A 57671-nucleotide genomic window follows, 5' to 3' on the forward strand; every position below is an offset into this window, starting at 1 on the left:
CCTTTAATGCGCATCTTCTTACCGGCTTGCGTATTGGGTGGAATGGTCAGGCTGATTTTACCGGTGAGGGTAGGTAGCGTGACCTTAGTGCCCAGCGCGGCTTCCCACGGTGCCAGTGGCACAGTAATCGTGAGGTTGTGCCCCTGAACATCAAACAAAGGATGCGGAACCAAGCGCACATGCAGGTACAAATCACCCGCCTCGCCACCGCCAAAGCTCGGTACTCCCTGACCTTTTAAACGAATGCGCTCGCCATCAACCAAGCCTTTAGGAATAGTGACCTTGAGCTGCTTTTTGACCTGCGTGACTTGGCCATTTTCCATCTTGGGAATCGTGTATTCGATCGTGCGCTGTTGATCGCCGATAGTCTCTTCTAGAAAGACTGGCAACTCAATTTCGGCATCTTCGCCGCGCATTGGTCTACGCGTATGGCCGCCTGCACCTGCAGGGCCACCGCCACCAAAGATCGAATTAAAGAAGTCAGAAAAGTCTTCAGAAGACTGACCGCCAGATTCAAAACCACCGCTACGTTGCCAATCCGGTGGTGGCTTAAATCCTCCACCTGGCTGACCGCCGTATTTGCGAAGCTCATCAAACTCTGCGCGCAGTTTCTCATCTTTCAGAACGGCGTAGGCTTCGGCGACTTCCTTGAACTTCTCGCCCGCACCTTCCTCAGGATTGACATCCGGATGGTATTTGCGGGCCAGCTTGCGGTAAGCCGTTTTGATGGCTTTAGCATCCGCCTCAGGCTCCACGCCCAGTATTTTGTAGTAATCCTTAAAGTCCATACGTACCTTCGGGTAAGTGAATGAAACACGGTTATTACTATGCGCTTAAAAGGGTGGGTAGGTTATGATTTTAATCAAGTTGTTTAAGGAAAATGCGCATGTCTTCGTTATCAACTCGCTGGTAAATCTCCTCGACAGCTAAGGTGGCTTTAATAGACTCAAACGTGATCTCTTGTCCGGGGTAATAATACTCCGAACGCCAGTCTAAACGGCGACGCTGTACTTCAATTTCAGCGACATCCTGCTCAATTAGCACATATTCCTGAACACTGGGTAAGTCTAGGTATTCGGCTCGCTTTTCAGTTTTATCCGCACGACGGGTACTGCGTGACAGAACTTCAACAATCAGAATTGGAGACTCCCGAACATGCTCATCATCGGATGTATCGCTATCACAGATAATTTGTAAGTCGGGGTAGCGATAGCGGTTTTCTTGAGTCTTCAGCAACATATCGCCACCGACCGGAAAACAGGGCTGGCCGCGTAACTCATTCCATAACAAGCCATACAGATTGCCAGTAATGAGATTGTGCCAGAGGCTTGCTCCGGCCATTGCAAATACCTGACCTTCAACAAACTCATGCTTAACTTCACTCTCACGCTCGCCAGAGAGGTAGTCTGCGACGGAGATGTCATTAGTTTTCAAGTTTAAAGGCGATGCTGTATTAAGAACATTTTAATTGGCTGTTTTTTATGAAGAAGTGTCGCCGTAATGGTTCTGCAGTTTCTTCAACAACTCCAGCCCACGCTTTTTATCGCCACGACTGGCAAGCGCCTTAAAACGATTTTCCGCATCGAACTCGGTTAGCGCCATGATGGTGAACTCTTCGTACAGCTTGTTGATACTGATCTTGCGAGACGCAGCCAAAGATTTAACCCGCTGATGGGTGTCTTCCGGCAGTCTAACTGTAATCATACCCATGATGACTCCTTAATAAATGTTTGGGGGGTAACGACTTTTAGCTCGTCGAATATTAACTCCCCACTTTTAAAATCACGCACATTGCTGGTAATGATGTATTTGGCTCCACCAGCGACCGCAAGTTCAATCAGATGATTATCACCTTCGTCTTTCAGGTTGGGACGCCAGCCGAAATAAATCTTGCACCATAGGCAGCAGGATAAAAAAGCTGATAGGAACTCCAAGCGTTCACTATCATCGAGTGGGCATTTCTGCATGATATCTTCACGGCTAATCACGTCTTGATATTCGTTGAATAGCGCATCACCCATCAACGGCATGATTTTATCCTCCAAGCTAAGTGCTATCACCTGCCTTGCAGTACCCGCTTCTTTTCCCAATAAGGCTGCAGCCATAACATTGGTATCAATGACAACTTTCAAAGAACTTACTCCCCAATCTTGATATTAAATGCTAGCATATACACTAGCATTTTAAAAGTTGAAGTTTTTAGCTCAACCAGTCCTATATCGTGAAACATCCAAAAAGATAATCGTATTACCCTATAAAGTACAAAAATAGCTACTTATACTGCGCTATTTTTAGAACATTTAGGGTAATACAATATTTCAAACCTGTAACTCTAGATTGTCAGGTCGCAGGAAATCTACCCAATCTTACAACCGAAAATCCACCGCCGAAGATTGCTCACCCAGCGTCACCGTACTCAAGCGCGGCGCACTAGTCGCAACCACCTTACCGCGACGCATTACCATCAAGCGATTACTACGCAAGCGCAATGCCTCTACCGTATCTTTAGCCTGCAACACCACCAAATCCGCATTACAACCAATCTCCAGGCCATAGCCTTCCAAATTCATCGTTTTCGCACCGTTTTCAGTGACGGATTTAAACGAGGCCTGCATCTCTGCCACACCAGTCATTTGTCCAACATGTAACCCCATGTGCGCCACATCCAGCATGTCGTAAGTGCCAAGGCTATACCACGGGTCCATAATGCAGTCATGGCCGTAAGACACATTGAGGCCTCGCTGAGTCAGCTCTTTCACCCGCGTCATGCCGCGTCGTTTCGGGTAGCTATCATGGCGACCTTGCAGCGTGATATTAATCAGCGGATTAGCCACCACATTGAGTTTCGCCTCTGCCATTAGCGACATCAGCTTGCTCACATAATAATTATCCATCGAGTGCATGGAGGTGAGGTGAGAGCCAGTCACGCGGCCATGTAAACCCAATCGTTGCGTTTCATAGGCCAGTGTTTCAACATGACGTGAGAGCGGATCATCCGACTCATCGCAGTGCATATCTACCATCAAGCCACGCTCGGCGGCTAGTTCGCACAGCGCTTTAACCGATGCCGCACCATCACTCATTGTGCGCTCAAAATGGGGAATGCCACCGACCACATCCACGTCCATATCCAGAGCACGGTTTAGGTTTGTAACGGAGTTTTTATAACGGAAATAGCCATCCTGCGGAAACGCCACCAGTTGCAGATCAATCCATGGGGCCATTTCTTTGCGCACTTCTAAAAGCACTTCGGTCGCCAGCAGGCTGTCATCGCAGATATCGACATGGCTGCGAATCGCCAAAGTGCCTTGAGCAACGGCCCACTGGCAAATATCTAAAGCGCGCTTTTTTATGTGCTCAGCGTTGAGGTCGGGCTTTAGCTCATTCCAGATTTGAATGCCTTCCAATAGCGTACCGCTTTGGTTTAAGCGTGGCTGTCCGAGGCTTAGCGTGGAATCCATGTGGAAATGGCTGTCAACGAAAGGTGTGGAAACCAAATTGCCTACGGCATCGAAGCTCTCATGTGCTGGTAGGTCTTTGGCTTGGCTGACTTCGACAATTTTGCCGTCTTTAATGCCGATGGACATGTTGCTGCGGCCATCGGGGAGGCTTGCGTTTTGGATTAGATAATCGAGCATCGTGGCATACCGTTAGTTAGATAGGGCTTATCTTACAATGAAATTAGGGGAGGGTAGAGAAGGAATCAATAGCCTGCCAGTGGAAAGCCAAAGGTGCATCTGTTACAACAGTTATAACCGTATCCAAACTTAGGATTCTCTATGGCCTTATCCGATTACGCTTTATGGCGCTCTCCCTCCCATCACGAAGATCTCGACGAGGCCCACGATCACGTTCACTGGGTTGAGTTGTTCTATGATTTGATCCACGTAGTCTGCATTTTCATGCTAGGTAACTACCTATCACACCACTTGTCTTTTCAAGGCCTGTTTATCTTTGCAGCGTTATTTACCGCTATCTGGATGGCGTGGGCAGAGGCTTCCTATTTCAGTTCCTTATTCGTCAGTACGGATGTTTACCACCGCTGCATTATGCTGGCGCAGGTTTGCACGGTGATGTTAATGGCCGCATCCATCCCGGATATTGCAGACGGTGGCGCTGTTTATTTTGGCGTTGCCTATGCCTGTAACCGAGCGCTTACCGCCTTATTATATCGGCGTGTTATCTGGCGACGGGCTGGAGCATTTGAAGTCTCTCGTGAAATGTCGCGTAACTTTTTCATTGCTGCATTAGTCTTTTTAGTGGCGGCCTTCTTGCCATCCCCTTGGAGTTACTGCCTGTTTGGCGTGATGATTGTGCTTATCCAAATCAGCTTTTTTCATCCCAAGTACGGCGTCATGCGGCTAAAGCGTTTTACCCCACGGGTGGCTCATTTCTCTGAGCGGTTTGCACTCTTATTTTTAATCGTGATGGGCGAGGGCTTTTTTAAACTGGTCATTGCTTTATCTGAAAAAGGGGTCGATAAGGTCAGCGCCGATGTGTTGATCAACTTTTTCCTCGGCGGTATTACTATTTTCATACTGACTTGGGCTTATTTCGATTTTGTTGGAAATGGCAGCCCAATCGCAGATAACAAAAAGCTTAGAGCACGTTGGTGGTATGGTCATTTGGCGCTGATGCTAGCGGGCGTAATGATTGGAGTGGCGTTAAAAGCGGAAGTGCAGGTCGATTTCTTTGATCAATACCCATTCAAGTATGCCGTTTTGGCTTGTGGCGGTTTTATCCTTTTCTGTCTGTCGTTGGCGACTATTCAATCCGCAATTGAACACCATGCTGGGCACCGCTTTTACACGCGAGATGTTCAGGTCTTTGGTATTGCCATGGCGATCGTGACACTCTGCGCAGTACCTTTTGTACCCGCGTGGGTAGGTAATGCCTTGTTCGGTATTGCGGTGGTCTCGCAGATAGCGATTCCGCTGGTGAGGGCTGTGCGCGCCATTGAAACCGGAGATAAAACATAAGCACCTTAAATCCGATCCCCCTTACGAAACGGCTGCAACAACGCCTTAGGATAAGTCGCCCGCCTAGCCATTACCATCATCGCCACAATGCTCAATACATAAGGCATCATCAAAAAGAATTGGTAGGGAATAGCACCATTGGTCATTAGGTTTGCACGTACCTGCAATGCATCAAACAAGGCAAATAGAATTGCACCAAGAAAGGCTTTACCGGGCTTCCACGAAGCAAAAATAACGAGTGCGACACAGATCCAACCACGACCATTAATCATCCCGAAGTAAAATGCATCAAACGCTGATATCGTGAGAAACGCGCCACCAATCGCCATCAGCGCACTACCAATCATAACGGCCCCAGTACGAATCGCCAGCACATTAATACCCTGTGCTTCATTGGCTATTGGGTTTTCACCAGCCATGCGAACAGCAAGCCCAATCGGCATCCGATACAGTACATAGATGATGATCGGCACCAATGAATAAGCCAAATAAGTCAGCGGCGACTGATTGAATAAGGCAGGGCCAAGCACGGGTATATCCACTAGAAAGGGAATCGCTACATCCTGAAAGGGAACGATTTTTGGTGGCGCTGTAGTTGACGGTATCAGCATTTTGAATATGAAGTAACTAAGTGATGATGCCAATAGCGTGATGCCAATGCCACTAACGTGCTGAGAGAGCCCGAGATGCACGACAAAAATACTGTGCAGGAAGCCAAACACCATTCCAACGAGTGCTGCAAATAGCACGCCTCCCCATAAATCACCGCCTTGGAAAACCCACATCCACCCAGCCATCGCGCCCATGGTCATGATGCCTTCGATACCGAGGTTGAGCACGCCAGCACGTTCACAAATCAGCTCGCCGAGTGTGCCAAATATCAACGGCGTCGCAATGCGGATAACGGCAGCCCAAAAACCGGTCGTAAGAAATAACTCAAGAATTTCCATGCTCGACTCCTAACGCCAGATGATGCGATAACGAGTCAGCATATTGCTCACTAAAATCGCTAATAATGATACGGAAACAAGTACGTCAGCTATGTAGTTTGGAATGTTAACTGCGCGACTCATAGCGTCAGCGCCCACATAGACAGAGGCTAGAAAAATAGCGGCAGGGATAACCGCTAATGGCCGCAACTGGGCAAGCATTGCCACGGCAATCCCGGTATAGCCAAACCCTGGGGAAATATCTAAAGTCAGGTAGCCTTTTAAGCCTGCCACCTCACTAACGCCTCCCATGCCAGCCAAGCCGCCACTCATCATGGCCACTAAAAACACCGATGAGTTGACTGGAATACCAAAGAAAGCCGCTGCTTTTGGGTTGTGTCCTACAGCACGGATTTCGTAGCCCCATACGGTATATTTGAGGATAAACCAGATAGCGACCGCCAAGCAGACCGCAATAATAAAACCAATATGCAGTCGTGATTTTGCAACGATAGTGGGTAGTACACCTGCATCAATAATGGGCTCAGCCTGAGGCCATCCCATTGACATGGGGTCTTTCCAAGGGCCTTCCAGTAGCAAAGACACAAACAATAAGACCACGAAATTCAATAGCAGGGTGGTAACGACTTCATCGACTTTAAGGTGTGTTTTAAGCAGTACAGGGAGTAGTAACATCAAACCACCAGCCACCGCGCCTGCGATAAATAGTGTCGGGATCATCAGGAGTGGTGGCAGATTTATCATGCCAGTCCCAATCCACGTTGCCATCATTGCGCCGCAATATAATTGGCCTTCAGCACCGATATTCCAAAACTTTGCCCGAAATGCGACTGCGGCTGCCAGACCGGTAAAGATCAATGGGGTCGCGCGAGTCAGACTTTCGGTAATGGCAAAGCTTGAACCTACTGCACCTTTGATCAATGCCCAATACGCGTTTAAAGGGGATTCGCCTGCCCAGATAATCAGCAGCGAACACAGTAGAAAAGCACTCAGTAATGCGAGAATAGGTGAGAGCCTGGAGAATGCAGGTACGTTTTCACGAAGTTCTAATCTCATGTTAATTGCACCTCATCAGCCAGTATTTCTCCACTCATCATTAGTCCAACTTTCTGCACATCGAGTTGAGCAACGGGATAAGGTCCACGAAGCTGGCCATCAAACATCACCGCAATTCTGTCTGATACTTGGAAAAGCTCATCTAAGTCTTCTGAAATAAGGACAATGCCTGCGCCCGATTGGCGAGCTTCTAATAATTTTTCTTGTACAAAACTGATCGCACCTTCATCCAATCCACGAATAGGTTGGTTGGCGATAATGAAGTGCGGGTTATTACTAAAATTACGTGCCAGAATGAGTTTTTGGATATTACCGCCAGAGAGTAGGCGGGTTTCAGCATTTGGGCCTTCACAGCGAATATCGTACTGTTCGATCAACTGCTCAGCTTCTTGTCGAGCCTCGCTTTGATTGATAAAAATACCGCGCTTCGCTTGAGTTCTGACCTTTTCAGCGATTAGGTTTTCCCACACTGTCATTTCGCCAACCACACCTTCAGTACCACGGTCTTCAGGAATGCGTCCGACTTTAAGTCCCACTAACGCACGAGGGTCTGCTTGCTTAATAGGGTTATTAAATAGCAGGAACTCGCCACCGTCAGGCAGCGTTTGACCATTCATAATGGCAGCAAGACTAGATTGTCCATTGCCCGCCACACCCGCTATGCCAACAATTTCATTTTGATGAACGTCGAGGTTTATATTCTCGAGTGCTACTAAGTTGGGAGTTGCTTTTAGTTGCACGTTTTGTAGTGCCATCACTCGCGTTCCAATCGCAAGTGGTAAGGCTTTCGGTCTGGTCACCTTGCGTCCGACCATTAGCTCAGCCAGCGAGGCTTTACTGGCGTCTTTGGTTAGCACTTCACCGACCATTTTGCCGCCTCGAAGTACCATCACACGATCACTCACCGCCAATATTTCATGGAGCTTGTGAGAGATGAAAATTATGGATAAACCCTCAGCGACCATTTGCTTGAGGATACTGAATAACTGTTGTGCCTCTTGGGGAGTGAGTACCGCAGTAGGCTCATCCAAAATCAATACGCTAGCACCGCGATACAGTGCTTTAAGGATTTCTACACGTTGCTTTTCACCGACGGATAAATTAGCGACCAATGTATCTGGCTTGATGACTAATCCAAAGCGTTCGCTCAGCTCGGCTAGTCTGCGGCGAGCGGCTTTGTCGTTGCGGTAAAGTTGAAATAGGGGTTCTGTGCCTAGCGTAATATTATCCAGAACACTGAGGTTATCGGCGAGCGTAAAGTGCTGATGCACCATACCGATACCTTGTTTAAGCGAGGCCTGTGGTTGCCCTGGGGGAAGGGGCTCACCGTTAACCTCTATACTACCTTCCTCACTCACATAATGACCAAACAATATGTTCATCAGGGTAGTTTTACCGGCACCGTTTTCACCTAAAATGGCCAGTACTTCCCCTGCAGCCAATGACAAGGAAATATTGTCATTGGCCACCAGAGACCCGAAGCGTTTGGTAATGTTGCTGAGCTTTAAACGGCAGTTAGTTTGACTACTGATTGGAGTTTCAGTCATCATTATCAAGCTCCGGGTAATTGCTTAGAAAGTTGACTTCGGCTCTTCGTCGTTAATAGCCACTTCGTGCTTTCCGGCAATGATGTCAGCACTCAGTGCTTTGACTTTGTCTTTCGCCTCATCGCTGATGCGATCTTCAAACTCATAGAAAGGGGCCAGCGATGCGCCACCTTTTGCCATCATTGTCCACTCTTTGTAGTTCTCAGCGCTAAAGCTGCCATCTTTTACTTTCTTAATGGCTTCGCCGATTGCATTTTCCATGTGCCAAAGTGCAGAGGTCACCACCACATCGGTGCCGTTCTCTTCTTTGTTCATGTCATTCACGTTACCAAAGGCTAGGATGCCTTTTTCCCGTGCTGCATCGACCACACCTGCACGCTCTGCGTACAAGATATCAACGCCGGACTCAACTTGTGCAAAGGCGGCTTCTTTTGCTTTTGGTGGATCATACCAAGAGCCGATAAAGCTAACTTTGAACTGCACTTCCGGGTTGACCGAACGTGCACCTTCCATAAACGCATGAAACAGACGATTCACTTCACCGATCGGATAGCCTCCAACCATGCCTATTTTATTCGACTTGGTCATCGAACCTGCGATGACCCCCATCAAATAACAAGGCTCATGAATGTAGTTATCGAACACAGACATGTTTTTACCGTACTCAGGGAAAGAATCGCCCATCAGTAATGCCAGCTCAGGATAGTCGTCAGCCACTTTTCTGACTTCACGACTAATACCAAACGCCTCGCCAACCACCAGATTAACACCGCTTTCCGCATATTCGCGAAGCACTCGGATGTAATCGGTATTGGCGACTTTCTCGGAATAGACGTACTCAATCTCGCCCGCATCAGCCGCAGCTTGCAACGCGAGGTGGAGTCGAGCATCCCATTTTTGCTGTAAAGGTTGAGTGTATATACCAGCGACTTTAATGGTTTCAGCGTAAACCGAAGCCGAGAAAATCAGGGCAAATGCCATCATGATCTTGGCGATAAACTTGTTTCGGTATTTCATAGTTCATTCTCTTGTTAATTGAAAAAGAGGGTCAACGTATGGATATCACTTACTTAATCTTACCCGCAACAAAATAGATCAAGCCACCTAACAACGAACCAGTAAACCAGCCATAGCTATAGAACCAGCTCAGCTCGCCCGTCATTTGCGCAAACACAGTCAACGCAACCGGTACGAAAAATGCTACAAATCCACGCCAGTTCCATGCAGGGTAGTCGCCTTTTCCGGTGTACAGGCCAGGTAAGTCTAATTGCTGCTTACGAATCAGGAAGTAATCGACAATCATAATACCAGCAATCGGGCCAAGCAGGCTGGAGTAGCCTAGTAACCAGTTGGAGTACATGCTCTCAACGCTCACGTCAGAAACGATCACATCCAGCTTACGCAGTAGCTCCCAACCCATCATGACCACACCGACCAAACCTGTCAGCATGACCGCTTTAACGTGGTTGATTTTCTTCGGTGCAATGTTCTGGAAGTCGTTAGTTGGAGACACGATATTGGCTGCAGTGTTAGTCGACAGCGTTGCAATGATAATCAAAATCATCGCGGTGATTACCCAAAATGGGCTCTCGATTTTACCAATCAGCGTCACAGGGTCAGATACCGTTTCACCGACCAGCTGCACAGACGCAGAAGTCAGAATCACACCCAGTGCCGCAAACAGGAACATGGTTAATGGTAGGCCAACAATCTGGCCCCAAATCTGGCTTTTCTGTGACTTGGCATAACGGCTAAAGTCAGGAATGTTCAGAGACAATGTCGCCCAGAATCCAACCATCGCAGTCAAGCCGCTTAGGAAGTAACCCATAAATGGCGCATCCGCTGGGCGGTTTGGTTCCTGAGCAAATAACTCGGTGATCGATGCTTGAGGGTAAGCCCACACGATCAAACCAACACTGACCGCTAGTAGCAAGGGTGCCGATAAGGTTTCCAGCCATTTAATTGACTCAGAGCCACGAATAACCACCAGCAGGTTCATTGCCCAGAAAATGAAGAAGCCAAGTACTTCACCGGTGCCGCCTAAGCTGGCCCAACCGGGGGAAAACTCGGAGATCAGCAAGTGAATCGCCAGACCACCAAACATCGTCTGAATACCGAACCAACCACAGGCCACAATCGCCCGAATCAAACAGGGCACATTGGAGCCGATAATTCCGAAGGAGGAACGTAAAACAACCGGGAAAGGAATACCGTATTTGGTACCGACGAAGGCGTTAAGAATGAGCGGGATTAAAACGATGACATTAGCGGCGAAGATGGTCCATAAAGCTTCACTAACCGATAAACCGAAGTAGGCGGTTAACACACCACCGAGCGTGTAAGTCGGTACGCAGATCGACATCCCGATCCACAGTGCGGCGATGTTCCATTTACCCCACGTACGTTGTGCAATTTTCGTCGGCGCAATGTCATCATTATAATAATCACTGCTAGCGACGTCATCGCCTAGCTCCAACTCAATAAACTCGCCCTGCATTCTAGTACTGCTTTGTTTATTCATAGTTCACCTAATAAACGGTCAAAGATCATGAAGGGCGACAGCGCAATGTGTCGCCCCGGTGTGGTATTTCCTCTCCGGTTTGCAAACAGGTTTTAGCCCGGCTGATTAGCCTTTTCCAGCATGGCGTTGATCAATACATCACAGCCTGCGGTAATCCACTCAGGCTTGGCATCTTCCACTTCGTTATGGCTGATGCCGTCAATGCATGGCACGAATACCATTGATGTTGGAGCTACTTGCGACATGTAACAGGCATCATGACCGGCACCGGCGACAATATCCTGATGAGCAAAGCCACAAGCTTCAGCGGCATTGCGCACCGCGTTGACACAGCCTTCATCAAACGGGACAGGCGCATAATAGAAGATTTGCTCCAGGTCTTGCTCTAAGCCAATGGTTTGGCAGATTTCATCGATGCCGCTGCGAATCGCCGCATCCATTTTTGCCAATACTGCATCATCCGGATGACGAATGTCGATAGTGAGGAACACATTACCAGGGATAACGTTACGCGAGTTCGGATACACATTCAGCATACCCACTGTGGCGCAGGCCACTGGCGCATTATCCAAACCGACTTTGTTCACCAGATCAACCACGCGTGCCGCACCTAATAGCGCATCTTTACGACGAACCATTGGAGTAGGGCCAGCATGCGACTCAACGCCGGTTAGGTTCAGTTCGTACCAACGCTGACCTTGCGCGTGAGTTACCACACCGATTGGTAGTTCGGCTTCTTCAAGGATTGGGCCTTGCTCGATATGCACTTCAAAGAATGCGTGAACATCGCGGCCGCCCACTTCCTCTTCACCAGCATAGCCAATGCGCTCCAGCTCTTCGCCCATGGTCTTGCCATCTTCATCGGCACGGGATAAGCCGTATTCCAAATCAAATACACCGGCAAATACGCCAGATGCCACCATGGCAGGGGCAAAGCGTGAGCCTTCCTCATTGGTCCAGATCGCCGCTTCAACCGGGTGCTCAGTCTCAATGCCGTGATCGTTTAAGCTACGAATCACTTCTAAACCAGACAGCACACCATAAACACCATCAAAACGGCCACCAGTCGGTTGTGTATCAATGTGGCTACCCGTAATTACCGGCGGGAGGTCGTTGTTCTTACCGGCACGACGGGCAAACACATTACCCATTTTATCGATCTTGATGGTACAGCCAGCGTCCTTACACCAGCTCACAAATAAGTCGCGTGCTTCCTTATCCAAATCGGTCAGAGCTAAACGGCAACATCCACCTTTTTCAGTGGCGCCGATTTTAGCCATTTCCATCAAGCTGCCCCACAGCCTGTCACCATTAATCCGTACTGCTTGTTGCTGTGTCACGGTGTCTACCTCGCTATTCATTGGTTATGAAAGCATTGCCGATGAGTCGCTTAAAACACGCTCATAAACCGGCGCTGCCCAATATCATCTTGGTCAGTGCTTGGGTTTTGGCTTGGAATGCTTTCTCAGAAAATTCTTGGTGATCGTTCAATATTGCAATTTGCGATTTAAAGTCGGCGTAGTGCTGCGTGCTCGACCAAATCAGGTACATAAAAGCATGCGGGTCAGTAATCGAAATCTTGCCTTCAGCCATCCAGCGCTCCAGCATAATCACCCGCTCATGCGTCCAGCTTTTCAGCGAACCAGAAAGGAATTCCTCCATCACCGGCGCACCGCTCATAATCTCCTTAGCCCACACGATAGAGCCATAAGGGCGATCATGCGCCAGCTGCATTTTTGCTTGTACGTAGTTAGTGATAACTTCTTTAGGGTCATCACTGTTTTCAAAGGTTGCCGAAGCCTGCATCCAGTCATAGAGCATATTCTCCAGCACCAGGCGATAGAGATTTTTCTTGGTTTGGAAGTAATACAGGACGTTGGATTTAGGCAATCCAGACTCATCGGCAATCTGTTGCATACTTGCGCCATGAAACCCATTAACCGCAAACACCATCTCTGCCGCACTTAAGATCAGTGCTTCGTTTTCCTCACGAATCTCAGCGTTGGTACGCTTCGCGGGGGCAGGGCTGTTGATTTGACTAATGGGCTGCATGGACGCTCCGTTAACTTGCTCGCAGTGGATTATTCGGGTGAGTAGTCCAGTCCGCATGCTCTGCGCTAACCGGGCGCTGCGTTCTCAGGTCCATCTCACCCGGTGCTTTGCTCACCATGGTAATACATTCCTCGACAGGACACACGGTTACACACAAGTTACAACCCACACATTCCTCTTCAATGATCTCAAATTTACGGAAACCATCAACCATATTGGTAATCGCCTGATGCGACGTATCTTCACAGGCAATGTGACAACGGCCGCAAGAGATGCATTTATCCTGATCAATCACCGCCTTATCCACGTGATTTAAGTTCAGGTTTTGCCAATCAGTGACTGACGGAACGGCAACACCGACTAACTCATCAACCGACGTCATGCCTTTCTCATCCAGAAAGCGGCTCAGGCCATCAATTAAGTCATCAACGATGTGGAAGCCGTAAACCATTGCCGCCGTACACACCTGAACGTTTGACGCACCGAGTGCCAAGAAATCAACGGCATCTTTCCAATCAGTGACGCCACCAATACCAGAGATAGGCATTTTGCTGGTGGCCGGTGTGCGTGCTATTTCTGCAACCATGTTCAGAGCAATCGGCTTAACCGCTTCACCACAATATCCACCGTGACTCCCTTGTGCGCCAGTCGTTGGGTACATGGTTAAGTTGTCATAATCAACACGCATAATCGAGTTGATGGTATTGATCAGAGACACCGCATCCGCACCACCGTCTACCGCTGCTTGAGCAGGGTGAAGTATGTTAGTGATATTAGGCGTCAGTTTCACAATAACGGGAACCGTGGAGTACTTTTTACACCACTCTGTTGCGCGTTGAATATACTCTGGAACTTGGCCCATTGCCGCGCCCATTCCACGCTCTGACATGCCGTGAGGACAACCAAAGTTGATCTCGAAACCGTCAATGCCGGTCGCTTCAATCAGTGGAATATGCTTCGCCCACGTCTCTTCATTCAGCGGAAACATTACCGAGGCAATGATGGCACGATCTGGCCAATCCAGTTTGCATTGGCGCATTTCATCAAGATTGGTTTGCAGCGGGCGGTCGCTGATTAGCTCAATGTTATTGAAGCCAATCACGCGGCCATCGTTGCTACGCATACCGGCATAACGGGGGCCATTGACGTTAACCACGCACGGGTCTTCGCCGACCGTTTTCCAAACAACGCCACCCCAGCCCGCTTCAAACGCGCGGTTGACGTTATACAATTTATCGGTTGGCGGCGCAGAGGCCAGCCAGAACGGGTTGGGTGAAGAAATACCCAGAAAATTCGATGTTAAATCAGCCATATAATTCTCGCTTGGTGCTTGTCGCAGCGTTAGTGGGATTGCTTCAGGAAGGCGTTAATGGATTGCGCGGCAACCTTGCCATCCTGGACTGCCGATACGGTGAGGTCATTGCCCCCCGCCACGCAGTCTCCGCCTGCCCATAGTTTGCTCACTGAAGTTCTACGGTCGGCATCGACTTTAATCTTGCCGTACTGCATTTCGATCTCTTCAGAGGCCCCACTTAAATCATTTGTTAGTAATTTCTGGCCAATGGCCTTGAATACGATGTCTGCCGGAATGTCGGTGTAAGCATCTAACATGCTCAGCTTGCCATCTGCTTCCGTCTGCGTGTGTTGGAAGCGTACGCCGGTGACCGCGCCTTCATCTAACAGCAGCGATTGTGGGCTTAAAGAATCCAGAATCGTCACGCCATTGATCTGTGCGTATTCCTGCTCGTGCTCGCTGGCACCCATTTGGGATTGCTCACGGCGATACACCAGACTGACTTTCTCAGCGCCTAACTTACGAGACTGCACCGCGATATCCACTGCGGTCATACCACCACCGATCACGACTACGTGCTCAGCCACTGGCAGCAGAGAAGGATCTTCGCTTTGGCGCAATGCTTCGATATAACGAACCGCATCGCTCACGCCGGTTGCTGATTCATTCTCAACGCGCAGCGAGTTTACATCGCCTAAGCCGACGCCGATAAATACCGCGTCAAACTCTTCTTCCAGCTTAGCCAGCGTAATGTCTTCGCCCAGCGTCACGCCATGCTGAATCTCAATCCCGCCAATCTCTAGGATGTAAGCCACTTCTTTTTGAGCGATTTCGTTTAAGGCTTTGTAAGCCGCGATACCGTACTCATTCAATCCACCCGCTTTCGGGCGCTTTTCTAAAATCGTGACCTGATGGCCTTCACGCGCCAAACCATGAGCGCAAGACAAACCTGCTGGACCGGCACCGATCACCGCAATGCGTTTGCCGGTTTCTTGGCCCCGCTTGAAGTACTGGATATTTTCATTAACCGCTTTTTCCGTCGCAAAGCGCTGGAGCAGTCCAATCTTAACCGGCATCTCTTCGTGATCGTTTCTAACGCAGGCTTGCTCACACAGCTCTTCGGTAGGGCACACGCGGGAGCACATCGCGCCCATAATGTTTTGTTCTAAGATCTTTTCGGCAGAGCCTGAGGTATTACCGGTTTTAATGCGGCGAATAAATTCTGGAATGTTGATGTCGGTTGGGCAAGCGATGGTACAAGGTGCGTCGTAACAAAAATAACAGCGATCGGCTTCGATGTGTGCTTGGTTCGCGGTTAGTGGTTCGGCCATCTCGACAAAATTTGTGCGGATCTGAGTGGCGTTCAATTTACCACTGAGTGCCGGGTCCAGATTAAGGTCTGGAGTGTTCTGGGTGTCCATAAGTGTGCCTCATTTAGCAAGGATTTTTTATATCTAGCGGAGCACCTCTCTGTGCTGTGCCACAGAGAGGGTCGGGCAGTGAGCTTTAGCGCTTTACTGCAACCGGTGCATTGGCTTTGGTTTGCTTATTTAGTGCTTCGTAGTAGCCTGCAAACGGTGGGCGATCCACGTATTTACCAGCTCCACGCTCAACATTCAGCTTGCCGTGTTTGTAAACGACTTTTCCGGCGCTAATGGTGTGTGAAGGGATACCCGTCACTTCCATGCCTTCAAAGATATTCACATCGACATTCTGGTGATGTGTTTTCGCTGAAATGGTCTTCTTCGCATTCGGGTCCCAAACCACGATATCCGCATCCGCTCCAGCAGACACGCTGCCTTTACGAGGGTGGATATTGAAGATTTGCGCCGCATTCGTTGACGTGACTTTAACGAACTCATTCATCGTCAAACGGCCCGTGTTAACGCCGTGAGTCCACAATACTTCCATACGGTTTTCAACGCCGCCGGTGCCATTTGGAATGGCACGGAAGTCATCTTTACCCGCCGCTTTTTGCTCAGCGCAGAAACAGCAGTGATCGGTCGCCGTCGTATGCAAATTGCCAGACTGTAAGCCTTTCCACAACGCTTCCTGATGCTTTGATTCGCGGAATGGTGGGCTCATGACATGAGCGGCCGCCAGCTCCCAATCTTCATTGCGATACACGCCATCATTCACCAACAAGTGACCGGCTAAGACTTCACCGAATACGCGTTGGCCTTCGTTTCTGGCTCTCGTGATTTCATCCAGCGCTTGGCTGCAGGAGTTGTGAACCACATAAACCGGTACGTTTAGCACCTCAGCGATGCGTAAGGCACGGTTAACGGCTTCACCTTCGACTTCTGGAGGGCGGGATAAGGCATGACCTTCCGGGCCGGTTATACCGCGATCCATCATCTCTTGTTGTAAACGGAACACTAGCTCGCCGTTTTCAGCATGTACGGTGGGAATAGCGCCTAACTCTAGAGAGCGGGAGAAGCTGTTTACCAGAATTTCATCATTCGCCATGATCGCATTTTTATACGCCATGAAATGTTTGAAGCTGTTAACGCCGTGATCGCGGACCAGTGTTTCCATATCCGCAGAAACCGTGTCGTCCCACCAAGTAATAGCCACGTGGAAGCTGTAATCAGAAACGGCTTTTTCACTCCACTCACGCCATTTATGAAAGGCATCCATCAAGTTTTCGCCGGGAGCAGGGATCACAAAATCGATGATCATCGTCGTACCGCCAGCCAAACCGGCGGCTGTACCCGAGTAGAAATCGTCGCTGGCGACAGTGCCCATAAAGGGAAGTTGCATGTGCGTATGTGGGTCGATGCCGCCTGGCATCACATACTGGCCAGTGGCGTCAACCACTTCGGCACCGGGTGGAACTTCAAGATCAGTTCCGATGGCTTGAATCACACCATTTTCGCAGTACACGTCGGCTAGCTTCGTTTCCTCAGCATTAACCACTGTACCGCCTTTAATTAGTAAAGACATATTGTGCTCCCTAGTGTTCAGGTCAATATCCGGCACGTTTCTAAAGGCAGAAGCGCGCTTCATCTTGGTTCTTATTATTATATTTTTCAGTATTCTATCGAGTAGCGCTATGTTGCAGAGCAACATGAAAATCAACTTCATGACCAACTGGTCAGGATGTTTTTAAGCATAGGTCGCACCTCGCTAATCTGTCAAGAAATTTATATATCTTTTGTTATCCATTGGTAAATCCAATACTAAACGGATTGTAAGGAAAATGTTTGGCGTGTTTTTAGCGGCTAATATCTGTAGAGAAAATTGGAAAATAGTCTGCTAAAAATCAAGTGATTTTGTTGGCTCACTGACTAGAAAAACCGGATAGATTGGTGGGAGTTATAATAAGCAGGAACTGCCTGTAAATTACAGAAATCCCGCTAAGTGACTAATTAATTTATTTTTTTAAACATAGTTTAAAAAAAGTAACATGGCAAACTGATGGCATGTACATACCCGAAAAATCGATAATTTCGGAGAAGGACAGGGATTATTGAATAAGCTCAAAAGCCATAAAACACAGCGAATACTACTGCCGAAAAAGATGGTCGCCATTATTACCTTAGCGAATACATCAAAGTAGGGTGTTTTTGCAAGGCAGACATAACGAGCACCTCCCACGCTCAAAAAATGAACGCAGGAAGCACTATTGCCAAGTTTCTAATCGATTTCTAAGTGCAAGAGTCCATTATCATCGATTGAAACAGGGATGGGATTCGGAAGCTCACCGATAAACTCGCCTTCAGGCGTATCATGTAAGAAGCCCAAGAACTTCAATCCCTCGTCGGTTTCAACCAGTTTACCGGCATAGCGCTCACAAGGAATGGCTCCATCAAAGAAGGGACCAGGCGCTACTTGCCAAGGACCAAGAATGCTGTCAGCCATTAGGTAATGAGAACCTGAGACCGGCTCGGTAGGCGAGGAAGCCTCATAAGCTTTGGACCAATGCTCATCCGCGGTACAGAACATACAGTACCACTTACCATTCAAGTGCATTACCTGTGGCACTTCAAGCTGACCAAAGCTGCCTTGCCAGATTGGGGCTTCAATAGTCCACTCATATAAGTCTTTTGAGCGTGCCAAACCAACCGCGCCACCTTCATTCGGCTCAGCAATGCCCGGAACCCGAGCGGTAAAGAACATTAGCCAACCATCCCCATCAGGATCACGCATTACCCAAGGGTCACGCATCGCACGGTCATGCCAGTGTCCCGGCGTATGCTCTTCGTACCAACGGGTGTCGATGTCTAAGCATAAACCATTGCCCACGCGTTCCCAGCTATGCATATCCATGCTAGTGGCATGACCAATGCGTTGCTTCTGTCCCTTATCCTGCTCACTAGTGCCGGTATAAAACAAGTGCCACAAGCCCGCATCGTCCTGAATCACTGAGCCGGTCCAGGTTGTTTTGTCATCCCAGGCAGGCGTTGCGGATGGTTGAAAACAGGTACCGAGCTGCTTCCAGTCCTTTAAGTCGCTAGAAGTCGCATGACCCATACTGACATTCCAGTGGCGCAGCTCTTGTTTGATCAGCGATTTATTCGCTTGAAGGAAATAAATATGCCACAAGCCATTATCTTGGGTTAGCCAAAAATCCCAAATCCATTTGTCATCTAGTTTAATCATTGAGTGTGATATCTCTTAGTTGTTGATCTTCAGGTGTAATTCCCGGAAAGCCCTAAGCCAGTCTGCCGGACTTTTCTGTTCATCGTTAAATGTCTTAAGCCGTTAAATCTTTAACCGACTGGCGAGGCACTACCTCGCCAGCGACCTTAATAGGATAAGTTTCCGCTCCCGCCTTGCTCTTCTCATCCAATTGTTGCAGCAATTTTCTTGCCGTCACCAGTCCCATCCGTTGATAGGGAAGGGCGACCGTCGTTAATTTTGGATTGGCCGCCGAGGCAATCGCCATGTCATTATCAAATCCCACTATGGATACATCCTCAGGAATGCGCAGCCCCAGAGACTCAATAATAGGAATTGCATTCAATGCCATTTGGTCATTACCAAAGCAAATCGCGGTTGGCGGCTTTGGCTGCCTCAGCAGCTCCTCTAATACAGTCGGCAGCACCGAGAAGGGAGTGTCTTCTCCGAATTTCATACCAAAAGTCGTTTGCACCTCATCATTTGCTAATCCAGCGGCTTGCGCACCACCGATAAAGCCCTCACGGCGTAATCGTCCGGCTTCCAACTCTGCGGCCAAGCCGACATAAGCTAAGCGTCGGTGGCCTTGTTCGACCAGATACTCCACTGCCAGCTGCTGGCCAAAGTAATCATCCGGTACAACTGCAGGGAACACCGGAGTGGAGTAGCCGTTAACCAACCAACAAGGAACATCCTGAGCGCTGGGCGGAGCAATCATCCGGTGGTAATCAAGCACGTAAACAATGCCTTCTACTCGATGCGACAACAGCACGTCAATATGGCTCTGAATGTCCGTCTCATCCGGCTCGGTATCAATAATCAGTAGCGTTTTACCGGCTTCACGACAAGCACGCTGCACACCCTTAACAATGTGAATCGAGGATAAGCCCGCTTTAACCGGATCACGACTTACCGTCGAGATCGCACTCGTAATTAAGCCAATCAAATTTGATTTACTGGAACGCATCAATCGAGCACCGGCGTGAGGTTTGTAGTGCAATTTGTCAATCGCACTTTGTACACGCTCACGAGTGGGCTCACGAACGCTAGGCTCCTGATTAACTACGCGGGAGACCGTCTTAATCGATACTCCTGCCAGTTTAGCGACATCGTGAATATTGGCCATGCTAGATCCTTAAATGACAACGTTAACAAATTAAGGCTAACGATTTGTTAACGGATGTTCAAGTTTTTCTTCAATTTCCTTTAAATCCTAGCTTATATTGTTAAAAACAAAGGCTTGACAGTATTTGTGATCTTTTGCAGAATAGCCCCGTTATTTTTTGACAACGTTGTCAAATATAGACAAAAGTTCCTTTGGAGGAGTAATCATGAAACACACAATGAATTTAATGGCCGCAGCAGTACTAATGGCGAGTAGCGGCATGGCTTTTTCGCAAACTGATCTGAGCTTGTGGTACCACGGTGCGGGTAACGATAAAGAAAAGGCAGTACTGACTGGCATTATTAGTGACTTCAACGGCTCACAATCGGACTGGAAAATTAACCTGGCCGAGTTTCCACAAGAATCCTACAACGAATCAGTCGTCGCAGCCGCCTTATCTGGCAAGCTTCCTGATATTCTGGATGTTGACGGCCCACTAATGCCTAACTGGGCTTGGTCTAAATACTTGGCACCGCTGGATATTACTGATGAAGAAGTCAAAGACTTCCTGCCGGGCACCATCGGTCGTTACGATGGCAAAATCTATTCTGTTGGTTTATGGGATGCGGCAGTAGCACTGTTTGCACGTAAGTCAATCCTCGAAAAGCATGAGCTACGTATTCCTACACTGGAAAAGCCATGGACGCTTGCTGAGTTCAACACTGCAATCAATGCTCTGAAAACCGATAAAGACTTTCAGTACCCTTTAGATTTAGGTCTGGCATGGAAAGGTGAGTGGTACTCCTACGCATTTGGTCCGTTCCTGCAAAGCTGGGGTGGCGACTTGATGGATGCTGAGAAGCCTAGCGCTGAAGGCGTTCTAAATAGTGACGAAGCAATTGCATTTGGCGAATGGTGGCAGAACCTGTTTAACAAGAAACTGGTACCGGGCACTTCTCAAGATGGCGCTGACCGCGAAACTGGCTTCTTAGATGGCAAGTACGCGATGCAGTGGAACGGTAACTGGGCTGCGCTTCCAGCATTAGAAAAGTACGGCGAAGACCTGTTATTCCTGCCTGCACCAGACATGGGTAACGGCTCTAAAATCGGTGCAGCTTCCTGGCAGTTTGGTGTCTCTGGCAGCAGTGAAAACCAAAAGGGTGCTAACGACTTCATCCGTTTCGCGATGCAGGACAAGTATCTGGCTAACTTCTCAAATGCGACAGGCCTGATTCCTGCGACAGCCAGTGCCGCTAAGCTGACTGAGAACTACAAAGAGGGCGGCAAGCTGAGCGTGTTTTATACCCTGACTGACAAGCAAGCTACCAAACGTACCATTACACCTGCTTACAATGTTGCAACGCTTGAATTTGAAAAGGCGCTATCTGACATTGCTAACGGTGCTGATGTTGCAGACACATTGGATGCGGCAACAGACTCAATCAACAAAGATCTGGAAAAGAACAACAACTACAAGTAAGCCTTAACCGCTCACCGCCTTCTCGGGTTTTAGTGAGGAGGCGGTAAGTGGCGTTGTCCCACTCTGTTTTTTCCAATCTTACGAGGTTTCACAATGGCTCAAAGTAAACCCAAGAGTCAAAACAAAGTCGGGTGGTTGATGGCTTTGCCAGCATCAAGCCTGATTATTTTGTTTCTGATCGTTCCATTCTTACTCGCATTCTGGTTTTCATTCACCAATCAACGACTGGTTTCCCCCAACCCAACAGAGTTTGTCGGGTGGTCCAACTTCAGTGACTTGATGGGCGTCGGCGCACTCACGATCGAGCCTGAAAGGGATGCCGAAGGTAAGCCGGTATACAAGGCAAATGGCGACGTTCAATACCCCAGAATGCGTACATTTACCCGTAATAACCCGGATTACGAACACCTTCAGGGGATGCGTGAATGGTTCTCGATTCCATTAGGTGGCGAAAGCAAGTGGGTCGTACTGGCAAAAGATGCGCTATTTATGAAGGCATTGACCAATACCATCTTATTCGTCGTGATCGTTGCCCCGATACAAGCCGGGCTCGCCTTGCTACTGGCGTTGCTGATTAATCAAAAGCTGCCGGGAATCAATCTATTCAGAACCATCTATTTCATGCCAGTGGTTATCTCCATTGTGGTGGTCTCCATCCTCTGGCGCTTTATTTACGACGGTGAAAACGGCTTGCTTAACGCCATACTTGGGTTCTTTAGTTTCGGGCTCTTTGAACCCGTGGATTGGCTGGGGAATCCCTCAACCGCACTCGGGGCCATTATGGCCATGTCGATCTGGCAGGGCGTGGGCTTTCACATGATTATCTGGCTATCAGGCCTTCAAACCATTGCTGGCTCCCTGTATGAGGCAGCGGCACTGGAAGGGGCAACGCGCTGGCAGGTGTTCCGCTATGTAACTTGGCCGGGCCTTAAAAATACCGCTGTACTGATTATGGTAGTGATCACCATGCAAGCCTTCGCGCTATTTGCGCAGGTCGATGTCATGACCCGAGGCGGGCCGGTTGATAGTACCCAATCACTCGTATTCCAGTCAGTACAACGTGGTTACGAAAAGCAAGATATTGCCGGTGGTTCTGCCATTGCCGTCGTACTGTTTGTGATGGTGCTGAGTATTTCACTTATCCAACGCTATTTATCGAGGGATCGCTCATGAACACAGATAAACGTTCAACCATGATGCGCTATTTATTACTAGCCTGGGTAGCGCTGCTATTTATCTTTCCAGTCGTCTTCATGGTGGTCTCATCATTGAAGCCAGATATGCAGCTGCTGCAGGACAGTGCCTCGTTCCGTGCGTTTTTGCCGATTGGCGATATTTCGCTGGATAACTACAGCAACGCTTGGGATCGGGTGCCGATTGGCCGCTTCGTCATCAACTCAGTTGTGGTGACGGGAATTACCGTCGTGCTCTCGCTGTTCTTGTGCTCAATGGCGGCATTCTCCTTTGTATTTTTGGAATTCAAAGGTAAAGCCGTATTGTTATCGGTCATTCTGGCAACCCTGATCGTGCCATTTGAGACGATTGCGATTCCATTATTAATGGTGGTAAACAACCTGCCATGGATCGGGGTTGATGGCTTCCAAATGGGCTGGCTCGATAGCTACCACGTACAGATTATTCCGTGGATTGCCGATGGACTGACGATCTTCCTGTTTATCCAGTACTTTAAGGATTTACCGCGTGAACTAGTCGAAGCAGCCCGGGTTGATGGTGCCACTTGGTTTCAGGTGTTTTACAAGATCATCATGCCACTGGCAGGCCCTTGTTTTGCAACGGCAGCCATCCTTAAGTTTCTGGTGATGTACAACCAGTACCTGTGGCCTTTAATGACGACGCAGTCTGAGGACTACCGCCCGGTAATGGTTGGTTTGCAATACTTCTTCCAGCTAGACATCGCCTGGGGTGAAATCATGGCGTATCTGTCACTGATCACCGTGCCGGTACTGGCTTTCTATCTTTCTATGCAGCGGGCATTTATTGCTTCAATTGCATCCACCGGTGTCAAAGGTTAACGGCCTGAACATACGTATTACTTAAAGGATTTACATAATGAGTACTGTAAAATTTAGCGCCGTTAATAAAACGTACGGCAAAGTCACAGTGGTTCCAAGCCTCGATCTGGATATTCCAGAGGGTTCATTCACGGTATTAGTTGGCCCATCCGGCTGTGGTAAGTCCACAGTACTGCGGATGATTGCCGGACTGGAAACCGTGACCTCAGGAAAGATCACGATTGGTGGTGACGATGTAACCCATAAAGAACCAGCTGAGCGCGGTATCGCGATGGTGTTCCAATCCTACGCACTGTATCCGCACATGACGGTGGAAGAAAACATCGGCTTCGGCTTAACACTGAAGAAGACACCTAAAGCAGAAAAGGCTCGCATTGTTAAAGAAGCGTCCGAAATTCTGCAGCTGGATGCCTTATTAAAGCGTAAGCCTAAAGATCTCTCTGGTGGTCAACGCCAACGTGTAGCGATTGGTCGTGCGATTGTACGTAACCCAAAAGTATTTTTATTCGATGAGCCTTTATCGAATCTGGATGCCTCGCTACGTGGCCAAATGCGCGTAGAAATCGCGGAACTGCACAAGAAAATCGGCGCAACCATGGTGTATGTAACCCATGACCAGGTTGAAGCGATGACCATGGCAGACCAGATTGTGGTACTGCGCGCTGGCCAGATTGAGCAAGTCGGTACCCCCATGGACTTGTATAACACGCCTGCTAACCCCTTTGTTGCTGGCTTTATTGGCTCACCTAAGATGAATCTTATTGAGGGTGAGTTTGCAAAAAGTCAGGGTTGTGATACATATGGCATACGCGCTGAGCATATCGATCTTGATAAAGAGCAGGGTGAGTGGACAGGCACAGTGAGTTATTCTGAAAATCTGGGGTCGGATACCATCTCCCATGTAACGGTAGAAGGAATGGGGTCGTTGACTGTACGCTCCGAAGGCTCGGTGTTTTTTGAGCCAGAACAGACCGTGTACTTAACGCCACGCCAATCACTTATTCACAAGTTTAGCGGGGGCAAGCGTATTTAAGCTCCGAAAGAAAGCCTGATATCCCTTGCCCACTTAGCTTATAGTTACGCGGGTGAGGGCATGTCACAGCATGCCTGTTGAAAAACAACAAACAAATTACTTCATATGAAATTAAATTTACAGGCGGGCAGTGCTTATCAATTGGGTGCTCATTACGATGGCGAAGGGATCAACTTTGCTGTTTTTTCAGAAAATGCCACCCAGATTGATCTATGTGTGTTTTCAAAAAATGGGAAAACAGAGCTAGTCCGCTGCGCTCTGCCTGAACGAACCGGTTCAATCTGGCATGGCTATGCCCCCGGCCTAGAGCCCGGCACCTTGTACGGCTACCGCGCCCATGGTGAATATGCACCAGAAAAAGGACATCGCTTTAATCCAAACAAGTTACTGATGGACCCATACACCCGTGAAGTGCATGGCAGCTGGAGCAATAACCCGGCCACGCTTGGCTATGATGCCGACGCGGAGCAGGAAGAGATTGATCTCAGCTTTAGCACTGTCGATAGCGCACCCTTTGTACCGAAATCCGTGGTCTCTGATCCGGAGCTATTTAAGATCCTTGAGCGCAAGCCTGGCAACTGGGATAACACGCTGATCTACGAAGCCCATGTAAAAGGCTTAACCCAAGAACACCCCGACGTACCCGATGACATTAAAGGCACCTATGAAGGCTTAGCCTCCGATGCCATTATCGAGCACTTATTAAAGCTTGGTATCACCACCATCGAGTTACTGCCAGTCCATCACTTTATTGATGACAACTTCCTGCTGGATAAAGGTCTGACCAATTACTGGGGCTACAACACCATTAGCTTCTTCGCGCCTGAGCCTCGTTACTTTGGCCCACAGGGCTTGCTCGGCTTTAAAAACATGGTACAGCGCTTCCACGATGCGGGAATCGAAGTGGTGCTGGACGTGGTCTATAACCATACCGCAGAAGGCGACCAACGCGGCTCCACACTGAGCTATCGCGGGCTGGATAACGCTTCTTACTACCGCCTGTTTAAAGAAAACCCACGCTATTATATTAATGACACCGGCTGCGGTAATACCGTAAACGTATCCCATCCTTATGTACTGCGCATGGTGATGGACAGCTTGCGCTTTTGGGTGCAATGCATGAGCATTGATGGCTTCCGCTTTGATCTGGCCTCCACACTAGCCCGCGAAGACCATGGCTTTGACCCGAATGGCGGCTTCTTTGATGCCATCCGGCAAGACCCGGTATTAGCAGGCGTAAAGCTGATCGCAGAGCCTTGGGACATTGGCCCCGGCGGCTATCGCTTAGGTGGGTTTCCACCCGAGTTTGCCGAGTGGAACGACACCTACCGCGACAATGTACGCCGCTATTGGAAAGGTGATGATTTTAGCGCCCAAGGCTTAAGCTCTGGACTGCTAGGCTCTGCCGGCCACTTTGATAATGGTGGACGACGCGCTTGGTCCTCAGTGAACTTACTCACCTCGCACGATGGCTTCACGCTCGCCGACTGCACCCGCTATAACGAACGTCATAATCTGGCGAATCAGGAAAATGGGGCCGATGGCCACAGCGGCAACTACAGCGACAACTTAGGCGTTGAAGGTGACTCGGATGATCCTAAGATTATTCAAGCCCGCTTAAGACGACAACGCAATATGCTGGCGACCTTGTTCTTATCGCAAGGTACACCGATGCTACTGGCTGGCGATGAGCTGGGGAACTCCCAGCAAGGTAATAACAATGCCTATTGCCAAGACAACCCGATTGCCTGGATAAACTGGGCCGAGCAAGACACCAAGCTGATCGAGTTTGTGGCTGAGCTCTCCGCCTTTCGCAAAACCTATCGCGGCGTGCGCCAGACCAAGTTCTTACATGGACAAGAGCTGTGTAAAAACGGCATTCCCGATGTGGAGTGGATGGACTTTGAAGGCGGTGCAGTGGATTGGCACAACCCGCAACTGAATGGCCTGTGTTTGAATTTAGGCTTTTGTACGGAAGCCACCGCTGACTCTGACCATGCACTGGCGTTTATTATTTTTAATCGCGATGAAGCCAGCGCCAAAGTGCAACTACCAAAAACAACCGCCAAGCAACATTGGGTGAAAGAGATCGATACCGCCGCTGAGCATAATCGTAAACATGCGATTAATGGCAAGCAGGTTACGGTGGCGGGGAACTCGGTAGTGGCGTTGTTATTGACGGCTAACTAAGTCGGTTGATCTGACGCTAGCGCAATGGCCGATGAAGACATAATGATCAGCGAGCAAGATTACCTATCAGGTGAAAAGCTCGCTGATTGTCGTCATATCAACCAACGTAGCAAACTTTACATTCCCCATGCACCCATGCTGCGTCCCTACCAAAGCTCGCGGGGAATCACCTCCTGATAAATGCGGTTAGCAATACGCAACTGTGGGCGACTTACGATCAGGCCAAGGTCGACAACATATTCGACATCATCCATCGCCAGCGTATCAGGCGATGCCTCACCAGACAGCAGAGCACTGATGACACCATGTACGCGAGGCTCTTTTAGCTTGTCAGAGAGTTGTGACAAATGGGTCGAGCGGGAATAAATCAGTCGTTCGCGCGCAGCACGGTAACGCTCCAGAGTAATCGGGGTACTACGATCGCGAGCAGATTTGTCTTTCCAGGTCAGTTCATGCCCAAGCGCATTGACCAGCCATGGTTGCCCTAGCGTGTCTTCCCATAGCTCATTGAAAATGACAGGCTCGAACAGCTGTCCGGTTTCAGCGGTATGTTGGGCATAAAGGGCCTCGACTTCACTGCGGTTAAGGCTACCCATACGTAAGGACTCAGCCTTCACATTAAAGGCACTTCCTCCGGTAATGATTTCATGGTGACCTGTTTGAATACGATAATCACGCACATCGCGCACTCCACAAAGAATGACGCTATGAGGGAAAGGCACACCGGGTCGGCCAATATAACCCTCGCGCAACTGGCGCAGCAGCGAAATTAGCGTATCTCCCACCAATGCATCCACTTCGTCGATCATCAATACGATCGGTTTGTCGGACTCCTGCGCCCAACGGCTGAGTAGGGCATTGAATGCACCGTGGGCACCACTGTTATCCCAAATGACTTTACGCCAATCGCGCAGACGCGTTTCCTTCAAGCGAATGGCTGCTCCTTCTACCAGACTGTTAACGATGGTTCGCATTCCAGCGGCCACATCTCCCCGAGCGGACTGAGCAGACTCCACATTGATGTACAGGCATTGGTATTCATCTGACTGATTCAGTACATCCATCATCGACAGCAGGGTGCTTGTCTTACCCGTCTGGCGTGGCGCATGTAGCACAAAGAACTTTCCCGTACCAATTAGATGCTGAACGTCTTCCCAGTCCAATCGTGTCATCGGATCAATGCAGTAATGCTGTTCGGGGATAACAGGGCCGGTGGTGTTGAAGTGTCGTTTCATAAACAAAAAAACCTTTGCAAAGCTAACGGGAGGAAAGCGCTAAACTAACTGATTCCGGCCTAAGTGTATCACCTGCACTCTCATCAAACCCTCCTTACAGTATTGCTTATCGCTCTATGCTAATATTTTGAGTATCCACTGACTCTCGGAGCACTTCATGCCTGCCAATCAATCATCACAAGATACGCATATCAGCGAACAAGACTATCTTGCGGCAGAGCAACTCGCAGAGGTTCGTCATGAGTATGACAATGGCAAAGTGTACGCAATGGCCGGAGCTAGCAAGCGCCATAACAAAATCGCTCGTAATCTCATTACCAGCATGGCCGCCGCCGATCACTCAGGCTGCGAAACCTACTTTTCTGATATTAAAGTACGCGCTGAGAAATATAAAACCTACTACTATCCTGATGTTGTCGTTTCATGTGAGCAGGATGACAGCAGTGAATACTATTTAGAGAAGCCATGCCTGATTGTTGAGGTGACTTCGGCTTCTACTTTGCGTAAGGATTATCTGGAAAAGGCGCTTAGCTACCAGTCAATTGACTCGCTGCAAGCGTATTTGATTGTGGCGCAGGATAAGCCACAGGTCGATATGCTGTTTCGGGCGGAGGATCGCTCTTGGCAGCTACAGCAGTTTAGCCAGCTTGAGGATGAGTTGGTGCTGCCTTGCCCTGATATGACGTTGACGCTGGCAGCTGTTTACTCTGGAGTTGAGTTTGATGTGTCCAACGAGGAGTAACTTAAATGACAATCAATCAAAAGACGGCACAAACTACTAAAAAACGTTTCACTGCCATCAAAATAAAAACACGTGGCTACCGCTTTAATAGGGACGATGCCAACACGCGCAGGGATTAATAATAACTATGCAGCTTCTCGGCTCAACGTAAAGTCAGTATGGATTTTATCGAAAGGCACCTGAACGCCCTTATCAGTCTGCTCAACAATACCTAACTCTTTCAACGCCTTTACATCATCATAAACCCGATGCACATCTCGTTTTAACTGCCGTGACAGTTCACGCATGCTAATAATATCCAGCTTTTGCAAGGCAACAATCAACTCCCAACGTTTAGGGCTGATCGCACGAAATAGGGCGGTCGGGGATTCAAAGGTCAAAAACTCACCCGCATAAGCACCATCTTTCATGGTATTTGTGAAACGCTGCGTCATCATTTTCATCGCCGCATCTTCATCTAGAATTCGAATTGTTAGTTCTCTCATTTTTGACTCCTAATCTTCTTCACGTCGGCCATAAAGTCCATAATAAGCTGCTCAATACTGATTAGCGTATAAGGCTCCTCTTGATCTCCATAATGGCGATGATCACCTTTTGGACGTTCATTATCGTACCCAACAAGGCGACCGTGCTCAGCATTCCCATAGAATAAACTGTACTTGTAAAAATGTTCACTTCCGACTACCCGAGCCGGAAGATCCCATACGACAATCTCCAAAATTAAACCATCATCGTATTCGAAACGATCTTTATAAAGTTGTTTTGCACTCATGTTGTCATTTATAGCAACACAGCCACTCAGAATCAATAGTTATCAGTATTCTGAAAGGTTTCGTAATAAGTGAGCAAGATTACCTATCCGCTGAAAGGCTCGCTGATTATCGCCATGGGTTTGTGGATGGCAAAGTGTTCTTTTCTCTCTTAGCGCCCACTATGACTTGATTCTGATTAAAAAACTCTCGAAAAAGCTTTGCTATCACAACAGTGCTGATATTTAATGCACTTACCCTCATAATTAACTTAATTCATATGCCAAATCATACCCCGTAATTTACCCATGCCTTCCTAATGTCCTGCTGGGCACAAGACTACAAGACATATTGCGAAAGTGACGCAGATGATCAGTTAAAAATCAAACTGAAGCATTGGTCGGAGAAAGATTTTCAGCAAGAAACACAATCAGAGGCAAGTTTCTTGCAGACATTTTTTGTTGATCTCTGGGGCTATGTATCATCTGGAAGTGCAGATAAAACAGATGGGTATACTCTTTTTTCACAATTTCCAGTTGAAAGAGCAGGGCAAAATGGGGGCACAGGTAAAGCTGATGCAGCAATGGGATGGTTTGGCGAAACAGAGTTACCTAGTACACCACAAATACTCTGTGAATTTAAGGATATCCGATCAGGTTTAGATACTAAACAAAACCGCAAAGGTAATGATCGTTCCCCTGTAAAGCAATGTGCTGACTATCTTAACTTCGCACGCCAACAGTTCACGCCTTTTGGCAATGAAAAGATCAGACCTGTTTGGGGCGTGGTCTCAGATATGAATGAGTTCCGTCTTTACTGGAAGGCAAGAATGCCTCAACAGTATGAACGGTTTGTTATAAAACGCACCAGCAGCAACAGACTCGATTCACAAACATTCCTGCTAGATACCTCCGAGAAGGCACGTGAAAAGCGCTTCCTCTTCACGCGACTCTTTCATGCTGACTGGCTATTAAACCGCAATGGAACGCCTAAGCTTCTTGGCCTATTTTCGGCACAGGGAGAGAAAGAAAAGGACCTTGAAAAAGCTTTTTACTTTGAATATCGAGCATACAGAGAAGATCTATTCAAGATCCTACTTGCATCTAACCCTGTCTATAAACAGCACCCACGAAAGCTAGTACGTCACACACAGAAACTCCTCGACCGTTTTCTATTTGTTCTGTTCTGTGAGGACATGGGCGCACACTTGCAATATCCGGTTAATCTGCTTCGCGACTTAATGAGCGAATACAGTCAGGATGAACGCTACAGTGCTGATGAAGCAGACTTATGGGAAGAAAAAGTCCAGCGTCTATTTAAGTCAATGCGAAATGGAACACCTTTTCATCAGCATCAGATCAACCGTTTTAATGGCGGCTTATTCGCAGCGGATGATGAGCTTGATGAATTACACGTACCTAACAAAGTGTTCTTTGCTCCATTTCAGGGAGCAAGCAATGAATCACTTTTCAAATACAAGAAAACGCTGCTGTATTTTGCTGCCAACTACAATTTTGGTATTGAAGAAGGTGGCGAGCGTGCCATTGGCCTATATACCTTGGGTCGTATTTTCGAGCAGTCAATTACTGACTTAGAAATTATGGAAGCTGAAGCGGCAAAAGAAGTGTCGCTGATGAAGCTCAGCAAGCGGAAAACTAATGGTGTTTACTATACACCTGAGTGGGCCACAACCTACATCGTTGAGGAGACTTTGGGCCTTAGACTTCGCGAGCTAAAAACGGAGCTGGGTTTAGTTGAATTTGAGCAATGGACTGACGAACAGGTCGACGCTGATCACTATAAAAACGGTAAGCTAAAAAAGAATAGTGAAACTGGCCGTTACTTTGATTTATTAGATACTTACCACGAAAACCTCGGTAATTTAAAAGTTTTAGATCCTGCCTGTGGAAGTGGAGCATTTCTCATTCAAGCTTTGAAAAGACTGCTGCAAGAGCATGAATGGATTTCTTCCGAGAAGTCTCGAATTAATTACGAACTCAAGCAGGTAGTGGTCTTTGATATAGCTAAGGCTTATCGTGAGATTTTGGCTAAAAACCTTTACGGAGTAGACGTAAACGCAGAATCAGTCGAAATCACCAAGCTTGCTCTATGGTTGCACACGGTCATGCCCGGACAACCCTTATCTTCTTTGGATGATAATATTTTATGCGGTAACAGCTTGGTTGACGAACAGATTGAAGAAGTACTAGGTAAGCTTAGTGATGAACAGCTAGACCGTATCAATCTATTTAACTACCAAAAATCTTTTGCGGATGTGTTTGAAGCAGGTGGCTTTGATGTAATTATTGGAAACCCTCCTTATATCAAACTTCAAAATATGCGTAGCGTTCAAAGTGAAGCAACTGAATTCTGGGTAAAGGCGACTAAGAGTGATGGAACTCCGCGCTATAAAAGCACACAGACCGGCAACTACGATATTTACCTACCTTTCACTGAGCAATGTATTGAACTCTTAAACCCAAGAGGACGCATGGGTTTCATCCAACCAAATGTCTGGGCCGTTAATGACTATGGCCGTGGACTCCGTGAATTGCTGCATGAAAGCCGCCGAATGGATCGCTGGATTGACTTTAAGAGCTTCCAAGTCTTTGATGAAGCGATTACCTATACCGCTTTACAGTTCTTTTCTGGACAACCTACTGATGGCATTAAGTTACATTTTGCACCTAATGGTGGTGATGACCTTGCTAGTTTGGATTGGGATCAAGTAGAAACTCTATCGTATGACAAACTGCCTGTGTCAGACTCTTGGCAGTTTATGCAAGAATCTGAGCGCCTACTCTTGGAGAAACTTAAAACCAGCAGCAAACGTTTAGATGACCCATCCCTCACAACAGCTATATTCCAAGGCCTAATAACCAGTGCAGATAGTATCTACCAGCTGACTAAATTAGGTGATAATCGATACCTATCACACTCAAACAAATCAAATCCTGTCGAAGTTGAAATTGAGGACTCTTTGATGAAGCCACTTGTGTCTGGGGGTGAGGCGAAGCGGTATATTTCTCCAGAAACTGACACCTACTTATTGTTTCCTTATGATTTAAGCGCTCAACCTCCCATTTTATATGCAGAAAACACACTCAAAGAGCTATTTCCGAAAGGATGGAGCTACTTGAAACATCATGAAACAGAATTAAGAAAACGTGAGGGTGGTAAATTTGATACTCCAAACTGGTACCAGTTTGGTCGAAACCAGAATATTGATAAACAAGAGTTTGATAAATTAATTGTTGCCCAAACTGTTCCTGATCTTAGAGTTTGCTTTGACTCCGAAGCTAATTATTATCTTAACAACGTGCGTGTTAATGGAATATTTCCAAAGGACGGAAAGATTGCAGGTTGGTTCTTACTTGGAATCATGAACGCCCCAGTTGCTAACTTTGTATTCAAGCGTATTGCTAAAGTAAAAGATGGTGGCTATTACGAAGCTAACAAGCAATTTATCGCCCCTTTACCGATTCCTGATATGAGTGGACAGGGAGCTGAACAGGTGTCACAGCATGCCGAGACTTTGCAGTCACTCCGAACTAGCTATCGTGATGAGTTACAAAAGCTCAGAAAGCGCATAAGTGCCAGTCAACTAAGTGATGACACCAAAAGCCCTCAATGGATATGGGCAGATCTAACCAATGACTGGAAGTCATTTAAGGCATCTGAGGAAGCAAAAGCAACTCTCTTGAAGGGCTCTGCATTGACAAAGTGGGCCAAAGCACAATACGAATCAAACGTAGTCAATAAGCTTGAAAACTTAGCAGTGAGAATGCACCCGAAGCTAAAACTCACAGTTCTCAACGACGATGGCGAATTAAGCGTATTAGCAGATGGCGTACCAGCCTTTGATAGTATCTATGTTGATGAGAGCGAGGCCGAATTTATTGTTGCTCAATGGAATTATGTCATTCGTACTACCAACATTACTCCAAGCCTGACAGCTAAGAAACTTCTGGATCAATTCCTGAAACTGCAAAAGACTGACAATGAGAGCCTAAAAAAGCAAATTATCGCCATTGCCAAAAAGCTTGATCAACTTGAAGCAGATATAGAAAAGGAAGAGGCTGAAATGAACTCATTGGTCTATAGCCTTTATGGCTTATCAGATGCTGAGATTAGGCAGATTGAACAAGGGTAATTGCATGGTTCTGTTGGCTGTATTTCCATACACACTCAGCAGACTTTGTCCCTCAACAACTCAATTCCGACCAATCTAGATGGGAACACCTAGTTGGTCGGAAAAGCTAAGCTGCTCGCTCTTCGTTTCTTCATTTTTTAAGCAATCTCTTCATTGATCTAACAAACCTTTAGCAATTTCATATTCCTGCTGCACATCAAAGCCCGAGTCACTCCCCGGAGAGACCTTCTGCACGGCCACATGCAACAAGCACACTAGCGCCAAACCGGTGAACTTTCCGGGGAAGCTTTTAATGGTGTACGTAATTTCAGGGTCATTGATATTCAGGCCATTTTGACCAAGCTGAGCGACTTCCAGCGCCACGGCGGCAGTCTCTTTGGGGCTGGCATCTTTCAGCCTTTTCAGCGCATCAATGCAGTAGAACACGGCATCGGAGTTTTCGTGTTTGCCGGAGTCTTTGCGGAAGTTGTGATATGCAATTTTGCGCTGCAAGTCTTGGGCTTTTTCAGCAATCTCATTGCCGGTATTGGTCACAATCAGTGCATTGGCAATTTCGCTTGCTTCACTGATATTTTTATCCTGATGGGTTTTGAATAAGCAGGTTGCAAGGTTGAGCAGGCTGATCGCGTCTTGCGGCAATAGGCTTAAGCTATGGCGCAATACACTGATCGCAGAAATGTAGTCTTGCTTATGCATGTGAAGGGCGGCCAGCGTTCTTAGCGCATAAGGATCATCCGACTCAATGCTGAGTGCTTGTTTCAACGCGGCTTCAGCAGGCTCAGGGTTACCTGCTCTTAGCTGAGCCACACCCAGCGCCACAAAGGCGTGATTGTGCTTTGGATCAATGTCGGTCACTTTGCTGAGTAAGTTGATCGCTTCTTCAAGCTTGCCTTGATCGCTGTAGATCATCCCCAAGTTATAGAGTGCATCGGCATCATCAGGGCTACTGGCTAATATCGCTTGCAACACAGGCACTGCCTGCTTGATATCTCCCGCTTGGAGCAACGCCATTGCCTGTACTTTTTGCTGCTGAGTTGACTCGCCGGAGTGCCAACGAATTGCAGCGCTATCATCGCCAAGCTCAACCGATAAATGACCACCTAGCGAACGGTATTGCTTCTCCAACTCCGATTGCAGGTGTTGTTTAAATGCATCCGAGCCGACTACTTGTGAAGTCTGCGGGTACTCAGTGGTGTCGATCGTGTCGTAGCGCAGTACGAGTTCAAAAGGAGCTTTAGACATAATTAGACCCAGCGGTAGAGGTTTTGGATATTGAGCAATTTTCCCCAGTCATCAATGATGGCTTTGTCTTGCATATCGTCGTCATTACGATTGAGGCAGGCATCCAAAAGCTGCAATGAAATAGCTTCCATACCCGCCATTTTGTAGGGTGCAGTGAGTTCTGGAGAAGGGTATTGATAATCCACCATCGCCGCATGAGCCGCATTCATGTGCTGATTAGCCAGAATAATAGTTTCGGGGAATTGCGACTTATCGATATTCAACGCAGGCCAGTATTGGTGGACTTGTTGAGTCAGCACTTTTTCCTGTGTTTCCCGCAGCTCTTCGTACTCACGGAACAGGTAGATATCGACCAGAATGCCGATTGGAACGGAACGCAGCTGGGTGATTATGCCGCCAAGAATATGGTTTGCGAAGTTATCCAGCTCTGCACCTTGCATTGATGGGTGCAGCTTGCCAAGCTCTGCTTTGGTGCTTTCAAAGCCTTCGGGATTCTGGCTTATGTTTGCGCGATTTTCTTCATCCGTGCTAAATTGACGAAGGATGAAAACGGCTTGCCAAGCGACGTAATAATCGGCGTCAGCATTATGTTGTTTTAGAATGATCTGGTGTCTTAGACGACCGTCGCGCCCCGCCATTTTAACCGTGGAGTCGGTTGCCAGCGTTTCGTCGTAGCTAACGTCGCAGGCAAAGCCACTTTTTGCTTCGCATTTTTTTAGTAGCTGGTTGACACTATTTGAATATTTGAATATTTGAATGCTTGGGCATGGCTAACTACTTGCTGTGAAAGTTCGGGCAGGATAGCAATATTGGCGGAAAAGTTATACCTAAGTCATGGGATGAATTCTTTAGTTCTGAAAGCCAAGTAACTGAAGATTTCATGCAGGATAGGGTAGACCCACCCGCTCAAGAAAGAAGTCCGCTCTGAGTTTGAATGCAGCCAGAAGACGTTTACGCTATCAATACAACTCCATAATGTACGTAAAAATGTAGTACAATAACGAAAACAAACAACAGGGACTCAATCATGGCAGCAACTGCTCGATTAGATATGCGGATAGACCCTCAGCTACGCGAAGAAGTGGAACGTGCAGCGGCATTGACTGGTGCTCGCAGTTTAAGTGACTTCATTACTCAGGCTCTCCGTGAAAAAACGCGTCAGGTCTTAGAAACCCACGAAAAATTAGTGCTCAGTAATGAAGCATTTGATGATTTCTTTGAAGCCTGTATGAAAGATAGCAAACCTAGCGATGAGTTACGTGAAGCCGCTCGAGTCACCGATGAGCTAGGCATCCACTAGTGCAGCCTCTTAAGCGATTCGTCGCACTGGATAAAGCAAGCCACGACCGAAGTACGTTTGACTGCGGTAAGGACTCGTTAAATGCTTTTATCCAACGCAATGCAACACAAGGTATGAAGTCAAAGCTCAACTTCACCTGGGTGCTCCCTGCAGCGGGAACACCTAAAGGCCAGAAAAAACCGATTTGTGCTTACTTTACGTTAAGCGTATGCCATATAGAGCGTTACAACTTGCCGGACGATACCGCAAAACGGTATCCAAACTATCCCTTACCGGTATTTATGCTGGCTCAGTTGGCCGTAGACAAAAACTGCCAAGCGCAGAAGTTAGGAACGGCAACGCTTATCAATGCATTACGGCGTTGTGCCAAATTATCGCAAGGCGGGAAGGTTGCAGGAATAGGGGTAATTCTTGATGTACTTGATGAAGATGCGCTTGCATTTTACGAGCGTTTCAGTGGCTTTCAGCCGCTTAAAAGTGAGAGGGATTCGGCCATTCGGTTATTCATACCAATGAAGCAGCTGATGGATCTCTAGGCGAGACCTATATATAAAAAATAGTGATCGTCACAACAAATTTTTATCGTTGTATTGTTGCTAAATTTACGTGTAAAAATTCCCTTCCGAAAAAATAAAACTAACAATGTTGGAAGCTAATAATATGAAAAATAAATTCTCTTTCGCGTTACTTTGCGTGACGCTATGCTGCTCTTTTTCTGTGGTTGCCTATGCAGAAAATACTGATTTTGATGAAACTCCTCTCGCTTATGAAATGAGTGAAGATGAGTTAGACGACGTTATGGAGACTTGCAACGAAATAGCAATGGAAGACGAATTACAAGGTGATGAGCTAACCACGTTTGTGGCTGAGTGTGCGGAGGCGAATGCCAGCGCTCTGTAGACAGCTTTAACCATCAATAATAACTCTTATGATAACTCCGCCGCTTGCCAGCGCGCTGAGTTATCACGCCTTCAACTTGCCCAATGCCGCTAATCTCAATCGTGTCATACAGGTCATTGAGCGGCGCAAGATAATAACGCCCATCCACTATCCGCAGCTGCCGGAAGATATATTCACCCTCATTATCCTTAGCAAACACATACGCGCCATCTTTAGCGTGGCCGGTGGGGTCGATAATGATAATGCAGCCGGATGCAAACTCCGGCTCCATGCTGTCATCCAGCGCTTGCAGGGCAAATGGCTCGGAGTCTGAGCAGCTGCTGCCGGACTCCAGTTCGCTGGCGATATCAGGCTTAAAGGCATCCTGAATCAGTATTTTGGTTTCTTGCATATTATCCTTTGGATTGATGCAGGCTGAAATCGGTGTCTTTTACATGGCGCTCTGGCTCGTACCAGTGCAGTTTGTCATGTAGCTTCACGACTTCACCGATAATGGTCAGCGTCGGCGCACGTACGCCGCTTTCAATCACTTTTTCTGGCAGGGTGGCCAGTGTGGCGACATGCACGCGTTGATGGCGGGTGGTGCCTTTTTCAATCAGTGCGGCGGGCATATCCGGCGACATGCCATGCGCTTGCAGTTGGCGGCTGATTTCTGAAATGCCACTCAAGCCCATGTAGAACACCAGCGTGTGGTTTTTCTGGGTGAGTTGTTCCCAGTTCAGATTAATGCTGCCGTCTTTTAAGTGGCCCGTGGCAAAGGTCACCGATTGCGCATAGTCGCGATGAGTAAGGGGGATGCCGGCGTAGGCTGCACAGCCAGAGGCTGCCGTTACGGCTGGCACGACCTGAAACGGCACGCCATTTTCAGATAGCGTTTCAATTTCTTCGCCGCCGCGCCCGAAGATAAACGGGTCGCCACCTTTTAAGCGCAATACGCGTTTGCCTTGCTTGGCCAAGTTCACCAGCAGGTCATTAATCTTGTCTTGCGGAACGGCGTGGTCATCCTTTTGCTTGCCGACATACAGGCGCTCAGCTTCCGGATTGGCCATATCTAAAATCGGTTGCGAGACCAATCGGTCATACACCATTACATCCGCCAGCTGCATGAGGCGCACGGCTTTGAAGGTCAACAGGTCCGGGTCGCCAGGGCCAGCGCCAACCAGATACACTTCGCCCATTGGGCTGGTGTCTAAGCCTTGTTCCAGCATTTCATCTAAGCGCGAGCGGGCGCTTTCTTCCTGTCCGGCATACACCAGTTCAGAAACGGAGCCTTTGAGGGCGTTTTCCCAAAACTGTTTGCGCTGCGGTTGCTTGGGGAAGAATTGTTTGACCTTCTCGCGGTATTCTTCGGTAATGCGCGCCAAGCGTCCGGTGGCGGCAGGGATCATGCTTTCCAGCTGCATGCGTAGCTGACGGGCGAGTACTGGCGATGCGCCACCGGTGGAGACGGCAATCACAACCGGCGAGCGGTCAAGCACGGAGGGCAGTACAAAACTGCAATCATCCGGTGCATCGGCGATATTCACCAGTTGCTGGCGAGCGTCGGCCAGTTTGGCGATATCGGCATTTACTTGGCGGTTGTCCGTGGCTGCGAAGACTAAAAAAGCTCCGTCTAAATCGCTGCTTTCAAATTTGCGTGGTAGGTGAGTCAGCAGGCCATTCTCAACATGCTGGCGCAGTTCGCTGCTAATCTCAGTCGACACGACGGTAATAATGGCACCGGACTCGATTAAGCTGGCAACTTTGCGGCTGGCGACTGGGCCTCCACCGATTACCACGCAGGGTTTGTTTCGAATACTGACGAAGATGGGCAAATGCTTCATGGTGTTATTATCCTGATGCCATGCGTGGCGTTGAAATTAGCGGGTGAGGCTGGGAATTCTAGCGCATATTACCGGTTAATACCTACTATTGAAGCACTGACGCATTGCGGGGTTATTAGCTAGGCGTTTTCTCTGGCAAAACGACACATAAACTCAGCAAGGGTGGCTGCATTTTCTTTGGTCACGCCATTGTATAAACTGGCCCGCAGGTAGTCACCAACGCCAAATGGAGTGAGGGTGCGCAGGCCGATCATGCCTTGTTCCCAGCTTTCAATCAGGAATTGATTGGTCAGTTCCTCATCGCCGCCTTTAACATTAAAGGGCACATTCATGCGGCTTCTGATGGCCTTGTTAGCCACGGGCGTGCCATAAAAGCCATTGGAGTTGTCGATCACCTCATAAAGCTGTTTGGCTTTGGCGATTGAGCGGCGCTCGTTCTCGGCAATGCCGCCGTGGCTATCCAACCAGTCCATCACAATACCGACTACTTCAATATTGAAGGTCGCCGGAGTGTTCCAGAGGTTACCGGCTTCGCTGTTGGTGGTGTAGTTGAATACGCCGGGGCACAGGGGAGAGGCCTTACCTTCACCCAGCAAGTCTTTGCGGATGATCGTCATGGTTAAACCGGGATGGCCGATGTTCTTGGAGGCGCAGGCAAACAATACGCCGACATTACTGCCGTGCCAGTCGATGGGCTTGGTTGAGAAGTCTGAGCTGGCATCCACCACCAGCGGGATATGCTTGCGCGACTCGAGTAGCTTGGGCAGGCGGTGCAACTCAATGCCGTTGACGGTTTCATTGGAGCAGACATAGAGGTATTTGCTGTTGGGGTCGATATCCGCTTCGGTTAGCTCAGGGAAGTGCGTGTAATCACCGGTTTCAGGGGCGCTGCCATCGATGGTTTGCACGGTGCAGTAGCGCGACGCTTCATCGCGCCCGCGGATAGACCACGTGCCATTGACCACATAGGTCGCGATATCTGAAGCGTTGTGGCAGAGGTTTAACGGCAATGCGGCAAACTGTCCGTGGCCGCCACCGTGCGTGAATAGAATCTCATAGTCATCGGGGATTTCCATGACCTTGCGGGTACTGGCAATGGCATGCTCCAGTATCGCCAGAAACTCAGGGGCACGGTGGGATATCGCCAAGGAGGTAAGGCCAGTTGTATTGAAAATATCGGCGATCTTGGCTTCTACTTCTTTTGGTAAGGACGTTGGGCCAGGGCTGAAGTTTATGATTTGCTCAGGGGCGGCCGTTGAGCTTAGTGAGCCAAGCAGCGCCGGATGGGTTGGGGTCGTCATTGCATGTGGAGTCGTCATGTCATGGGGTCCTTATAGATAGCTATCGTTTTATGAGCCGGCCGTTGCGCTAATGCCTAGCACTGCGATCATAAACATGAGGGGTAGCGCGAATTGCTTTAACGAAGCGGGTGGCTTGCGGTTAAACAATGCTTGACCAACACGCACACCAATTAAGGTCGGTACTAATAAGATTAAGGTCATTTTCACGACTTCAAAATCGACCAAGCCGCCGCTGAATAGTGCGACAAGCGCAATCATTTCACTCACTACAAAAAACATAATCATGGTGGCACGCTGAGCCGAAGAACTCAGTTGGCTGGATAACATGTAACACACAATGATTGGCCCACCGACGGAGGAGCCAGAGGTTCCGGCACCAGCGAAGATACCAAAGCCCAGTTTCGTTCTGGCAGTCTCGGTGCCCCGAAAGCGCACATCAAAGGCCAGTAGTAAGGCAAATACCAGAATCAATACGCAGATCCCTAATTTAAGCATTTCGCTTGGCACTACCAGCAAAAGCGCAAGACCCACTGGAATGCCCAGTATGGAACCCAGTGTGAGCAGCTTAAAGGTTGGCATATCTGCCTGATCGACGGCCTGACGTAATAACGGCGCACTACATAATAGGTCTAAGCCCACAATCACGGGGATGCTTTGCTGTGGGTCTAATAAGAAGTTCATGCAAACAACCGCAACGGCTGCAAAGCCAAACCCTGCATAGCCACGCACCACACCGGCAATAACAACGATCGGGACTAAAAAAATCCATATAGAATCTAACGACATAGCTCACCTATTACTTATCTGGGTTAATTAAAGCCGCGAGTATGGGGGTGAGGATTGCAAGTTTTTTAGGGCCACGCGCTGGTTTTGGTGGTGCCACTTTTGCGCTTTTGCCAAATCTGAAAAGAGTCTTGGTGTGTGCACTGCACCATGATGATGAATTGGCGGCTTGGGCTAAGCGCTAAGTATTGAACACATAAGTACTTTACAGCGTTGCAATAATGACACTCAAAAACCACCTATCTAACTGAAAATATTTAATAAATTTTATTTACAAAGAGACTTTCATATAGTTTGAATTGGGCATTTTTAAGCGGTCATTTGGTAGTTTGAAGCCTTTTCGGTAGGCGCACTAAAGTAGCGCATTTTGGCTCTGTATTTGTGCATTGCAGCAGCTGGTTTTGGCCACGGAATAAGCGAATATTTTCTAAACCGTCGGTTTAGCAATCATTGGCCCATAGGGTTGACTTGCGCTGGTTCTATGGTGGGCCCTTGAGCTGGGGCTATGCTGTAATCACACTATTTATGACGCTTCTCAGAGGGTATTCACATGACAGAACAAAGACAGGACTTAGAAACTCAGTCGGCTATCTCCGGAGATGGCGCACACGTTTGGCATCACTTAACTCAACATCAACCCTTAGATGGCAAAGCGCCAATGATGGTGGTTGAAGGGAAGGGCATGCGTGTTTGGGATGCAAATGGTCGTGAATATCTGGATGCCGTGTCTGGTGGCGTGTGGACGGTTAACGTGGGCTATGGCCGCGAGTCGATCGCTAAAGCGGTTTACGATCAAATCCTTAAGATGAATTACTTTGCCAACTCAGCCGGTAATATTCCGGGCGGTAACTTTGCAGAGAAGCTGATTAGCAAAATGCCGGGCTTATCCCGCGTTTACTATTCTAACTCCGGCTCTGAAGCCAATGAGAAAGCGTATAAGCTGGTTCGCCAGTTGGCAGCACTCAATAATGGCGGCAAGAAGCACAAAATTTTATACCGTGACCGTGATTACCATGGCACCACGATTACCGCGCTAAGCTCAACCGGTCAGTCACAACGTAAAGATCAATACGGACCTTTTACCCCTGGCTTTGTGGAAGTGCCACATTGCATGGCGTACCGCTCACCAAACGGCGATGATCCTGATTTTGGTGTGCAGGCTGCGCGTGAAATTGAAAAGGTTATTCTGCGTGAAGGGCCAGATACGGTGGGCTCTATCGTATTAGAGCCAATCACAGCCGGTGGTGGTGTGATCACCCCGCCAGAAGGGTACTTTGAAACCGTTCAGGAGATTTGCGAGAAGTACGGCGTACTGATCCATATCGATGAAGTGGTCTGTGGTCTGGGCCGTACTGGTAAGTGGTTTGGCTATCAGCATTATGGCGTGAAGCCAGATATCGTAACCATGGCAAAGGGTGTGGCGAGTGGCTATGCGGCGATTTCGGTCACAGCAACCACTGAAGACTTGTTTAAGCAGTTCCTGTCTGCACCTGAAGATAAGATGCATTACTTCCGTGATATCAGTACTTTTGGTGGCTGTACCGCTGGCCCTGCGGCAGCGCTGGAAAACCTGAAGATTATCGAAAACGAGAAGCTGCTGGATAATGTCACGGCGATGGGTGAGTACTTTATGGAACGCTTCCATGAGCTTCAGGATAAGTATCCGGTGATTGGCGATGTGCGAGGTAAAGGTCTGTTTATGGGGCTTGAGTTAGTTAAAGATCGCGTGACCAAAGAGCCGGTTGATGAGTCGGTTACGGCAGGCGTGGTGGCCAGCTGTATGCAAGATGGCGTGATGATTGGCCGCACTAACCGCAGCTTTGAAACCTTCAACAACACCTTGTGCTTGAGCCCAGCGTTGATTTGTACGCGTGACGATGCGGATGAGATCGTCTCTGCAATGGATACAGCACTGGCTAAAATTGTTTTGTAAATAGCAGGTTCCACTAATCTCACCTCTTCCTTTTGAGTGAGTAGCTTTGGGCGCAGGAATTAAGTTTCCTGCGCCTGTTTTTTTGTGCAGCTTGCCGTTTTTCGGGTGCTATACTCACTCATTGCTATTAACCGTTCACCAGAGAAGGAAGCCTCTTGAAAAGTCTGTGGAATCGCCTGATTAAACTCGACCGAGATAGCAGTAAGAGTTTACAAATTCAGATACGGGAAGCCATTGTCAATGCAGCGCTGGAACGCCTGCTGGAGATGGAAAAGCCATTGCCGTCATCTCGTGAGTTAGCTAAAGACCTGAATGTTGCGCGCAATACGGTGGTATTGGCGTACCAGCATTTGGTGGATGAGGGTTTTCTGGACTCACGCGAGCGTAAGGGCTTCTTTATCAATCCGCAGGTGTATCAGGACCGCATTGATAAGCCACGCCATGAAGATGGCCGTGAGCTCGAACAGATGCCCGCCTGGTGCGAACGGCTGCTACTCAAGCAACCCTCACTGCAGCGTAATATCCGCAAGAATAAAAACTGGAAGGATTATCCTTATCCGTTTATTTTCGGGCAGCTGGACTTCAATTTGATCCCCATTCATGAGTGGCGTGAGTGCGTACATTATTCGCTGAACGTGGCTGAGATGCGCCAGTGGGCGACTGATCAGGTGGATGAGGATGACCCCTTACTGATCGAACAGATTCAAAAGCGGGTACTGCCACGGCGGGGGATTTGGACGCGCCCTGAGAATATTATGGTCACGTTGGGGGCGCAAAATGCCCTGTACCTGATTGCCAGTTTGCTGGTGGGTGAAAATACCAAAGTCGGGATTGAAAATCCGGGCTACCCTGACGTGCGCAATATTATGAGTTTAAAAACCAATAACTTGGCGGCGTTAGATGTTGATGAAGAGGGTGTGGTGATTAATGACGCACTCAAAAGTTGCGATGTGATCTACATTACCCCAAGCCATCAGGTACCCAGCGGGGTAACCATGAGCGAGCCACGGCGCAGAGCGCTGTTAGCCACTGCAGCTGAATATGGCATTGTGATTATCGAGGATGACTTTGAGGCCGAGTCTAACTTCAAACACGAACCTCAACCGGCCCTCAAAAGCCTGCGCAATTCCGATCAGGTCATTTATGTCGGCAGTACCTCTAAAACCTTCGCGCCGGGCTTGCGTTTGGGTTATATGGTTGCGCCTGCCAAAATGATTCATGAAGCGCGGGCATTGCGCCGGTTAATGTACCGCCATGCACCGGCCAATAACCAACGGGCAGCCGCGTTATTTATCAGCCTTGGGCATTACGACAAGATGATTGGTCGCTTGCACACCATCTACAAAGAACGCTGGAAAGCGATGAATGCGGCGATCGAAACGCACCTGCCAATGCTCAAGTGTGTCCCCAATTTTGGAGGGTCGTCCTTCTGGTTGGAAGGGCCAAGTTCGCTGGATGTCGATAAGATGGCCACCGCGCTGGAACAGAAGGGTGTCGTTATCGAAATCGGCAGTGTTTTTTTTATGGGGCAGGATGCACCAACAAATTACTTCCGCCTAGGCTTTGCCTCAATTCCGGTCGGTAAAATTGAAGCGGGAATTCTCATGATTTCGCATTATTTACGAGATCACAGCTAGTCATTTTGCGGCTGCACAGAGGCGGCAAATCAGCTTAAAAAACACCTGAAAAAGGGCACTTCTCCAGTGCCCTTTTTAGTGCACCATTTTGGTGAAATGCACTACGGTTGCGCATTTTCTCAATTAGCGCTCTGGCCTCAAAACTACAAAAAAACTGGCCCTATCCGCCGTTCAAATTGACGTTTACCGTAGAAAGGGTAAGCCAAAAACCACACACCTATGGAGAGACAAATGAAGTTAAATACCAAGCTGCTAACCTCAACGGCTTTAGTCAGCGCGATGTTAATTTTCCCGGTAGCTAACGCCAAAACATTCAAAATGGCACTCGGCGATGCAGAGGGCAGCGCCCAGTATGAGCTTGGATCTAAGTTCTCTGAAGTCTTCGCTGAAAAAACAGGTGGCGAGCACAAAATCGCAATGTTCCCTAACGGTCAGTTAGGTAGCGAGCAAGACACGGTTAACGAAGCGGCAATCGGCACATTGGATTTCTCTTTGCTGGCAATCAACAACATCACACCGTTTTCACCGAAGACAGGTCTGCTAACGCTTCCATACATGATTCAGAGTCTGGATGATGCGGTTAAGCTGACTCGCGGCGAAGTGGGTAAAGAACTGACTGAAAGCACCATTCAAGATGCGGGCATTCGTATCGTGGGTTGGTCTTACACCGGTTTTCGCGTACTGACCAACTCTAAAAAGCCAGTGACCAAGCTGGAAGATCTGCAAGGTTTGGTTATCCGCGTGCCTAAGAACGAAATCATGCTGGCGACGTACAAAGCCTGGGGCATTAACGCAACACCAATGGCGTGGTCTGAGACGTTCACAGCGCTCCAACAAGGGGTTGTAGATGGGCAGGATAATCCTTACCTGACCATCAGCTCGATGAAGTTTAACGAAGTCCAAAAGTACGTGACTAACATTCGTTACCTGTTCTCTTTGGAGCCATTGGTAGTGAGCGAGTCGGTATTTCAGGATCTGGATGAAGACGTTCAGAAAGCCATCTTAGAAGCGGGCGAAGCAGCAACGCTGCACAGTGAGCAATTCCTGAAAGACACTGAAGATCGCATCAAGAAAGAACTGGTCGAGAAGGGCATGGAGATCTCTGACCCAGAAGGCGGCGAAGCTGAGTGGATTGAAAAAGCAACCTCAGAAGTATGGCCAGCTTACTACGAAAGTGTTGGCGGCAAAGAGCGTGTAGACGCAGTACTGAAGCTGCTAGGACGATAATCGTCTGACTCCTCCGGGCACTTTGGCGTCGCCGCTAAAGTGCCTTTTTTGTATCTGCAATTTGACAACGAGGGCCAATGACATGAGTGTTGGAAGTGTCATGAAAAATTTCTTCGACAACTTTGAAAGTTATGTGTGTCGATTCCTGCTGAGCTTTTTTATCACCTTATTATTTGCTCAGATCCTATCCCGCGAATTTTTTCAACACACCATACCTTGGGGTGATGAATTAGCGACCTACATGTTTGTTTGGTTTGCCTACTTTGGTGCCAGCCATGCCACGCGCAAAGCGGCCCATAACCGGGTAACGTTTCAATTCAAACTATTTCCGAAACTGGTCGAAACGATTTCGCTGCTGATCGCGGATTTTATCTGGCTCTGCTTCAACCTGTATTTCGTGTACCTAAGCTCTGACTTTGTGTTTAACAAAATGAATGCTTTCTGGAAGTCGCAGACGCTGGGCATTCAAATGAAGTACATCTACCTGATTCTCCCGATCGCTTTCACACTGATGTCGATACGCATTATTCAGGTGAACTACCTCAAGTTTTTTGCCGGCGTTGAGTTTAAAGACCCGGATGCCGATGAGATGGAACGCTCCGCCAAACTAATGGTTGGCGACAGCGACTCTGAAACGAAACCAGCCACGGCTAAGCACTAAGGAATCAACCATGGAAGCGACAATAGTTTCAGTTTTATTTGGCTCTTTTATTATCCTGCTGATCATTGGTGCGCCCATTACCGTGTCTCTCGGTGTGGCGGCGATGGCGGCCTTTTTATATCTTGATGAAAACCCGATTAAGTTTGTTCAGATTGCCTTTACCTCGGTGGGTGCTTTTCCGCTAATGGCATTGCCTGCCTTTATTTTGGCCGGTGCACTGATGGAAGCGGCGGGTATCTCCAAACGTCTCGTAGGAATTGCTGAGTCGTTTACCGGCTCATTTACCGGTGGCTTGGGGGCTGCCACGGTATTTGCCTGCGTGTTCTTTGGTGCGATTTCAGGCTCTGGTCCGGCTACTACGGCGGCGGTCGGTATGTTGATGATTCCGGCAATGGTCCAGCGTGGTTACAGTAATGGCTATGCTTCTGCGGTCACGGCTTCATCTGGCGGCTTGGGGATTATTATTCCACCATCTATTCCCATGGTTATCTTTGGAGTAGCCGGTATGGGGATGAGACCACCACCAGAGGCGGTTGAGAAGTTTGGTGAGTTCCAGTCTTTGTCAATTCCAAAACTGTTTATTGCAGGCTTCTTACCAGCGTTTTTGATTGCGACGACTATCCTGATTCTTAACTATATTCGCTGCCGCAAAATGGGCTATACCGGTGATGACACCCCTAAAGTGCCGGGCACTAAGCGCAAGGCGATTAAAACAGGCTTTTGGTCACTGATGGCACCGCTGTTAATTTTGGGTGGTATCTATACTGGCTTCTTTACGCCCACCGAGTCTGCGGTGGTTGCGATTTTCTACACGCTATTTGTGGGTCTGTTTATCCATCGCGAGCTGAAGATAAAACACATTTTCAGAGCGCTGGAAACCACCACGTGGATTACCGGACGCGTGCTGTTAATTCTGTTTACTGCAACCGTGTTTGGTCGCTTGCTGGTTGAGAATCAGATTCCGGGCATTGTGGCGGAGGCCTTATTAGACTTCACCAGCAATATGTACTTGATCTGGGCTTTGATCATTGCCTTTCTGTTGTTTGTGGGCATGTTTATGGAAACGCTGGCGACGATTATGATTCTGACGCCGGTGTTACTGCCGATTATGTACAACTTGGGTGTTGATCCGGTGCACTTCGGTGTGGTGATGGTGGCAACCCTAGCGATTGGCTTCCAGACACCGCCATTGGGTGAAAATCTGTTTGTGGCTTCGGGTATCAGTAATGCCAGTATCGAAGATATTTCCATGAAGGCTTTGCCATTTGCCTTTGCGGCAGTGGTAGCCATCTTTATTATTGCGTATGTGCCCAGTATCTCGCTGTTTTTACCTGGATTATTGGGGTATTAGCCTGATGACTAATCCCTTATAAGGAGTATCTAGAATGCTACAAAAATACGAAAATATACTGTATTGCACCGGCTTGGCAGATGAGACCTCATTTGCCGCTTGCCATGCCTTATCCCTCGCTCAGCAAACGGGGGCTAAGCTGCACATATTGCATGTGGCTGAGCCTTTGTCTAATGACGCATTGATGACCATTGAAACGTATCTCGATGACTTTACCAACCGTCAGGATTTTGAGAAGCAAAGGACCCAACGCGCCAATGATTTATTGAAGCAACGGATGGATAAGCTGATGGCCAACGTGCCGGAGGGCGCACCTGATCCTAGAGAGACTGTAGCCTCAATTGAGGTGATTGCTCAGGCACATCCTGCAGAGACAATCTTAAAACGTGCCAAAGGGCTAAACTGCGATATGATCATAATGGGAATGCACCAGAAAGGGCGCTCCCGAGCAATCATCGGTAGTGTGTCAAAACAAGTGGTTCATCTATCCAGCATTCCGGTGATGCTGGTACCATTGTACGGACACTAAACATTGATTGCTTTAGTCCCTTAAATTGCCAATATGTAGGACGATAGATTATGAGCAGTAAGAATACTTACTATGCACCACGTGGTGGCTTGCCACCGCAGACTCAGTTACTCACCGATCGTGCGGTGATGACCGAGGCCTATGCCATTATTCCACGACGTGTGTTTACCGACATTGTCACCAGCACACTCCCGTTTTGGGACAATATGCGCATGTGGGTGATTGCTCGCCCCTTGAGCGGTTTTGCAGAAACGTTTTCTCAGTACATTGTCGAAGTACTACCCGGTGGTGGTTCTGAAAAGCCGGAGTTGGATAAGGCCGCTGAAGGGGTATTGTTTGTGGTCGAAGGTGAGATGGACATCACCATTGAAGGCGAACAACATCACTTGGTTGAAGGTGGCTATGCCTTCCTACCACCCGGCTGCAACTGGACGATTCGCAATCACGGCGACAAGCTGGTCAAGTTCCATTGGGTACGTAAAGCGTATCAGTTTGTTGAAGGCTTAGACGTGCCTGAGGCGTTTGTGGCCAATGAGAATGACATTTCACCTACCAGCATGCCTGACCTTGATGTGTGGTCTACTACGCGCTTTGTGGATGTGAATGACATGCGCCACGATATGCACGTGACCATTGTGACGTTCCAGCCGGGCGGAGTGATTCCTTTTGATGAAACCCACGTAATGGAACATGGTTTGTATGTTCTGGAAGGGAAGGCGGTGTATCACTTAAATCAGGATTGGGTGGAAGTGGAAGCCGGTGACTTTATGTGGCTGCGTGCGTTCTGCCCACAATCTTGTTACGCCGGTGGCCCAGGGCCATTTCGTTACTTGCTGTATAAAGATGTGAATCGCCACATGCCGTTTATTCGTCCTAAATAATCATTAAGACTGACTGTGGGCCCGAAGCTTAAACCGGGCCCACGAGATAAGGATCTGACACATTTACCTAGCCCTTACTGCCTCCAACAGTCAGACCCGAGACAATCCATTTCTGAGCAAACAAAAATACTGCTGTAATCGGAAGTCCACTTAGTACTGCAGCAGCCGCAAAGTCACCCCAGAGATAATTTTGCTCATAGAGGAAAAACTTGGAACCAACGGCTAACGTTAGGTTGTTCTCTTGGTGAAGTAATATTGAAGCAACGGGATATTCAATGAGTGTCCCAATAAACGCTAGTACAAATACAACCATCAGAATGGGTACAGCCATCGGCAATAGCACATAAATGAAGGTCTGGAACGTATTTGCACCATCAACGCTAGCCGCCTCCTCAATATCTACCGGAATGCTTTCGAAATAGCCTTTGATAGTCCAGACATGCAAGGCTATTCCCCCAAGATATGACAGGATTAAACCACCATGAGTGTCTACACCTAACCAGGGAATATAGTCTCCCAAGGTATCAAAAATCGAAAATATAGCGATCAGTGTCAGCGCTGCAGGGAACATTTGAAGCAATAAAATGCTGTTTAGCACAGTACCTTTAAAGCGAAACTTCATACGCGCGAAGGCATAGGCTGACGTTGTTGATAAAGCTAATATCAAGAATGCGGTAATCGTTGCGATCTTGACTGAGTTCCAGAGCCAGGTAAGTACCGGAAAGGGTGGATTGATTAAGTTTCCCCGAGCATCTTCATACGAAATACCCAGCGCGAGTTTCCAATGCTCAAAACTGATTTCCGGGGGGATTAAGCTACCGACTGCAAAGTTTCCGGGCCTCAGGGAGATAGAAATAATCATAAAGAATGGAAACAATACCAATGCCAGAAATACGAGAATTCCAGTATGTGCGGCGAGGTGACTGAGTAGGTTTCTTTTACCGGTGACAATTGCCATGACATGCTCCTATGCTTTGTTGTCAGACTCATTCACGCGAGCCATTCTGAGATTAATAACAGACATGATCGCGACCATGACGAAGATAATGGTTGAGATTGCAGCCGCCAGGCCAAAGTTTTGACCGGAGTCTTCAAAGGCGATGCGGTAAGTGTAAGTCACTAATAAATCAGTTGTTCCTGCAGGTACTTGTGAGTCCAGAAAGTCTGGACGGCCCCCAGTTAACAGTGAAATCAGTACAAAGTTGTTAAAGTTAAACGCGAATGATGCGACCAGCAGTGGTGATAGCGGTTTTATAATCAGTGGTAGTGTGATGCTCCAGAAATTCCTGAGTGGACTGCATCCTTCGATAGCCGTTGCTTCATAGATTTCACTTGAGATCGACTTCAATAATCCCGTACAAAGAATCATGATGTAAGGGTACCCCAACCAAGTATTCACCAGGATCAACATAACTTTGGCCAGTGCCGGGTCACTAAACCAGCCCGGACTAATATCAAACAAGCTGTTTAAAATGAGGTTTATTTCCCCAAAGTTCTCATTGAAGAGTCCTTTGAAAACCAGAATTGAGATGAATCCGGGCACAGCATAAGGCAGGAATAATAGTGTGCGGTAGAGTGTACGAAACCGAAGGGCTTCCCAGTTAAGCAGCACAGCAAGTAATACCCCAATTACCAGTGTGAATAATACGGTCAACGCGGAAAACACGACGGTCCACAGAAAGATCTTTAAGAAGGGCTTTTGAAAGTCAGCACTGCCAAATATCCGAAAATAGTTACCTAAGCCGATTGAGACTTTAAAACCGGGTGTTAATTGTTGTTTGTTCTCATCTTCAAAAAAACCAGTATCAAAATTAGGTGTAATGATGGTGTTGGTTTGCATGTTTATCAGTGTCTCGCCTTCAGAGACTTTGTACAGCGGACTGCTTAGGGCGAAACGACGTAAACCTTGCATGCCAAGTTGCTGACCATTGGGCAGGGCTAAATTGAGCTTTTTAATCGATTCACGCAGTTTGATGACTTGTCCCATCGGGATAGCATCACCCAGAGTATGCGACGAATTTTCATCTGCTTCACTCAATGTAATGTGCTGAGCCTCGCCTAAATCAATAGGAGTCGAGGTATAGACTTTATCTTCATTACTTAGCTTCAGTTGGTAGCCATCACGGTGCTTGTGCAGTGTAAACGCGAGTTGCTTATCGCCGGAGGTATAAGTTTCGTCTAAAAAATACTGTTTTGCGCGCTCATACTCTAAAAGATTGCTAGAGCTGAAGTTCGTCAGTCCCATATTGATGGTATGTATCAGCGGGTAAATAACAAACACAGCTATGCCTATTAATCCTGGCCATAAATACCGATAGGCAGTCATTGGTTTATGGATATAGATAAATAGCGTCAGGCAGCATACTACCAGCGTTATAAACGCCAGTACGGTATAGCCTGTCAGGTATATGATCGATACGATGTATAGCAATATTAAACTGCTAATGAGTAGAGCAGACCACTTTAAAAGGTGTTTGCTGAACGGCACGTGGTGTTGTGTAGGGAAGGGATGGACGCTGCTCATTTAGAGTATTGCTCCTAAAAAGCGTGGCAGGCAAGAAGCACCTGCCACAAAGTAGGGGTTAAGTAGTTACTTCTTCGCAGTTTTTTCAGCGGAAGTACCAATACGTTTGGCGGCTTGATCCATCGCCTCTTTGGCGCTTTGGCGGCCCTGTGTCAGGTTTTGCAGAGCGGATTCCATTGAGGACCAGAACTTACCCATTTCAGGAATATTGGGCATTGGTTCACCGAGCTCTACATTCCTCATGGTTGCGACGATATTTTCATTGCTGGAGAGCTTTTCAAAGAATGCTTTATTGGCTGGCGTACCCAAGGCAACGTCATTATCAACAGTGGTTAGTCCATCGACTGTGAGTAGGGAGTTTTCTAAGAATTCAACAGCGAGCTCTTTGTTAGGACTTGCACGATTCAGCATCGCTCCAAGAACACCAATGAATGGTTTACCAAGCTGCTCTTTGACGGCCGGTATAGGCGCAACACCGAAGTTAATACCGCTCTTCTTCAGATTAGACCAAGCCCATGGACCATTGATCATCATGGCAACTTTTCCCTGATTTACACCGGCTTCCATATCCGCGTAGTTAGCGCTTTTAGGCATGACACCATCTTTAATTAACTGAGATAACTCTGTCGCTCCACTAATAGCGCCTTCACTATTCACACCTATATCACTGGTATCATAACCACTGTGAGATTTCTTAAAAACATAGCCACCTTCCGCCGCTAGCATTCCCCATGTGAAGTAGGTGTTGTTATAGTCCCAAAGGATCGCTTTTTTGCCATCTTTCATGAGCTGTTTATCAAGCTCACGTACTTCAGCAAAGGTCTTTGGTGGTGTCTCTACTAAGTCTTTGTTGTAAATCAAACCTACCGCTTCAAAAGAGATTGGGTAGCCGAATACCTTGTCACCAATAGTGAAGGCATCCCAGCCTTTTTGGTTGATGGACGCTTTAATTTCTTTGCTAGGATTGATGCTCGCTAGCAAGCCACTTCCGTTCCATTCACCGATTCGATCATGTGCAAAGATAAATATATCCGGGCCTTTACCTGCACTGGCAGCTTGCTGAAATTTTGCGGTGACATCTTCAGGATGCTCCACTTTTACTTCGATGCCGGTTTCTTTGGTAAATGCGTCTCCCACTGCCTGAATACCATTGTAACCTTTATCTCCGTTTACCCAGATAAGGAGTTTTCCTTCATCGAAAGCATAAGACGTGCTTGAAGCTGACACGACTGAACAAAGTGCGATGGCTGTTGCTATTTTCTTAAGTTTAATCATATTGATTTCCTCCAATGATTATTATGAGTTGAACGGTTTGTATCAGCTTAGGTTTCGTCTGCCAGCAAGCGATGACAAGCCTGTTCGTCACTATCAAATAAGTGGTAATGGTGGCTTTTAGCCTTGAGGTATACGGTATCGCCAAGCTCAACTTTGCACTCTGCAGGTAAGCGTGCAATGCAGTGATCAATTGATGAGCTGGTTTCTATATGAATGAGTGTTTGGTCACCGAGACGTTCAACCATCAGAACGGTTCCTTTAATGGTGTTGTCGTCAGCTGCTTCAACCAAATCCAAACGTTCAGGGCGCACACCTAAAGTAATTTTTATCCCCAATGAAAGCTGGGATGCATCGACCGAAACATGGTGAATGGTTCCATCCTGATCGCGTACCACCGCCTCCGTTCCGCTGGCACTCATTAATGTTACAGCTAAGAAGTTCATCTTAGGAGAGCCTATGAATCCTGCGACAAACTTGTTGCAAGGGCGTCGGAATAAATCCATCGGTTTGCCTACTTGCTCTATACGACCAGCACGCAACACTACCATGCGTGTTGCCAACGTCATTGCCTCCACCTGATCATGTGTAACATAGACCATGGTTGAACCTAGCTTGCGGTGAAGCTGGGCTATTTCCATCCGAGTCTGTACGCGTAGCGCTGCGTCGAGGTTAGAAAGTGGTTCATCAAACAAAAATAAATCCGGATTGCGTACAATCGCCCGGCCAATTGCCACTCTCTGGCGTTGACCACCAGAGAGTGACTTTGGTTTGGCATCTAAGTAAGAATTCAACCCCAGAATATTTGAAGCCCAGTTCACCTTTTCATTGATTTCAGCAGTTTGCTTTTTTGCAATCTTCAGACCAAACGCCATGTTGCGAAAGACGTTCATGTGAGGGTAGAGTGCGTACGATTGAAAGACCATCGAGATGCTTCGCTCAGCGGGTGGTAAGTCATTGACTCGCCGACCTCCCATGCTTAGATCGCCACTGGTAATTTCCTCAAGACCTGCTATCAAACGCAGAATTGTTGATTTACCACAGCCTGAAGGTCCGACAAAAACACAGAGATCACCTTTTTCAATGTCAAGATCAACATTGTGAATGGTTTCTATGTCGCCGAATGATTTACAAACGTTTCGTAAAGTGACTTGGGCCATTATTTTTACCACCAAGATTCCAATTGAAAACCATAACTCATGCCATGGGTATCGGTCCCGAAGACACCGTTGGCAACCCCTTTAGCTTGTGCCGCATCATCCCAATCAGCATAGGTGACAAAAGCTCGAAGTTGAGGTCTGGACCAAAAGTTTGCAGTAGGCGAAAGGTATGGTGCCAGGGTGATCTTGTTCAAAGAGCGCACTTCACCATCTTTATCTTTAACGCGATCATGACCTAACTCCAAGCCCACCCCGAAGTGCTTGTTAATATGTAAAGTTGGACGCAAGCCGACAGACATCCAGGTATCGCCATCTTCTACTTTTTGGTAAACCGCTTCTGCCATACCTGAGAACTTTTCACCTTTCTGCCAAACCATTTGCTCGGTGACACGCAGCACTTTGTCGTCGCTGTCTGCACTATCATTAGGATATGGATTTAAGCCCACTCCTGAGCCATCCCCATATTGAACTGCTAGCTTGTTAAATCCTCCTAGTACATTGCTTTGTGTGTGCATCAAGTGGAACTGCTTGCCATTTGTTCCTTCGAAATCATCCTGACTTTCATCGGATCGTAATAGGTTAACGCCTACGTCCAAAGAGCCGTTTTTGTTAGTTTTGATACCACTGAGTTTGAAATCATGACTGGTCACTGCACGGTCATCGTCTGAAGTGTTTCGACGCATGGCATAAGAGAGCTTACCCACGCCGACATCTATATTTTCAACTCCAGCCCCCGGGCCAGAATTATCCCAGAAGTAGAAGTCATTGATATGAGCATCCTGACGGTTGTAGAAACGTTTACCAACCCAGAAATTTGCACCCTCAAGAACACCACCAAAAAGGTTGCCAGCTTCGACATAGGCTTCACGAAAGGCTGGGTCTGCTTCCTCCCAGTCTTGCGCTTGGTCTACAGAAAAAGCGAGGCGTGTGCTGACATTAAAATAGGCTCCATCATCGTTTTTCCAGACTTTTTTACCGAAAGAAAGCTCACCATAAGTTTCGCACTCGTTACCCAGGCGGTATTTAGCAGCAGCGCCATCAAGCTTAAAACAAGCTTGATCACCACCTTCGCTATTTGAGCCAATGCCTGAGCGTAAGTATCCATGGAACTCAAGATTATCGTCTGCGGCGTGTACGGTGCTAACTGCAGTGCTAACCGCTAGCAGTATGCCGATACGGCGTAATAATAAAGTCATTTATTTCTCCTCCTCACCCAATATGAATACTGGGGTTTTACATTGAAGACATGAACAGATGTTGCATGCCTATACTATCGATTATCAACTGTATCGTTTAAGTTAATAATCATAAAAAATACTGTATCGTTTAAGTTAACTGAGAAAAGTTAGCCCAATTATTGTCTCCATCGCTTTCCAACCAAGCGCCATCAAAAGCGAGAACTGCCAAACTTGATGAGTGATCTTTTACTCCCCATTGCTGGAGTAATTCTTCCCCAATAAGCTTTGTCTGATTACTTAAATTAAAGACCAAGGTAACTCTGTGTTCGTCCATAAACCGATGAAATGCTAATACACCTTCCGGGGCCTCGAGCCTTTTGATGTCACCTTGTACTAATGTCCGATTTTGCTGTCGCCAAGCCAGTAATGCTTTGCAGTGGTTCAGCGTTGAGCCTAAGTCTTGTTGCTGATGTGCAACGGTTAAGTCCATGTGCTCTGATGGAACAGGGAGCCAGGGTATTTCCTGTGAAAAGCCTGCGTGATTATCCGTTGAGTTCCATGGCATAGGGGTTCTGCAGCCATCGCGCCCTTTGAACTCCGGCCAAAAAGTGATGCCATAAGGGTCTTGTAATTTTTCAAAGGGGACGTCCGCTTCCGGTAGACCAAGCTCCTCACCTTGATAAAGGCAAACGCTGCCTCTTAGGCTGAATAGTATGGCGTGCAGTAGCCGTACAAGGTCTTGCTGATGATCGCCTTCGGCCCAGCGCGTAGCGACCCGCATAACGTCATGATTGCTCATTGCCCAACACGGCCAACCATCACCAATCATGGACTCAACGGAGTCAACAACGGATTCAATGTACTCCGCACCAGAGTCATGAGCGAGCAAATCAAAGGTGTAGGCCATATGGAGCTTGTCGCCGCCAGAAGTGTACTCAGCCATTAACTTAAGTGAGTTATCATCACCGATTTCGCCGACCGTAGTGCGGTTTGGGTACTCATTCATTAGCGAGCGTAGTTTCTTTAAAAACTCAATATTTTCCGGTCGTGATTTGTCATAGACATGCGACTGCATGCTGTAGAGATTCACATCATTTGACATATCACCACCTGCTGCAACATCTTTAGGGCGCGGTGGATTGTTACGTAACTCGTCATCGTGGAAGTAGAAGTTTGCGGTATCCAGGCGGAAGCCATCAACGCCACGCTCCAGCCAAAAGCGCATATCATCAAGCACTTGATTTACCACGACAGGATTGTGAAAGTTTAGATCGGGCTGACTATCCAGGAAGTTGTGTAAATAGAACTGTTTACGTGCTGGCTCCCATGACCATGCTGATCCGCCAAATACTGACAGCCAGTTATTAGGTGGCGTACCGTCTGATTGTGGCTCTGCCCAGACGTACCAGTCTGCTTTGTCATTACTATTATCTTTACGTGACTCGCCAAACCAAGGGTGCTGGTCAGAAGTGTGACTAATCACCTGGTCAATCATAACTTTGAGGTTCAGAGAGTGTGCTTTTTTGATCAGGCTATCGAAGTCTGACAAAGAACCAAACATTGGATCAACATCGCGATAATTTGAGATGTCGTAACCAAAGTCTTTCATAGGAGAGGTAAAGAATGGTGATAACCATATCCCGTCAACACCAAGCTCTGATATGTAATCAAGCTTGTCGATGATGCCATTGATATCTCCAATGCCATCATGGTTACTATCTGCAAAGCTTCTTGGGTAGATCTGATAAATAACAGCACCACGCCACCAGCTACTTTCCGTAGTTGTACTTTGTAAAGTCATTTCCCCTCCTGTAAGTGTTACTTTATCGATTAAGATAAAATTTAACAGCAATAACTTTATCGATCAAGTAATTTTCAAAAGAATTAACTTCTAGGAGATTTAGTAGATTGACGAATGACAAGTTTGGCTGGCAGCTCGATGCTTTCCGGCGGTTCGTCACTTATTGCTAATTCTGCAGCAAGCTGACCTTTCTCATATCCTAGTTGTTCAATAGTAGTCAGTGGCGGTGTGCAGGAGGCAGCTGCTTCGATATCATCAAAGCCGATAATTGAAAGGTCATCCGGGATTTTAATGCCAAGCTTATGCGCCGCTTTCATGAGACCAATAGCCAGACGATCACTCATGCAAAGTATTGCGGTAGGCCGATTTTTCTTAGTGAGAATTTCAAGGCCTACTTGGTAGCCTGCGTCTCCACTGTTCTCGGGG

51 protein-coding genes (2 of these 51 only partly in view) are annotated in these 57671 nt (G+C 47.8%); 18 read left to right on the top strand and 33 right to left on the bottom strand.

The window, feature by feature from the left end; translation table 11 throughout:
- The 5 genes from LEUMU_RS0107720 to LEUMU_RS0107740 all read right to left on the bottom strand — a co-directional run.
- Positions 1-788: the 5' portion of a DnaJ C-terminal domain-containing protein gene (locus LEUMU_RS0107720; RefSeq protein WP_022951708.1), read on the bottom strand. It extends 157 nt beyond the left edge of the window; the window shows 788 of its 945 coding nt (coding positions 1-788); its start codon is at positions 786-788; the stop codon falls past the left edge of the window.
- A 70-nt stretch (positions 789-858) separates the two neighbouring features.
- Positions 859-1434 carry a Uma2 family endonuclease gene (locus LEUMU_RS0107725; protein ID WP_022951709.1) on the bottom strand — a complete coding sequence of 192 codons (576 nt, stop codon included), beginning with the start codon at positions 1432-1434 and terminating at the stop codon, positions 859-861.
- A gap of 45 nt (positions 1435-1479) precedes the next feature.
- A complete protein-coding gene (locus tag LEUMU_RS0107730; RefSeq protein WP_022951710.1) occupies positions 1480-1710 on the bottom strand; it encodes a toxin-antitoxin system HicB family antitoxin in 231 nt (76 codons plus the stop codon).
- Positions 1701-2132 carry a putative toxin-antitoxin system toxin component, PIN family gene (locus LEUMU_RS0107735; RefSeq protein WP_022951711.1) on the bottom strand — a complete coding sequence of 144 codons (432 nt, stop codon included), beginning with the start codon at positions 2130-2132 and terminating at the stop codon, positions 1701-1703. The genes LEUMU_RS0107730 and LEUMU_RS0107735 overlap by 10 nt, the downstream gene beginning before the upstream one ends.
- A 234-nt stretch (positions 2133-2366) precedes the next feature.
- Positions 2367-3638 (bottom strand): amidohydrolase family protein, encoded by a 1272-nt coding sequence (locus LEUMU_RS0107740; RefSeq protein WP_022951712.1) that lies wholly within the window; start codon positions 3636-3638, stop codon positions 2367-2369.
- A gap of 141 nt (positions 3639-3779) precedes the next feature.
- On the opposite strand from LEUMU_RS0107740, the gene LEUMU_RS0107745 reads away from it, so the two are divergent.
- Entirely contained in the window at positions 3780-4979 is a 1200-nt protein-coding gene (locus LEUMU_RS0107745; protein WP_022951713.1) for a low temperature requirement protein A, read from the top strand.
- Between the two features lie 5 nt (positions 4980-4984).
- Here the strand turns inward: LEUMU_RS0107745 and LEUMU_RS0107750 are convergent, their stop codons facing one another.
- The 12 genes from LEUMU_RS0107750 to LEUMU_RS0107805 all read right to left on the bottom strand — a co-directional run bounded on the left by LEUMU_RS0107750 (position 4985) and on the right by LEUMU_RS0107805 (position 20148).
- Positions 4985-5929, bottom strand: a complete 945-nt coding sequence (locus tag LEUMU_RS0107750) for an ABC transporter permease (protein ID WP_022951714.1) — start codon at positions 5927-5929, stop codon at positions 4985-4987.
- A 9-nt stretch (positions 5930-5938) separates the two neighbouring features.
- Positions 5939-6985: an ABC transporter permease gene (locus tag LEUMU_RS0107755; RefSeq protein WP_022951715.1), complete on the bottom strand. Its 1047-nt coding sequence runs from the start codon at positions 6983-6985 to the stop codon at positions 5939-5941.
- A complete protein-coding gene (locus LEUMU_RS0107760; RefSeq protein ID WP_022951716.1) occupies positions 6982-8535 on the bottom strand; it encodes an ABC transporter ATP-binding protein in 1554 nt (517 codons plus the stop codon). Before LEUMU_RS0107760 ends, LEUMU_RS0107755 begins: the two co-directional genes overlap by 4 nt.
- Positions 8536-8556: 21 nt before the next feature.
- On the bottom strand, positions 8557-9549 hold the full coding sequence (locus tag LEUMU_RS0107765) for a BMP family protein (RefSeq protein WP_022951717.1): 993 nt from the start codon (positions 9547-9549) through the stop codon (positions 8557-8559).
- 49 nt (positions 9550-9598) lie between these two features.
- Positions 9599-11053, bottom strand: a complete 1455-nt coding sequence (locus tag LEUMU_RS0107770; protein ID WP_026744585.1) for an NCS1 family nucleobase:cation symporter-1 — start codon at positions 11051-11053, stop codon at positions 9599-9601.
- Positions 11054-11145: 92 nt separating this feature from the next.
- Entirely contained in the window at positions 11146-12393 is a 1248-nt protein-coding gene (locus tag LEUMU_RS0107775) for a Zn-dependent hydrolase (RefSeq protein ID WP_245570690.1), read from the bottom strand.
- Between the two features lie 61 nt (positions 12394-12454).
- Positions 12455-13105, bottom strand: coding sequence for a TetR/AcrR family transcriptional regulator (locus tag LEUMU_RS0107780; RefSeq protein WP_022951720.1), 651 nt, complete (start codon positions 13103-13105; stop codon positions 12455-12457).
- Between the two features lie 10 nt (positions 13106-13115).
- Positions 13116-14417, bottom strand: a complete 1302-nt coding sequence (gene preA, locus LEUMU_RS0107785) for an NAD-dependent dihydropyrimidine dehydrogenase subunit PreA (protein ID WP_022951721.1) — start codon at positions 14415-14417, stop codon at positions 13116-13118.
- Positions 14418-14446: 29 nt separating this feature from the next.
- Positions 14447-15820 carry an NAD(P)-dependent oxidoreductase gene (locus tag LEUMU_RS0107790; protein ID WP_022951722.1) on the bottom strand — a complete coding sequence of 458 codons (1374 nt, stop codon included), beginning with the start codon at positions 15818-15820 and terminating at the stop codon, positions 14447-14449.
- Between the two features lie 85 nt (positions 15821-15905).
- Positions 15906-17345: a dihydropyrimidinase gene (hydA, locus tag LEUMU_RS0107795; RefSeq protein WP_022951723.1), complete on the bottom strand. Its 1440-nt coding sequence runs from the start codon at positions 17343-17345 to the stop codon at positions 15906-15908.
- Positions 17346-18038: 693 nt separating this feature from the next.
- A complete protein-coding gene (locus LEUMU_RS0107800; protein ID WP_022951724.1) occupies positions 18039-19004 on the bottom strand; it encodes a glycoside hydrolase family protein in 966 nt (321 codons plus the stop codon).
- A gap of 94 nt (positions 19005-19098) precedes the next feature.
- Positions 19099-20148: a LacI family DNA-binding transcriptional regulator gene (locus LEUMU_RS0107805; protein ID WP_022951725.1), complete on the bottom strand. Its 1050-nt coding sequence runs from the start codon at positions 20146-20148 to the stop codon at positions 19099-19101.
- A 205-nt stretch (positions 20149-20353) separates the two neighbouring features.
- On the opposite strand from LEUMU_RS0107805, the gene LEUMU_RS0107810 reads away from it, so the two are divergent.
- The 5 genes from LEUMU_RS0107810 to glgX all read left to right on the top strand — a co-directional run bounded on the left by LEUMU_RS0107810 (position 20354) and on the right by glgX (position 26863).
- Positions 20354-21607, top strand: coding sequence for a sugar ABC transporter substrate-binding protein (locus LEUMU_RS0107810; protein ID WP_022951726.1), 1254 nt, complete (start codon positions 20354-20356; stop codon positions 21605-21607).
- Positions 21608-21700: 93 nt separating this feature from the next.
- The gene (locus tag LEUMU_RS0107815; RefSeq protein ID WP_022951727.1) at positions 21701-22780 is read left to right on the top strand and encodes a carbohydrate ABC transporter permease; all 1080 of its coding nucleotides are present in this window, start codon (positions 21701-21703) and stop codon (positions 22778-22780) included.
- On the top strand, positions 22777-23640 hold the full coding sequence (locus LEUMU_RS0107820; protein ID WP_022951728.1) for a carbohydrate ABC transporter permease: 864 nt from the start codon (positions 22777-22779) through the stop codon (positions 23638-23640). The genes LEUMU_RS0107815 and LEUMU_RS0107820 overlap by 4 nt, the downstream gene beginning before the upstream one ends.
- 37 nt (positions 23641-23677) lie before the next feature.
- The gene (locus tag LEUMU_RS0107825) at positions 23678-24673 is read left to right on the top strand and encodes an ABC transporter ATP-binding protein (protein ID WP_022951729.1); all 996 of its coding nucleotides are present in this window, start codon (positions 23678-23680) and stop codon (positions 24671-24673) included.
- A 105-nt stretch (positions 24674-24778) separates the two neighbouring features.
- The gene (gene glgX, locus LEUMU_RS0107830) at positions 24779-26863 is read left to right on the top strand and encodes a glycogen debranching protein GlgX (protein WP_022951730.1); all 2085 of its coding nucleotides are present in this window, start codon (positions 24779-24781) and stop codon (positions 26861-26863) included.
- A 146-nt stretch (positions 26864-27009) separates the two neighbouring features.
- Here the strand turns inward: glgX and LEUMU_RS25140 are convergent, their stop codons facing one another.
- On the bottom strand, positions 27010-28098 hold the full coding sequence (locus tag LEUMU_RS25140; RefSeq protein ID WP_022951731.1) for an AAA family ATPase: 1089 nt from the start codon (positions 28096-28098) through the stop codon (positions 27010-27012).
- 157 nt (positions 28099-28255) lie between these two features.
- Here LEUMU_RS25140 and LEUMU_RS0107840 point away from each other — a divergent pair, with 157 nt between their 5' ends.
- Positions 28256-28840, top strand: coding sequence for a Uma2 family endonuclease (locus tag LEUMU_RS0107840; RefSeq protein ID WP_022951732.1), 585 nt, complete (start codon positions 28256-28258; stop codon positions 28838-28840).
- A 125-nt stretch (positions 28841-28965) separates the two neighbouring features.
- Here the strand turns inward: LEUMU_RS0107840 and LEUMU_RS0107850 are convergent, their stop codons facing one another.
- Entirely contained in the window at positions 28966-29325 is a 360-nt protein-coding gene (locus LEUMU_RS0107850) for an HVO_A0114 family putative DNA-binding protein (RefSeq protein WP_022951734.1), read from the bottom strand.
- The gene (locus tag LEUMU_RS0107855) at positions 29322-29612 is read right to left on the bottom strand and encodes a toxin-antitoxin system TumE family protein (RefSeq protein WP_022951735.1); all 291 of its coding nucleotides are present in this window, start codon (positions 29610-29612) and stop codon (positions 29322-29324) included. The genes LEUMU_RS0107850 and LEUMU_RS0107855 overlap by 4 nt, the downstream gene beginning before the upstream one ends.
- A 296-nt stretch (positions 29613-29908) precedes the next feature.
- Here LEUMU_RS0107855 and LEUMU_RS0107860 point away from each other — a divergent pair, with 296 nt between their 5' ends.
- On the top strand, positions 29909-33742 hold the full coding sequence (locus LEUMU_RS0107860) for an Eco57I restriction-modification methylase domain-containing protein (protein WP_051155990.1): 3834 nt from the start codon (positions 29909-29911) through the stop codon (positions 33740-33742).
- A gap of 150 nt (positions 33743-33892) precedes the next feature.
- Here LEUMU_RS0107860 and LEUMU_RS0107865 read toward each other — a convergent pair whose 3' ends face one another.
- Both LEUMU_RS0107865 and LEUMU_RS0107870 read right to left on the bottom strand, forming a co-directional pair.
- On the bottom strand, positions 33893-34984 hold the full coding sequence (locus LEUMU_RS0107865; protein ID WP_022951736.1) for a tetratricopeptide repeat protein: 1092 nt from the start codon (positions 34982-34984) through the stop codon (positions 33893-33895).
- Between the two features lie 2 nt (positions 34985-34986).
- Positions 34987-35622, bottom strand: coding sequence for a hypothetical protein (locus LEUMU_RS0107870; protein WP_022951737.1), 636 nt, complete (start codon positions 35620-35622; stop codon positions 34987-34989).
- A gap of 389 nt (positions 35623-36011) precedes the next feature.
- Between LEUMU_RS0107870 and LEUMU_RS0107875 the strand changes: the two genes are divergently transcribed.
- The 3 genes from LEUMU_RS0107875 (at position 36012) to LEUMU_RS0107885 (ending at position 37184) form a co-directional block, all read left to right on the top strand.
- A complete protein-coding gene (locus LEUMU_RS0107875; RefSeq protein WP_022951738.1) occupies positions 36012-36284 on the top strand; it encodes a type II toxin-antitoxin system TacA family antitoxin in 273 nt (90 codons plus the stop codon).
- Positions 36284-36820, top strand: a complete 537-nt coding sequence (locus tag LEUMU_RS0107880) for a GNAT family N-acetyltransferase (RefSeq protein ID WP_022951739.1) — start codon at positions 36284-36286, stop codon at positions 36818-36820. Before LEUMU_RS0107875 ends, LEUMU_RS0107880 begins: the two co-directional genes overlap by 1 nt.
- 124 nt (positions 36821-36944) lie before the next feature.
- Entirely contained in the window at positions 36945-37184 is a 240-nt protein-coding gene (locus LEUMU_RS0107885; protein ID WP_022951740.1) for a hypothetical protein, read from the top strand.
- A gap of 13 nt (positions 37185-37197) precedes the next feature.
- Here LEUMU_RS0107885 and LEUMU_RS0107890 read toward each other — a convergent pair whose 3' ends face one another.
- The 4 genes from LEUMU_RS0107890 to LEUMU_RS0107905 all read right to left on the bottom strand — a co-directional run bounded on the left by LEUMU_RS0107890 (position 37198) and on the right by LEUMU_RS0107905 (position 41094).
- Positions 37198-37575 carry a S24 family peptidase gene (locus tag LEUMU_RS0107890; RefSeq protein ID WP_022951741.1) on the bottom strand — a complete coding sequence of 126 codons (378 nt, stop codon included), beginning with the start codon at positions 37573-37575 and terminating at the stop codon, positions 37198-37200.
- A gap of 1 nt (position 37576) precedes the next feature.
- Positions 37577-39007, bottom strand: a complete 1431-nt coding sequence (gene cysG / locus LEUMU_RS0107895; RefSeq protein ID WP_022951742.1) for a siroheme synthase CysG — start codon at positions 39005-39007, stop codon at positions 37577-37579.
- A 119-nt stretch (positions 39008-39126) separates the two neighbouring features.
- Positions 39127-40326 carry a 3-phosphoserine/phosphohydroxythreonine transaminase gene (gene serC / locus LEUMU_RS0107900; protein WP_022951743.1) on the bottom strand — a complete coding sequence of 400 codons (1200 nt, stop codon included), beginning with the start codon at positions 40324-40326 and terminating at the stop codon, positions 39127-39129.
- A 30-nt stretch (positions 40327-40356) separates the two neighbouring features.
- Positions 40357-41094 carry a sulfite exporter TauE/SafE family protein gene (locus LEUMU_RS0107905; RefSeq protein WP_022951744.1) on the bottom strand — a complete coding sequence of 246 codons (738 nt, stop codon included), beginning with the start codon at positions 41092-41094 and terminating at the stop codon, positions 40357-40359.
- Between the two features lie 547 nt (positions 41095-41641).
- Here LEUMU_RS0107905 and LEUMU_RS0107915 point away from each other — a divergent pair.
- From LEUMU_RS0107915 to LEUMU_RS0107945, 7 genes are all read left to right on the top strand, one after another.
- Positions 41642-43024, top strand: coding sequence for an aminotransferase family protein (locus LEUMU_RS0107915; RefSeq protein ID WP_022951746.1), 1383 nt, complete (start codon positions 41642-41644; stop codon positions 43022-43024).
- Positions 43025-43179: 155 nt separating this feature from the next.
- Positions 43180-44661 (top strand): MocR-like pyridoxine biosynthesis transcription factor PdxR, encoded by a 1482-nt coding sequence (pdxR, locus tag LEUMU_RS0107920; protein WP_022951747.1) that lies wholly within the window; start codon positions 43180-43182, stop codon positions 44659-44661.
- 231 nt (positions 44662-44892) lie between these two features.
- The gene (locus tag LEUMU_RS0107925) at positions 44893-45888 is read left to right on the top strand and encodes a TRAP transporter substrate-binding protein (RefSeq protein ID WP_022951748.1); all 996 of its coding nucleotides are present in this window, start codon (positions 44893-44895) and stop codon (positions 45886-45888) included.
- A 100-nt stretch (positions 45889-45988) separates the two neighbouring features.
- A complete protein-coding gene (locus tag LEUMU_RS0107930) occupies positions 45989-46549 on the top strand; it encodes a TRAP transporter small permease (RefSeq protein ID WP_211223020.1) in 561 nt (186 codons plus the stop codon).
- A gap of 10 nt (positions 46550-46559) precedes the next feature.
- The gene (locus LEUMU_RS0107935) at positions 46560-47900 is read left to right on the top strand and encodes a TRAP transporter large permease (RefSeq protein ID WP_022951750.1); all 1341 of its coding nucleotides are present in this window, start codon (positions 46560-46562) and stop codon (positions 47898-47900) included.
- A 34-nt stretch (positions 47901-47934) separates the two neighbouring features.
- Positions 47935-48429 carry a universal stress protein gene (locus LEUMU_RS0107940; RefSeq protein WP_022951751.1) on the top strand — a complete coding sequence of 165 codons (495 nt, stop codon included), beginning with the start codon at positions 47935-47937 and terminating at the stop codon, positions 48427-48429.
- Positions 48430-48479: 50 nt separating this feature from the next.
- Positions 48480-49310, top strand: coding sequence for a bifunctional allantoicase/(S)-ureidoglycine aminohydrolase (locus LEUMU_RS0107945; RefSeq protein WP_022951752.1), 831 nt, complete (start codon positions 48480-48482; stop codon positions 49308-49310).
- Positions 49311-49377: 67 nt separating this feature from the next.
- Here the strand turns inward: LEUMU_RS0107945 and malG are convergent, their stop codons facing one another.
- The 7 genes from malG to LEUMU_RS0107980 all read right to left on the bottom strand — a co-directional run.
- Complete coding sequence (malG, locus tag LEUMU_RS0107950; RefSeq protein WP_022951753.1) at positions 49378-50268, bottom strand: maltose ABC transporter permease MalG; 891 nt, start codon at positions 50266-50268, stop codon at positions 49378-49380.
- A gap of 9 nt (positions 50269-50277) precedes the next feature.
- A complete protein-coding gene (malF, locus tag LEUMU_RS0107955; RefSeq protein WP_051155991.1) occupies positions 50278-51834 on the bottom strand; it encodes a maltose ABC transporter permease MalF in 1557 nt (518 codons plus the stop codon).
- 66 nt (positions 51835-51900) lie between these two features.
- Positions 51901-53109 carry a maltose/maltodextrin ABC transporter substrate-binding protein MalE gene (gene malE / locus LEUMU_RS0107960; RefSeq protein ID WP_022951755.1) on the bottom strand — a complete coding sequence of 403 codons (1209 nt, stop codon included), beginning with the start codon at positions 53107-53109 and terminating at the stop codon, positions 51901-51903.
- A 47-nt stretch (positions 53110-53156) separates the two neighbouring features.
- The gene (locus tag LEUMU_RS0107965) at positions 53157-54266 is read right to left on the bottom strand and encodes an ABC transporter ATP-binding protein (RefSeq protein WP_022951756.1); all 1110 of its coding nucleotides are present in this window, start codon (positions 54264-54266) and stop codon (positions 53157-53159) included.
- 5 nt (positions 54267-54271) lie between these two features.
- Positions 54272-55462, bottom strand: coding sequence for a maltoporin (locus LEUMU_RS0107970; protein ID WP_022951757.1), 1191 nt, complete (start codon positions 55460-55462; stop codon positions 54272-54274).
- A 130-nt stretch (positions 55463-55592) separates the two neighbouring features.
- On the bottom strand, positions 55593-57245 hold the full coding sequence (locus LEUMU_RS25145) for an alpha-amylase family glycosyl hydrolase (protein ID WP_022951758.1): 1653 nt from the start codon (positions 57243-57245) through the stop codon (positions 55593-55595).
- Between the two features lie 83 nt (positions 57246-57328).
- A protein-coding gene (locus LEUMU_RS0107980; RefSeq protein WP_022951759.1) for a LacI family DNA-binding transcriptional regulator crosses the window boundary here: on the bottom strand, positions 57329-57671 show its final stretch. Its footprint extends 710 nt past the window's final position; the window shows 343 of its 1053 coding nt (coding positions 711-1053); its start codon lies beyond the right edge, outside the window; it ends in the stop codon at positions 57329-57331.

This window comes from Leucothrix mucor DSM 2157 (assembly GCF_000419525.1).
In the GTDB taxonomy this organism is placed as follows: Bacteria; Pseudomonadota; Gammaproteobacteria; order Thiotrichales; family Thiotrichaceae; genus Leucothrix; species Leucothrix mucor.

Coding starts and splice junctions, on each gene's coding strand:
- LEUMU_RS0107740 (WP_022951712.1), bottom strand. CDS start 3,638: ATGCTCGATTATCTAATCCAAAACGCAAGCCTCCCCGATGGCCGCAGC.
- LEUMU_RS0107945 (WP_022951752.1), top strand. CDS start 48,480: ATGAGCAGTAAGAATACTTACTATGCACCACGTGGTGGCTTGCCACCG.
- LEUMU_RS0107860 (WP_051155990.1), top strand. CDS start 29,909: ATGTCCTGCTGGGCACAAGACTACAAGACATATTGCGAAAGTGACGCA.
- LEUMU_RS0107810 (WP_022951726.1), top strand. CDS start 20,354: ATGAAACACACAATGAATTTAATGGCCGCAGCAGTACTAATGGCGAGT.
- LEUMU_RS0107855 (WP_022951735.1), bottom strand. CDS start 29,612: ATGAGTGCAAAACAACTTTATAAAGATCGTTTCGAATACGATGATGGT.
- LEUMU_RS0107890 (WP_022951741.1), bottom strand. CDS start 37,575: ATGCAAGAAACCAAAATACTGATTCAGGATGCCTTTAAGCCTGATATC.
- LEUMU_RS0107805 (WP_022951725.1), bottom strand. CDS start 20,148: ATGGCCAATATTCACGATGTCGCTAAACTGGCAGGAGTATCGATTAAG.
- serC (WP_022951743.1), bottom strand. CDS start 40,326: ATGACGACTCCACATGCAATGACGACCCCAACCCATCCGGCGCTGCTT.
- LEUMU_RS0107935 (WP_022951750.1), top strand. CDS start 46,560: ATGGAAGCGACAATAGTTTCAGTTTTATTTGGCTCTTTTATTATCCTG.
- LEUMU_RS0107765 (WP_022951717.1), bottom strand. CDS start 9,549: ATGAAATACCGAAACAAGTTTATCGCCAAGATCATGATGGCATTTGCC.
- LEUMU_RS25145 (WP_022951758.1), bottom strand. CDS start 57,245: ATGACTTTACAAAGTACAACTACGGAAAGTAGCTGGTGGCGTGGTGCT.
- LEUMU_RS0107850 (WP_022951734.1), bottom strand. CDS start 29,325: ATGAGAGAACTAACAATTCGAATTCTAGATGAAGATGCGGCGATGAAA.
- LEUMU_RS0107790 (WP_022951722.1), bottom strand. CDS start 15,820: ATGGACACCCAGAACACTCCAGACCTTAATCTGGACCCGGCACTCAGT.
- LEUMU_RS0107755 (WP_022951715.1), bottom strand. CDS start 6,985: ATGAGATTAGAACTTCGTGAAAACGTACCTGCATTCTCCAGGCTCTCA.
- hydA (WP_022951723.1), bottom strand. CDS start 17,345: ATGTCTTTACTAATTAAAGGCGGTACAGTGGTTAATGCTGAGGAAACG.
- cysG (WP_022951742.1), bottom strand. CDS start 39,007: ATGAAGCATTTGCCCATCTTCGTCAGTATTCGAAACAAACCCTGCGTG.
- glgX (WP_022951730.1), top strand. CDS start 24,779: ATGAAATTAAATTTACAGGCGGGCAGTGCTTATCAATTGGGTGCTCAT.
- LEUMU_RS0107770 (WP_026744585.1), bottom strand. CDS start 11,053: ATGAATAAACAAAGCAGTACTAGAATGCAGGGCGAGTTTATTGAGTTG.
- preA (WP_022951721.1), bottom strand. CDS start 14,417: ATGGCTGATTTAACATCGAATTTTCTGGGTATTTCTTCACCCAACCCG.
- LEUMU_RS0107870 (WP_022951737.1), bottom strand. CDS start 35,622: ATGGCGGGGCGCGACGGTCGTCTAAGACACCAGATCATTCTAAAACAA.
- LEUMU_RS0107730 (WP_022951710.1), bottom strand. CDS start 1,710: ATGGGTATGATTACAGTTAGACTGCCGGAAGACACCCATCAGCGGGTT.
- LEUMU_RS0107865 (WP_022951736.1), bottom strand. CDS start 34,984: ATGTCTAAAGCTCCTTTTGAACTCGTACTGCGCTACGACACGATCGAC.
- LEUMU_RS25140 (WP_022951731.1), bottom strand. CDS start 28,098: ATGAAACGACACTTCAACACCACCGGCCCTGTTATCCCCGAACAGCAT.
- LEUMU_RS0107930 (WP_211223020.1), top strand. CDS start 45,989: ATGAAAAATTTCTTCGACAACTTTGAAAGTTATGTGTGTCGATTCCTG.
- LEUMU_RS0107885 (WP_022951740.1), top strand. CDS start 36,945: ATGAAAAATAAATTCTCTTTCGCGTTACTTTGCGTGACGCTATGCTGC.
- LEUMU_RS0107815 (WP_022951727.1), top strand. CDS start 21,701: ATGGCTCAAAGTAAACCCAAGAGTCAAAACAAAGTCGGGTGGTTGATG.
- LEUMU_RS0107820 (WP_022951728.1), top strand. CDS start 22,777: ATGAACACAGATAAACGTTCAACCATGATGCGCTATTTATTACTAGCC.
- LEUMU_RS0107970 (WP_022951757.1), bottom strand. CDS start 55,462: ATGACTTTATTATTACGCCGTATCGGCATACTGCTAGCGGTTAGCACT.
- LEUMU_RS0107965 (WP_022951756.1), bottom strand. CDS start 54,266: ATGGCCCAAGTCACTTTACGAAACGTTTGTAAATCATTCGGCGACATA.
- LEUMU_RS0107905 (WP_022951744.1), bottom strand. CDS start 41,094: ATGTCGTTAGATTCTATATGGATTTTTTTAGTCCCGATCGTTGTTATT.
- LEUMU_RS0107745 (WP_022951713.1), top strand. CDS start 3,780: ATGGCCTTATCCGATTACGCTTTATGGCGCTCTCCCTCCCATCACGAA.
- LEUMU_RS0107750 (WP_022951714.1), bottom strand. CDS start 5,929: ATGGAAATTCTTGAGTTATTTCTTACGACCGGTTTTTGGGCTGCCGTT.
- LEUMU_RS0107825 (WP_022951729.1), top strand. CDS start 23,678: ATGAGTACTGTAAAATTTAGCGCCGTTAATAAAACGTACGGCAAAGTC.
- LEUMU_RS0107760 (WP_022951716.1), bottom strand. CDS start 8,535: ATGATGACTGAAACTCCAATCAGTAGTCAAACTAACTGCCGTTTAAAG.
- malF (WP_051155991.1), bottom strand. CDS start 51,834: ATGAGCAGCGTCCATCCCTTCCCTACACAACACCACGTGCCGTTCAGC.
- LEUMU_RS0107840 (WP_022951732.1), top strand. CDS start 28,256: ATGCCTGCCAATCAATCATCACAAGATACGCATATCAGCGAACAAGAC.
- LEUMU_RS0107875 (WP_022951738.1), top strand. CDS start 36,012: ATGGCAGCAACTGCTCGATTAGATATGCGGATAGACCCTCAGCTACGC.
- malG (WP_022951753.1), bottom strand. CDS start 50,268: ATGGCAATTGTCACCGGTAAAAGAAACCTACTCAGTCACCTCGCCGCA.
- LEUMU_RS0107925 (WP_022951748.1), top strand. CDS start 44,893: ATGAAGTTAAATACCAAGCTGCTAACCTCAACGGCTTTAGTCAGCGCG.
- LEUMU_RS0107915 (WP_022951746.1), top strand. CDS start 41,642: ATGACAGAACAAAGACAGGACTTAGAAACTCAGTCGGCTATCTCCGGA.
- LEUMU_RS0107800 (WP_022951724.1), bottom strand. CDS start 19,004: ATGATTAAACTAGATGACAAATGGATTTGGGATTTTTGGCTAACCCAA.
- LEUMU_RS0107940 (WP_022951751.1), top strand. CDS start 47,935: ATGCTACAAAAATACGAAAATATACTGTATTGCACCGGCTTGGCAGAT.
- LEUMU_RS0107780 (WP_022951720.1), bottom strand. CDS start 13,105: ATGCAGCCCATTAGTCAAATCAACAGCCCTGCCCCCGCGAAGCGTACC.
- malE (WP_022951755.1), bottom strand. CDS start 53,109: ATGATTAAACTTAAGAAAATAGCAACAGCCATCGCACTTTGTTCAGTC.